The sequence below is a fragment of the Lysinibacillus canaveralius genome (assembly GCF_047301505.1).
GTDB lineage: Bacteria > Bacillota > Bacilli > Bacillales_A > Planococcaceae > Lysinibacillus_B.
In genome coordinates this window covers 57,672-115,342 of the sequence record NZ_CP154840.1, presented here as the reverse complement: position 1 = coordinate 115,342, position 57,671 = coordinate 57,672, and the positions used below count along the sequence as shown (strand labels likewise).

At 39.9% G+C, this 57,671-nt stretch carries 53 protein-coding genes and 2 pseudogenes (2 of these 55 cut by a window edge); 15 read left to right on the top strand and 40 right to left on the bottom strand.

What is annotated here, in order from left to right; all coding sequences use genetic code 11:
- Nucleotides 1-558: the start of an imidazolonepropionase gene (hutI, locus tag AA0Y26_RS00565; protein ID WP_413364382.1), read on the bottom strand. Its footprint begins 714 nt before the window's first position; only the first 558 of its 1,272 coding nucleotides appear in the window; its start codon is at nt 556-558; the stop codon falls past the left edge of the window.
- 271 nt (nt 559-829) lie between these two features.
- Between hutI and AA0Y26_RS00560 the strand changes: the two genes are divergently transcribed.
- On the top strand, nt 830-1,591 hold the full coding sequence (locus tag AA0Y26_RS00560) for a glucose 1-dehydrogenase (protein ID WP_413364381.1): 762 nt from the start codon (nt 830-832) through the stop codon (nt 1,589-1,591).
- Between the two features lie 443 nt (nt 1,592-2,034).
- Here AA0Y26_RS00560 and AA0Y26_RS00555 read toward each other — a convergent pair whose 3' ends face one another.
- Nucleotides 2,035-3,618: an amidohydrolase gene (locus tag AA0Y26_RS00555; protein WP_413364380.1), complete on the bottom strand. Its 1,584-nt coding sequence runs from the start codon at nt 3,616-3,618 to the stop codon at nt 2,035-2,037.
- 154 nt (nt 3,619-3,772) lie between these two features.
- Nucleotides 3,773-6,862 carry an efflux RND transporter permease subunit gene (locus AA0Y26_RS00550; RefSeq protein ID WP_413364379.1) on the bottom strand — a complete coding sequence of 1,030 codons (3,090 nt, stop codon included), beginning with the start codon at nt 6,860-6,862 and terminating at the stop codon, nt 3,773-3,775.
- A gap of 94 nt (nt 6,863-6,956) precedes the next feature.
- Between AA0Y26_RS00550 and AA0Y26_RS00545 the strand changes: the two genes are divergently transcribed.
- Together AA0Y26_RS00545 and AA0Y26_RS00540 are read left to right on the top strand one after the other, a co-directional pair.
- Complete coding sequence (locus AA0Y26_RS00545; protein ID WP_413364378.1) at nt 6,957-7,787, top strand: TetR/AcrR family transcriptional regulator; 831 nt, start codon at nt 6,957-6,959, stop codon at nt 7,785-7,787.
- A gap of 359 nt (nt 7,788-8,146) precedes the next feature.
- A complete protein-coding gene (locus AA0Y26_RS00540; RefSeq protein WP_413368379.1) occupies nt 8,147-8,965 on the top strand; it encodes a YitT family protein in 819 nt (272 codons plus the stop codon).
- Between the two features lie 120 nt (nt 8,966-9,085).
- Here the strand turns inward: AA0Y26_RS00540 and AA0Y26_RS00535 are convergent, their stop codons facing one another.
- Nucleotides 9,086-10,933: an SLC13 family permease gene (locus AA0Y26_RS00535; protein ID WP_413364377.1), complete on the bottom strand. Its 1,848-nt coding sequence runs from the start codon at nt 10,931-10,933 to the stop codon at nt 9,086-9,088.
- A gap of 413 nt (nt 10,934-11,346) precedes the next feature.
- Here AA0Y26_RS00535 and AA0Y26_RS00530 point away from each other — a divergent pair, with 413 nt between their 5' ends.
- On the top strand, nt 11,347-12,849 hold the full coding sequence (locus AA0Y26_RS00530) for a catalase (RefSeq protein ID WP_413364376.1): 1,503 nt from the start codon (nt 11,347-11,349) through the stop codon (nt 12,847-12,849).
- Nucleotides 12,850-13,287: 438 nt separating this feature from the next.
- Here the strand turns inward: AA0Y26_RS00530 and AA0Y26_RS00525 are convergent, their stop codons facing one another.
- From AA0Y26_RS00525 to AA0Y26_RS00480, 10 genes are all read right to left on the bottom strand, one after another.
- Entirely contained in the window at nt 13,288-14,217 is a 930-nt protein-coding gene (locus AA0Y26_RS00525) for an AEC family transporter (RefSeq protein ID WP_413364375.1), read from the bottom strand.
- A gap of 307 nt (nt 14,218-14,524) precedes the next feature.
- The gene (locus tag AA0Y26_RS00520) at nt 14,525-15,235 is read right to left on the bottom strand and encodes an ABC transporter permease subunit (RefSeq protein WP_413364374.1); all 711 of its coding nucleotides are present in this window, start codon (nt 15,233-15,235) and stop codon (nt 14,525-14,527) included.
- Complete coding sequence (locus tag AA0Y26_RS00515) at nt 15,232-16,086, bottom strand: ATP-binding cassette domain-containing protein (protein WP_413364373.1); 855 nt, start codon at nt 16,084-16,086, stop codon at nt 15,232-15,234. The genes AA0Y26_RS00520 and AA0Y26_RS00515 overlap by 4 nt, the downstream gene beginning before the upstream one ends.
- Nucleotides 16,087-16,233: 147 nt before the next feature.
- Nucleotides 16,234-17,154: a LytTR family transcriptional regulator DNA-binding domain-containing protein gene (locus tag AA0Y26_RS00510; RefSeq protein ID WP_413364371.1), complete on the bottom strand. Its 921-nt coding sequence runs from the start codon at nt 17,152-17,154 to the stop codon at nt 16,234-16,236.
- A gap of 146 nt (nt 17,155-17,300) precedes the next feature.
- Nucleotides 17,301-17,828: a chromate transporter gene (locus AA0Y26_RS00505; protein WP_413364370.1), complete on the bottom strand. Its 528-nt coding sequence runs from the start codon at nt 17,826-17,828 to the stop codon at nt 17,301-17,303.
- Nucleotides 17,828-18,376: a chromate transporter gene (locus tag AA0Y26_RS00500; protein WP_413364369.1), complete on the bottom strand. Its 549-nt coding sequence runs from the start codon at nt 18,374-18,376 to the stop codon at nt 17,828-17,830. The genes AA0Y26_RS00505 and AA0Y26_RS00500 overlap by 1 nt, the downstream gene beginning before the upstream one ends.
- Before the next feature lie 233 nt (nt 18,377-18,609).
- Nucleotides 18,610-18,735: a hypothetical protein gene (locus tag AA0Y26_RS00495; RefSeq protein ID WP_413364368.1), complete on the bottom strand. Its 126-nt coding sequence runs from the start codon at nt 18,733-18,735 to the stop codon at nt 18,610-18,612.
- 51 nt (nt 18,736-18,786) lie between these two features.
- Nucleotides 18,787-18,912 (bottom strand): hypothetical protein, encoded by a 126-nt coding sequence (locus AA0Y26_RS00490; RefSeq protein ID WP_413364367.1) that lies wholly within the window; start codon nt 18,910-18,912, stop codon nt 18,787-18,789.
- Between the two features lie 428 nt (nt 18,913-19,340).
- Nucleotides 19,341-20,594: a glutathionylspermidine synthase family protein gene (locus AA0Y26_RS00485; protein WP_413364366.1), complete on the bottom strand. Its 1,254-nt coding sequence runs from the start codon at nt 20,592-20,594 to the stop codon at nt 19,341-19,343.
- A gap of 11 nt (nt 20,595-20,605) precedes the next feature.
- Nucleotides 20,606-21,229, bottom strand: coding sequence for a hypothetical protein (locus tag AA0Y26_RS00480; RefSeq protein ID WP_413364365.1), 624 nt, complete (start codon nt 21,227-21,229; stop codon nt 20,606-20,608).
- A gap of 215 nt (nt 21,230-21,444) precedes the next feature.
- Here AA0Y26_RS00480 and AA0Y26_RS00475 point away from each other — a divergent pair, with 215 nt between their 5' ends.
- Nucleotides 21,445-21,834 carry an RDD family protein gene (locus tag AA0Y26_RS00475; RefSeq protein ID WP_413364364.1) on the top strand — a complete coding sequence of 130 codons (390 nt, stop codon included), beginning with the start codon at nt 21,445-21,447 and terminating at the stop codon, nt 21,832-21,834.
- A gap of 219 nt (nt 21,835-22,053) precedes the next feature.
- Here AA0Y26_RS00475 and AA0Y26_RS00470 read toward each other — a convergent pair whose 3' ends face one another.
- The 4 genes from AA0Y26_RS00470 to AA0Y26_RS00455 form a co-directional block, all read right to left on the bottom strand.
- The gene (locus AA0Y26_RS00470) at nt 22,054-26,316 is read right to left on the bottom strand and encodes an S-layer homology domain-containing protein (protein WP_413364363.1); all 4,263 of its coding nucleotides are present in this window, start codon (nt 26,314-26,316) and stop codon (nt 22,054-22,056) included.
- Nucleotides 26,317-26,761: 445 nt separating this feature from the next.
- The gene (gene norA / locus AA0Y26_RS00465) at nt 26,762-27,934 is read right to left on the bottom strand and encodes a multidrug efflux MFS transporter NorA (RefSeq protein ID WP_413364362.1); all 1,173 of its coding nucleotides are present in this window, start codon (nt 27,932-27,934) and stop codon (nt 26,762-26,764) included.
- 84 nt (nt 27,935-28,018) lie between these two features.
- Nucleotides 28,019-28,846 carry a MerR family transcriptional regulator gene (locus AA0Y26_RS00460; protein WP_413364361.1) on the bottom strand — a complete coding sequence of 276 codons (828 nt, stop codon included), beginning with the start codon at nt 28,844-28,846 and terminating at the stop codon, nt 28,019-28,021.
- Between the two features lie 80 nt (nt 28,847-28,926).
- Entirely contained in the window at nt 28,927-29,061 is a 135-nt protein-coding gene (locus AA0Y26_RS00455) for a hypothetical protein (RefSeq protein ID WP_413364360.1), read from the bottom strand.
- A gap of 301 nt (nt 29,062-29,362) precedes the next feature.
- Between AA0Y26_RS00455 and AA0Y26_RS00450 the strand changes: the two genes are divergently transcribed.
- Complete coding sequence (locus AA0Y26_RS00450; RefSeq protein ID WP_413364359.1) at nt 29,363-30,532, top strand: CAP domain-containing protein; 1,170 nt, start codon at nt 29,363-29,365, stop codon at nt 30,530-30,532.
- 49 nt (nt 30,533-30,581) lie between these two features.
- Here AA0Y26_RS00450 and AA0Y26_RS00445 read toward each other — a convergent pair whose 3' ends face one another.
- Both AA0Y26_RS00445 and AA0Y26_RS00440 read right to left on the bottom strand, forming a co-directional pair.
- Entirely contained in the window at nt 30,582-31,412 is an 831-nt protein-coding gene (locus AA0Y26_RS00445) for a carbonic anhydrase (RefSeq protein ID WP_413364358.1), read from the bottom strand.
- A gap of 271 nt (nt 31,413-31,683) precedes the next feature.
- Entirely contained in the window at nt 31,684-31,908 is a 225-nt protein-coding gene (locus AA0Y26_RS00440; RefSeq protein ID WP_413364357.1) for a DUF2187 family protein, read from the bottom strand.
- Between the two features lie 290 nt (nt 31,909-32,198).
- Between AA0Y26_RS00440 and AA0Y26_RS00435 the strand changes: the two genes are divergently transcribed.
- From AA0Y26_RS00435 to AA0Y26_RS00425, 3 genes are all read left to right on the top strand, one after another.
- Complete coding sequence (locus AA0Y26_RS00435) at nt 32,199-33,383, top strand: CaiB/BaiF CoA transferase family protein (RefSeq protein WP_413364356.1); 1,185 nt, start codon at nt 32,199-32,201, stop codon at nt 33,381-33,383.
- Between the two features lie 292 nt (nt 33,384-33,675).
- Nucleotides 33,676-34,251, top strand: coding sequence for a hypothetical protein (locus AA0Y26_RS00430; protein WP_413364355.1), 576 nt, complete (start codon nt 33,676-33,678; stop codon nt 34,249-34,251).
- Nucleotides 34,252-34,460: 209 nt separating this feature from the next.
- A complete protein-coding gene (locus AA0Y26_RS00425) occupies nt 34,461-36,068 on the top strand; it encodes a Na/Pi cotransporter family protein (RefSeq protein ID WP_413368378.1) in 1,608 nt (535 codons plus the stop codon).
- Between the two features lie 99 nt (nt 36,069-36,167).
- On the opposite strand, the gene AA0Y26_RS00420 is transcribed toward AA0Y26_RS00425, so the two are convergent.
- Nucleotides 36,168-37,514, bottom strand: coding sequence for an acetamidase/formamidase family protein (locus AA0Y26_RS00420; RefSeq protein WP_413364354.1), 1,347 nt, complete (start codon nt 37,512-37,514; stop codon nt 36,168-36,170).
- 780 nt (nt 37,515-38,294) lie between these two features.
- On the opposite strand from AA0Y26_RS00420, the gene AA0Y26_RS00415 reads away from it, so the two are divergent.
- Together AA0Y26_RS00415 and AA0Y26_RS00410 are read left to right on the top strand one after the other, a co-directional pair.
- Nucleotides 38,295-38,909 carry a hypothetical protein gene (locus AA0Y26_RS00415; RefSeq protein WP_413364353.1) on the top strand — a complete coding sequence of 205 codons (615 nt, stop codon included), beginning with the start codon at nt 38,295-38,297 and terminating at the stop codon, nt 38,907-38,909.
- Nucleotides 38,910-38,933: 24 nt separating this feature from the next.
- Nucleotides 38,934-40,148, top strand: coding sequence for a hypothetical protein (locus AA0Y26_RS00410; RefSeq protein WP_413364352.1), 1,215 nt, complete (start codon nt 38,934-38,936; stop codon nt 40,146-40,148).
- 116 nt (nt 40,149-40,264) lie between these two features.
- On the opposite strand, the gene AA0Y26_RS00405 is transcribed toward AA0Y26_RS00410, so the two are convergent.
- Together AA0Y26_RS00405 and AA0Y26_RS00400 are read right to left on the bottom strand one after the other, a co-directional pair.
- Nucleotides 40,265-40,606, bottom strand: a complete 342-nt coding sequence (locus AA0Y26_RS00405) for a rhodanese-like domain-containing protein (protein ID WP_413364351.1) — start codon at nt 40,604-40,606, stop codon at nt 40,265-40,267.
- 51 nt (nt 40,607-40,657) lie between these two features.
- Entirely contained in the window at nt 40,658-40,915 is a 258-nt protein-coding gene (locus tag AA0Y26_RS00400) for a metal-sensitive transcriptional regulator (protein ID WP_413368376.1), read from the bottom strand.
- A 293-nt stretch (nt 40,916-41,208) separates the two neighbouring features.
- Here AA0Y26_RS00400 and AA0Y26_RS00395 point away from each other — a divergent pair, with 293 nt between their 5' ends.
- Together AA0Y26_RS00395 and AA0Y26_RS00390 are read left to right on the top strand one after the other, a co-directional pair.
- Nucleotides 41,209-41,697, top strand: coding sequence for a sigma-70 family RNA polymerase sigma factor (locus tag AA0Y26_RS00395; RefSeq protein WP_413364350.1), 489 nt, complete (start codon nt 41,209-41,211; stop codon nt 41,695-41,697).
- On the top strand, nt 41,687-42,727 hold the full coding sequence (locus tag AA0Y26_RS00390) for a hypothetical protein (protein ID WP_413364349.1): 1,041 nt from the start codon (nt 41,687-41,689) through the stop codon (nt 42,725-42,727). The genes AA0Y26_RS00395 and AA0Y26_RS00390 overlap by 11 nt, the downstream gene beginning before the upstream one ends.
- 285 nt (nt 42,728-43,012) lie before the next feature.
- On the opposite strand, the gene AA0Y26_RS00385 is transcribed toward AA0Y26_RS00390, so the two are convergent.
- From AA0Y26_RS00385 to AA0Y26_RS00375, 3 genes are all read right to left on the bottom strand, one after another.
- On the bottom strand, nt 43,013-44,119 hold the full coding sequence (locus AA0Y26_RS00385) for an NADH-dependent flavin oxidoreductase (RefSeq protein ID WP_413364348.1): 1,107 nt from the start codon (nt 44,117-44,119) through the stop codon (nt 43,013-43,015).
- A 302-nt stretch (nt 44,120-44,421) separates the two neighbouring features.
- Nucleotides 44,422-46,116 carry an FAD-dependent oxidoreductase gene (locus tag AA0Y26_RS00380; RefSeq protein WP_413364347.1) on the bottom strand — a complete coding sequence of 565 codons (1,695 nt, stop codon included), beginning with the start codon at nt 46,114-46,116 and terminating at the stop codon, nt 44,422-44,424.
- Nucleotides 46,117-46,371: 255 nt separating this feature from the next.
- Nucleotides 46,372-46,671 (bottom strand): DUF6509 family protein, encoded by a 300-nt coding sequence (locus AA0Y26_RS00375; RefSeq protein ID WP_413364346.1) that lies wholly within the window; start codon nt 46,669-46,671, stop codon nt 46,372-46,374.
- Between the two features lie 107 nt (nt 46,672-46,778).
- On the opposite strand from AA0Y26_RS00375, the gene AA0Y26_RS00370 reads away from it, so the two are divergent.
- The gene (locus AA0Y26_RS00370) at nt 46,779-47,966 is read left to right on the top strand and encodes an alanyl-tRNA editing protein (protein WP_413364345.1); all 1,188 of its coding nucleotides are present in this window, start codon (nt 46,779-46,781) and stop codon (nt 47,964-47,966) included.
- Nucleotides 47,967-48,023: 57 nt separating this feature from the next.
- On the opposite strand, the gene AA0Y26_RS00365 is transcribed toward AA0Y26_RS00370, so the two are convergent.
- From AA0Y26_RS00365 to AA0Y26_RS00330, 8 genes and pseudogenes are all read right to left on the bottom strand, one after another.
- Nucleotides 48,024-49,628, bottom strand: a complete 1,605-nt coding sequence (locus AA0Y26_RS00365) for a DUF4179 domain-containing protein (protein WP_413364344.1) — start codon at nt 49,626-49,628, stop codon at nt 48,024-48,026.
- Nucleotides 49,606-50,169, bottom strand: a complete 564-nt coding sequence (locus tag AA0Y26_RS00360; RefSeq protein ID WP_413364343.1) for an RNA polymerase sigma factor — start codon at nt 50,167-50,169, stop codon at nt 49,606-49,608. The genes AA0Y26_RS00365 and AA0Y26_RS00360 overlap by 23 nt, the downstream gene beginning before the upstream one ends.
- A gap of 183 nt (nt 50,170-50,352) precedes the next feature.
- Nucleotides 50,353-50,901, bottom strand: coding sequence for a GNAT family N-acetyltransferase (locus AA0Y26_RS00355; protein WP_413364342.1), 549 nt, complete (start codon nt 50,899-50,901; stop codon nt 50,353-50,355).
- Between the two features lie 354 nt (nt 50,902-51,255).
- The gene (locus AA0Y26_RS00350; RefSeq protein WP_413364341.1) at nt 51,256-51,633 is read right to left on the bottom strand and encodes a hypothetical protein; all 378 of its coding nucleotides are present in this window, start codon (nt 51,631-51,633) and stop codon (nt 51,256-51,258) included.
- Nucleotides 51,630-51,833, bottom strand: a complete 204-nt coding sequence (locus tag AA0Y26_RS00345; protein WP_413364340.1) for a helix-turn-helix transcriptional regulator — start codon at nt 51,831-51,833, stop codon at nt 51,630-51,632. The genes AA0Y26_RS00350 and AA0Y26_RS00345 overlap by 4 nt, the downstream gene beginning before the upstream one ends.
- 121 nt (nt 51,834-51,954) lie before the next feature.
- Nucleotides 51,955-52,761, bottom strand: coding sequence for a hypothetical protein (locus tag AA0Y26_RS00340; protein ID WP_413364339.1), 807 nt, complete (start codon nt 52,759-52,761; stop codon nt 51,955-51,957).
- Between the two features lie 112 nt (nt 52,762-52,873).
- Nucleotides 52,874-53,269 (bottom strand): thioredoxin family protein, encoded by a 396-nt coding sequence (locus AA0Y26_RS00335; RefSeq protein ID WP_413364338.1) that lies wholly within the window; start codon nt 53,267-53,269, stop codon nt 52,874-52,876.
- A gap of 467 nt (nt 53,270-53,736) precedes the next feature.
- Nucleotides 53,737-53,951: pseudogene (locus tag AA0Y26_RS00330) on the bottom strand (transposase); the annotation flags it as partial.
- A 146-nt stretch (nt 53,952-54,097) separates the two neighbouring features.
- Between AA0Y26_RS00330 and AA0Y26_RS00325 the strand changes: the two are divergent.
- Nucleotides 54,098-54,783, top strand: a pseudogene (locus tag AA0Y26_RS00325) (helix-turn-helix domain-containing protein); the annotation flags it as partial.
- Nucleotides 54,784-54,819: 36 nt separating this feature from the next.
- On the opposite strand, the gene AA0Y26_RS00320 reads toward AA0Y26_RS00325, so the two are convergent.
- The 6 genes from AA0Y26_RS00320 to AA0Y26_RS00295 form a co-directional block, all read right to left on the bottom strand.
- Nucleotides 54,820-54,981: an IS3 family transposase gene (locus AA0Y26_RS00320; protein WP_413364337.1), complete on the bottom strand. Its 162-nt coding sequence runs from the start codon at nt 54,979-54,981 to the stop codon at nt 54,820-54,822.
- 133 nt (nt 54,982-55,114) lie between these two features.
- Nucleotides 55,115-55,531 (bottom strand): IS3 family transposase, encoded by a 417-nt coding sequence (locus AA0Y26_RS00315; RefSeq protein ID WP_413364336.1) that lies wholly within the window; start codon nt 55,529-55,531, stop codon nt 55,115-55,117.
- Nucleotides 55,532-55,590: 59 nt separating this feature from the next.
- A complete protein-coding gene (locus AA0Y26_RS00310; protein WP_413364335.1) occupies nt 55,591-55,788 on the bottom strand; it encodes a hypothetical protein in 198 nt (65 codons plus the stop codon).
- Nucleotides 55,789-55,827: 39 nt separating this feature from the next.
- A complete protein-coding gene (locus AA0Y26_RS00305) occupies nt 55,828-56,145 on the bottom strand; it encodes a transposase (RefSeq protein ID WP_413364334.1) in 318 nt (105 codons plus the stop codon).
- A gap of 106 nt (nt 56,146-56,251) precedes the next feature.
- The gene (locus AA0Y26_RS00300; RefSeq protein WP_413364333.1) at nt 56,252-57,067 is read right to left on the bottom strand and encodes a metallophosphoesterase; all 816 of its coding nucleotides are present in this window, start codon (nt 57,065-57,067) and stop codon (nt 56,252-56,254) included.
- Nucleotides 57,068-57,290: 223 nt separating this feature from the next.
- On the bottom strand, nt 57,291-57,671 hold the 3' portion of the coding sequence (locus AA0Y26_RS00295) for a Na+/H+ antiporter subunit G (protein WP_413364332.1). Its footprint extends 60 nt past the window's final position; only the last 381 of its 441 coding nucleotides appear in the window; its start codon lies beyond the right edge, outside the window — the gene reads right to left on this strand; its stop codon occupies nt 57,291-57,293.

Genomic DNA, 57,671 nt, shown 5'->3' with positions numbered 1-57,671 from the left:
CCCCATAAAGGTCGCAACAACATCAATTGGATGAGCTTCTTGCAAAGCTTTCGCTACTTCCAGCTGCTTCTTTTCAGTCTCCCAATCCATCCCGTAGCCCGACTTTGCTTCTACTGTCGTGACGCCATGCTTTAAAAAGCTGTTCAGGTGCCCATATGCTTTTTCATAGAGTTCTTCAAATGAAGCCTCCCGGGTTTTCCGCATTGTCGTATGAATACCGCCGCCCTCATTCATAATGTCCATATACGCCCTTCCTTCTAAACGCATCTGGAGCTCATCTTCTCTTGTACCTCCATGAACAAGATGAGTATGGCAGTCAACAAGACCCGGCATCACCACCTGACCGCTTGCATCAATTAATGCAGCACGATCGATAAGATGCGGGAATTCCGCATGCAGTTCTTCTAGGGGTGCCACGCCTGCAACCCGCCCCTCCACTACAAGGATGCTAACATGCTGCCGGACGTCAATTTCTTTCATTGCCTCCTTTTTGCGCGGTCCCTCTACTTTATTTGCCATCGTAATCACTTCATTTGCATTCACAATTAGCAGATTCATATACCCCATCCTTTAGCAACGGTATATACATACCTTTTTCTTTTGTGATCCCAAATCCTCTCTCTACGTGACGGCCATAATTTGCTTCTTATTTATAGAAGGAATTCTGTTCGCAGCTTGGAATTGTTATCTTAAGCAATTCCCTTTTATGTGATGTACCCTCTTTTTCTCAAAAAAATTATGATAGAGAGCAAATTTTTGAAATATAAAATAACGCGATTTATACTACAGAGTAAACTACAAAGGAAGTAACTTTAGGGAGGCAGATGACATGGGTCGTTTGACGGGGAAAGTAGCGCTCATTACAGGCGGGGCTAACGGAATTGGCAAGGCAATTGCTGCACGTTATGCAGAAGAAGGCGCAAAAATTGTAATTGCTGATTTTAATGAGGAAGCATTGGAAGGAACAGTAGAAAGCTTCAAAGACTCTGGATACGAAGCCTTCGGTGTAAGAGTAAATGTAGCAGTAGAAGAAGATGTACAGCGCATGGTAGACGATGCGGTAGGCCAATTTGGCCGTGTAGATATTTTGGTGAACTGTGCAGGCGTACTTGACTACATGCAAGCAGCCGAAAATGTAGATGATGCTGTTTGGGACCGTGTGATGGCTATTAATGTGGGTGGTGTTATGCGGAGTATGCGTAAAGTATTACCCCTATTCACAGCACAGGGCGGAGGCATTATCGTCAATCTTGCTTCGATTGCCGGGCTTACTGGGGGCCGTGGCGGCTTGACTTATACAGCCGCTAAACATGCAGTAGCAGGAATGACGAAAAATGTGGCTTCTCACTACGGCGCACAAGGCGTTCGCTGTAACGGTATTGCACCGGCGCAAGTAGAGACAGGCCTGACACAATCCATTGAGGAGTATGACATGTTCGGTCTTCAGCAGGCAACACGCGGTGTACAATTAATGAACCGTGCAGCGCAGCCAAAAGAAATCGCGAGCATTGCTCTATTCCTAGCAAGTGAGGAATCTGCCTATATCAATGGGGTCGTACTAGCAGCGGATGCTGGCTGGAGTGCTTACTAAAACATTTTCTATAGATTTCTACCTCCCCGCTTACTTGTTGCGGGGATTTTTTGTGTGAATATAAGGGCAAATTGTGCAAATTTTGGGCTGCATTGCGCGGTTTTGCAGGGTTATTACGAGAATATCTTTTCTTATTGCGCGTATCGAGGCTTTTCTCCAATTTCAGTTATCATCTATAAATTAGATTCAGAACCGGAAATAGGAATTACTTCAACATAATTCTAGAAGTAGCTTGAGCTAGATGCCGGAGAACTATAATACAGAAAAACAGACCCTGAAGCCATCTCAATCTCTTACTTGCGGCTTAATTCTTTAAAAGCATAGAAGGACAATTCCAATAGCCTTGTCCTTCCATGTTTATTAATAAATAGTTTTACCGATAAAATAATCGGCACTACTCTCCGGAGTACTCTACCCTTCTCTAGAGAGCGTAGGAGAGATACTTATTTCTCCTCATTTTGATAAACAACCTTCCCTCCAACAACCGTTTTGTCCACTTTAGCTTTCAGCATATCATTCGATGATCCTTCAAATAAATCGCGGTTAAAAATTGTGAAGTCTGCTACATATCCATCTTTAATCAGCCCACGCTCATGCTCCTTACAAATCGCTTGGGCACTGCCGTACGTATACATCTTTACTGCTTCAAACCGGGAAAGCTTTTCTGATTCACCATATCCTTTATGTGATTGGCCTGGTAATTTCCTCTCCACAGCGGCATAAATCGTCTTTAGAGGCTCTACTTCTTCAATAGGTGCATCCGTTCCCGCAGCACACATAAACCCTTCATCAAGCAGTCGCTTCCAGGCATAAGCCCATGGAAGTCTCTTTTTCCCTAATTTCTTTTCCACCCATGGAAAATCTGATGTGACAAATGCCGGCTGTAAATCGAGCACGATTGGCAGTTTTTTCATACGTGCTACCAAATGGTCTTGTAAGACACAACAGTGAATGAACCGATCCCGTTTTCCCACAGGCACAGGGTATTTCTCCACTGCATCCAGCAGTTGTTCTACCCCCGCGTCACCAATTAAATGTACAGCAATCGCCTCTCCGTATTCCCTTGCCAGCTTTACATAGCTTTCGATTTGCTCATCTGTATGAATCAGCATTCCGAAGCTTGCCGGATCATCCTCATAAGGTTCAAGTAATGCAGCAGTAGAGCCGCCTAAAGAGCCATCTGCAAAAATCTTCATTGCTCCTGGTTCTACATAGGGCTCATCAAATGTCACGCTGTCCTGCATCATTTGTTCAAACACTAAGTGGTGTCTCAATAAATTCACTCGAAAATGCTTTTTGTTCATCACATTTTTATAGGCTGTCAGCGGATTCATATAATGGCCAAAATAGCTCATTTCTTCTGTATGAGCACCAACAATCCCGCGCTTTAGCATATCATCAATTGCCAATTGCAGAGACTGTTCCAGCATTTTAATAAAAGCTTCTCCACGAGGCTGTGCTGCTTCATAAACCGGGTTTTTAGCTTGTTCATAAAGTAAACCGCTTAGCTCGCCTCTGCTATTACGGCCGACTTCTCCTCCTGGAGGATTCTCGCTTTCTATAGAGATGCCGCCTTTACGTAAAGCTTCTGTATTACAAAGATATACATGATGGCAAATACGCGATAAGATGATTGGCCCTTTATACACTGCATCCAGCTCTTCAATAGACGGAATTCTTCTATCCGGGAAGTTGTTTTCATTCCATCCCTCACCGAATAGCCATTCCCCTTCCTGAAGAGTCAATGCCCGTTTCTGCAGCAGTGCCAGCATTTCCTGCGTACTTTCCGCCTTTGACAAATCCAGCCGCTGCAGCTTCTGGCCGTACATGATGAGATGGATATGACTATCAACAAACCCTGGATACATTACAGCTCCCTGAAGATCTATCTGTTCATCCGCCAATTCCCTTAACTGTTCCATGGCGCCCGTCTGGATAATTCGATCTCCTTCAGTTAAAACAGCCTCTACTGTTTCCCCTTCTGCTTCCATTGTGTAAATCAAACCGTTATGCCATAACTTCTTCATTTCCCCTATCCCTTTCTTTCAACATATTAAGAAAAGTGCCTTTGCACCGGTTTAGCTGCTCGAATGCCTAGACATTCCTATACCTCAAAGTATCTATACTTTCTTAGCTTAAAAAAACAGCGAGAAACCAATGTTTCCCGCTGTTTAGATTGAATTAGTTTTCTTCTACTTCTTTACGATTCTTCTTCCACAATTTCGATAACACTTCGTACACGATTGGTACAATTACAAGCGTTAATAATGTAGAAGATAATAGACCACCGATTACTGTGATAGCTAAGTCTTTTGAAATCAGACCACCTCCACCACCGACGCCTAATGCCATTGGTACCATCGCACCAATTGTTGCAATCGCCGTCATGAGGATTGGACGAAGACGTGTTGCCCCGGCTTCTAATATCGCCTCACGCATTGTCAAGCCATCACGTTCCATATGGATGATCCGGTCTACTAAGACGATAGCGTTCGTAACAACGATACCGATCAACATCAATAGACCCATCATAACAGATACAGAAATTGTTTGGTTTGTTGCCCATAAGCCTACCCATGAACCAATAACCGCGAACGGTAGAGAGAACAGGATAGCAAACGGTGCTAATCCTTCACCAAATGTTACAACAAGGATGAAGTATACAATTGCAATCGCTGCAATCATCGCTAATCCAAGCTGTGTAAATGTTTCAGCCATATCTGCTGCAACACCTGCTACGCCAGTTGTAACACCTTTTGGCAAATCAAGATCATCGACTTTTTTATCAGCAGCAGAAGTTGCTTTTGAAATATCATCTTCAGTGATTGTTCCTGATACTGTAGCAAAGTATTCACCTTTTGAACGAGAAAGCGAGTTCAGGGCTTCGCCTTCTTCTACACCAACAAGATCACCGATTGTCGTTGTTGTTCCCATAGCAGTTTGTACTTCAGTAGCAAGCACATCATCAATAGATGTTGCCGCTGCTTTTGCTTGGCGCTGTACAATCACTTCTAGATCTTCGCCATCATGGCGTACTGTTGTTAATACTTCTTTCGAAGACGTTTCAGATAGTGCCATGACGATTTGGCCTGTTGTTAAGCCGTATTGCAGTACATCTTGCTGATTTACTGTCAATACATGTTCTACATAAGCATCTTCATAATCTGAAGTTACATCTTCTAAACCATCTACTTCATTTAAGGCCTCTTCCACCTGCTTAACTGCAGTACCAAGGTCCTCTAAATCTTCACTATATAATGTGTAGCTTACTTCATTCGATGATGTTGACATCGCGAAGTTTTGTGATTTCCATTCGCCCGTTTGTCCAATGTTGAATACATATTCTTCAACTTCTTCACGCGCTTTCGGGAAGTCCTCCATATCTGGGTCAAAGATCAGGTACATTAATGCACCGCCGCCTCCGCCACCCATCATCATGGCTGCCGGGTCTACATTATCCGGATCATTAATAGAAACTTGCAGAATATCGATATCTTTACGCTTTCTCAGCTCTTGTTCTACTTCTTCGATATTCTTCGTCGTATCTTCCATCAGCTCACCAGTTGCAGGTGTATACGTTAAGTACATCACTTTCTCTTCTTGAGATCCCATGAAGGAGAAACCGATTAACGGCGTCAATGCTAATGAACCTACTAATAGAACAACAGCTATAAGTGATGTAATCCATTTGTGATTCAAGCATTTTTCCAAGATGCCACGGTACCAATTAGCTAACTTGCCAACTTCTTTATGCTGACTTTCAGATTTTGTTCCATATAGTTTCTTACGGAATAAGAAGTGTGAAAGTGCCGGTACGATTGTAACTGCAACAAGCAGTGAGGCACCTAACGCAAATGTCATCGTTAATGCGAACGGCATGAACAGTTCGCCTACCATCCCGCCAACAAAAATAAGTGGAGCAAATACCGCAACCGTTACTAGTGTTGAAGATAGGATCGGCTTGAACATTTCAATTGTTGCCTCACGGATTAATGCGCGGCCCGTTAGTTTTTCTTCTTTCAAATGCATACGGCGGTAGATGTTTTCTACTACTACAATCGAGTCATCGATTACACGACCAATTGCAACTGTGATAGCACCCAGCGTCATAATATTTAATGTGATATCCATCCAGTTTAATAGCAGCAGCGCCATAAAGATGGATACCGGAATAGAAATAATAGAAATAATTGTAGATTTGAAATCACGCAGGAACAATAGAATGATCAATACAGCGATCAATCCACCAAATAACGCTTTTTCAACCATTGTAAATACAGATTCCTTAATCGGTTCACCTTGGTCAAGGGATACATCAACAATCAATCCATCGATTGCTTTTTCCTCTTCCTCGATTAAATCCTTCACTGCATCTACTACATCAACTGTATTCGCTTCCTGGCCTTTTACGATTTGAATAGCAATCGCATTTTCACCATTTGTACGTGATACAGATTGGACTTTCCCTTCTACTTCAATCGTTGCAATATCGCCTAAGCGAACGAATGGTGAAGGGTTGGCAGCTGATGGTGTTACAGGAATCAATAATTCCTGCAGCTCTTCAACTGATTTTACCTTACCGTCAACCGAAACTGCCTGTTCGCCGACAGCAAAGTCATATAATCCTAATGAAACAGCCATATCACTTGCCTGGATCATTTGTTTTACTGTGTCTTCAGTTAAGCCAAGCGCTTCCATTTTCGCATTATCATATGTGAATGAAATTTGCTCAATGTGCTGACCTGTGATTGTTGCTGAAGCAACGCCATCAATCTTTTCAATTTTCGGTAATAAAATATCTTCTACTGTGGAAGTCAGATCGACAATGTCTTCCTCTGAACTACTTACAGATAGTGCAATAACCGGCATCATATTCATACTGATTGCCATAATCGTTGGTTCTTGTGCTTCTTCAGGTAATGTTACGCCATCGAGCGCTGATTCTAGCTGACGCTTTTTTTCATCCATATCAACACCATACTCGTACTCTACCTGCACCTGCGCTACATTAGGAGAAGAGGTAGAATAAACAGCCTTGACATCCTCAAGCCCCTCAACTGCTTTTTCAAACGGAATCGAGACATCATCCATTACTTGCTCAGGAGTAGCTCCCGGGTACACTCCCATCACAATCAAGTAAGGGATTGAAATATCAGGAATAGATTCCATTTTCATTCGCGTCCCCGAATAAATACCTGACACGGTAATGATGATGGTTAACAACCAGACAGCCAGTTTATTCTTCAGGACGAAATTAACTAAACCTTTCACTATTACACCTACCTTAATTTGACTTCATTCATACATTTACCTATAATAATGACTAATCGGTCAAAAGTCAATAAATTGAGCAGGAGTGTCTTACATGGTGAAAAAACAATTAATAATGGAGAATGCCCTGCAATTGTTTGCGGAACAGGGAATTGAAGCGACTTCCATTCAGCAGATAACCGATAAATGCGGGATTTCCAAAGGAGCCTTTTACCTTTCTTTTAAGTCAAAAGATGAACTTATTTTTGCATTAATCGACTATTTCATGAGCGAAATTGTCGCAGATATTGAACAGGTGGTCAATTCTAAACGACCAGACAGCCTCCTGTTGTATGACTATTATCATCACACCTTTTCTACATTTAAAAAACATGCTCATTTTGCACGGCTTTTCATGAAGGAGTCCCAAATTACCTTCAACGAGAAAATTTTTGAGAAGATAGAATTTTACAATAAATTACTGAACCGTCTCGTACACCGTATTGTAGTGAAACAATTTGCTAATACACCTGAGCATATGGTTCCAGATGTGGTATTCATCATTCAATCCTTTGCCCGAAGCTATGGTGAGTTATTCTTTCAGGGAGGTATTGAAATCGATTTGGAGACGCTTTGCAACTCTCTGTTAGAAAAAGTCTCCATCATTGCTGAACATGCCAAGATCCCGTTCTTTGATGCTGAATGGCTGCAGGCTATTAACGCTACCTCCATCAAGATGGATAAGGCTGAACTGATTGTATTTTTGAATAAAAAGTTAGAGGAAATTGATGATGATTTGATCCATGAGTCTATTGAGCTTTTGCGTAATCATCTAATAGCTCCATCACTCTCTCCTGCAGTAGAGCAAGGGCTGTTAAAAAATCTACGCGACAACTCCCATAGCAAATGGATCGCCTCCATTTATGAGGCGTGTGATAAGTCATAATACATGTACGGTTTCCCTAAATAATTGGTTGCATATTTTTCCAATAAAAATAAGGCGAAATCGTGACAATTTAAACACACCTGGAAAACAGGTGTGTTTAAATTTTTTCAGGCACGTATAGGCTAAAGTTTCATATGAAATGAAACTTTATTACTTTATGCCCGTATAATTAATTATAGAATTCCGATTCACCTGCTACATATTAAAGGGCCTGTCTCTTTAAATTACAGTTTTTATCTACTTTTATTACGTGAAAATATGGTCTAAAGCTAAATTAATGTATAATAGCAATTGGCTAAAATAAAAAGGAGGAAACTATATTGAAAAGTAAGCTGGCTGTAAACATAAGAAAAATGATCATGATCATTATCGGCGCTGCCATTGCCGCTTATGGTCTTGAGGCAGTATTGATTCCAAACAACGTCATTGATGGCGGTGTAACCGGAGTCAGTATCATGGGAGCAGAAGTTCTAGAGTTACCACTCGGTCTGTTTCTATTCATCTTAAATATCCCCTTCGTATACCTCGGCTATAAACAAATCGGTAAAACTTTCGCGATTATGAGTATTGTCGGTATCGCTGCCTTATCTTTAGGTACTGTATTAATGCATGACATTTCTCCGATTTTATCGGAAAAGGACCATCTTTTAGTTGTGGCTTCTGGTGGTATTTTACTTGGGGTTGGTATTGGTATCGTGCTTCGTAATGGAGGCGCGCTTGACGGCTCTGAAGTTTTGGCTGTACTTATCTCACGTAAGGTACCATTCTCTGTTGGAGATATCATCCTACTTATTAATGTATTTATATTTGCCATAGCTGCATTTGTTTATAATTTAGAAAGTGCACTTTATTCTGCATTGACTTATTATATCGCTAAAACCGTTATTGATATTGTACAAGTCGGTCTTGAAAAATCGAAATCTGTCCAAATCATTAGTAAAAACTCTAGAGATATCGGAGATGCCATCCAGGCACGTCTTGGTAGAAGTCTTACATATACGACGGGACGTGGCGGTTTCTCTAATGAGGAATCTGAAATTATTACATGTGTAATCAACCGTATGGAGGAAACAAAACTGCTAGATATTATCCGGGAACATGACCCAGGTGCATTTGTAGTTGTATCCGACGTATCGGAAGTGCGCGGCGGTAACTTTAAAAAGAGAGACATCCACTAATCACAGTGAAGTTTCACGTGAAAAATAATTCATTTAACCTTTACGTTATCTACACGAAAAAGCTCTGCTGACCAATCAGCAGAGCTTTTCTTATACCTCCTATTTCAGCCGGAACTGTAGCTAAAATGGAAATAGCAGAGGTACGACTACCATCATGACGATGAACATGATGATCTGCAGCGGTGCACCTACCTTAATAAAATCCATGAATTGATAGCCGCCAGCTGTCATAACAAGTGAGTTCGTCGGAGAAGCAATCGGTGTAGCAAATGCCATGCCAGAAGCCGCCGCTACTGCAATCATGAAGGTATACGGATTTGCATCCATGGCTATAGCTGCCGTCATAGCGATAGGTGCGAAAAGAACAGCCGTTGCCGTGTTGCTTACAAACTGGCCAAATACAACTGTCAGTGCATACACACCCATCAAGACACCATATGGACCAAAACCGCCAAGGAGGTCGATAATCGCATTTGACAGTATGGTCATTCCTCCTGTCTTTTCGAGAGCTGTCGCCATCGGCAGCATGGCTGCTACCAAAACAATACTCTCAAAATTCATCTTTCCATATGCATCATCCATATTACGAAGGCAGCCTGTTATAATCATTAATACAGCCCCAATTAACACGGCAATGACAGCATCGAACACCTCAAACACCATTAGCCCTACAACCAGCAGCATAACGAGACCTGCAATCCATGCCTTTCCACTGGCTGCTGCCAACCCAGCCTGCTCTCTTGGCTGTCCAATAACAACCACATCTTGTGTTTCACGTGAAAGCATGTCAATCTCTTCCCACGCTCCCTGTACAAGAATTGCATCCCCAAAACGGAGCTTTTGCTGCGCCATATCCTGAAGCAAATATGTTCCCTTTCGATTAATACCTAGTATGTTCACATTGTACTTTTCTCGGAAACCACTTTTACTTACCGATTCACCTATCAATCGGGATGATGGGGTTAATAGTACTTCAGCTACTCCAATCTTTTTTGAAATAAGATCCTTCAAATCCTTATCTGTCATCATTTCTAATAGTAAACTATTATCCAGCACAAAATTTTCTACATCTGGCGCTAGCCCCTGTATATAAAGCACATCATTTGCATGGATGATACTTGTTGGACCGGCCATTTCCTGATAAGTCATCGCTAATAAGTTAATGCCTTCTGAAGCGCGTCGTTGAATCTTCATTACATAAATATGATACTTCGCTGGCAGCTTCAATTCCGCAAGGGCCTTATCAATTAACGGGGAGCTCTCAGGTACAACAACACGGAACATCTTGTCCTCAAGTGCATACTCTCTGGCAATTTTCTTTGGTGACAGCTTATATCCTGCGTCTGATTGCGAATTATTTTGTTCCTTTGGCAGCAGGATATTTCGGACAATCACTAAATAAAGAATGACGGTAATGGTAGCAATAATTCCGATTGGTGTGATTGTAAAGAAACCAAGCTTTTCATAGCCGTATTCCTCCAGAATTTGACTAACAATTAAATTGGGAGGCGATGCGATCAAGGTCATCAGCCCTGACATGCTCGCAATATAGGAAAGCGGCATAAGGAACTTTGACGGGCTGACCTTAATACTCATGGCAATACTTACAACAATAGGCAGCATTAATGCCACTGTGCCTGTGTTACTCATAAATGCACCTACCGCAGCAACAATTACTAACAGTAAAATAAAAAGCTTTAGTTCACTGTCACCCGACCACTTCAATAAAAGATTCCCTGCCATTCCTGCCAGGCCCGTTCGTAAAATACCGGCCCCCACGACAAATAGCCCGGCTATCATAATAACAACTGAATTAGAAAAACCAGCAAGCGCTTCAACTGGTGTTAAAATACCGGCCACAACAAAGGCTAGGAGGGCCATAAGCGCAACAAGGTCACCCCGTAATCGATTTGTCATGAACAAGGCTACCGTTACGATAAGAATGATAAACGTTAACGTAAGTTGCACTGTATATTATCCCTTCTTTCTATAGTTATTTTCCAGTGTACAGGAAAAATACAATCAGTTCTCTCACTTCTACATAATTCCCCAAATATCTTGTTTTCTACTTATAAAATTCGCTATTTCAACAAGTTCCATTTTCAATTAGGGCCCTTTATTTTCAACATAACCACAGTGAAAACTATTTGGGAAACATATTGCCTTTCTCTACATCTGCTCATATCAGCTAAACACATGGACAAAAAACAAAGCTATTATTATATTTCTAATACTTTTCATTACCCTTTGATTATTCACGTATTTTTCAATAATAAAAATTTCTTAATAAGAATCATTATAATTTAGTAGAAATTATGATTTAGTTTTGATATATTAATTGACGAAAGGTTTTTTAAATTGATTTTAGGGGGTACATTTATATGACAAATCTTAATAACCGTCCATTAACGACTGCTACTGGTACTCCAGTTGTCAGCAATGATGATGTATTGACAGCTGGTCGCCGTGGTCCAATTTTATTACAAGACGTATTCTTAATTGAAAAATTAGCGAACTTCAACCGTGAAGTAATCCCTGAGCGCCGTATGCACGCAAAAGGCTCTGGTGCTTTCGGTACTTTTACAGTGACGCACGATATTACAAAATACACAAAAGCAAAAATCTTCTCTGAAGTAGGAAAGAAAACAGAAATGTTTGCCCGCTTCTCTACAGTAGCCGGTGAACGTGGTGCTGCTGATGCAGAACGCGATATCCGCGGCTTCGCTTTAAAATTCTATACTGAAGAAGGAAACTGGGACCTAGTAGGTAACAATACGCCTGTATTCTTCTTCCGTGATCCATTGCACTTCCCAGACTTGAACCACGTTGTGAAACGTGATCCAAAAACAAACATGCACAACGCAAATTCCAACTGGGATTTCTGGACTTCTTTACCTGAAGCATTACATCAGGTAACAATCGTCATGTCTGACCGTGGTCTCCCTACTGGCTACCGCAACATGCACGGTTTTGGTTCTCACACATATTCAATGATCAATGAAGCTGGAGAGCGTGTTTACGTAAAATTCCACTTCCATACACAACAAGGCATCAAAAACTTGACTGATGCAGAAGCTGCTACAGTAATCGGTCAAGACCGTGAGTCTTCTCAACGCGACCTATTCGATTCAATTGAAAAAGGCGACTTCCCTAAATGGAAAATGTACATCCAAGTGATGACTGAAGAGCAAGCTCGCAATAGCAAAGATAATCCATTCGACTTAACAAAAGTTTGGTATAAATCTGAATACCCACTAATCCCAGTCGGTGAATTCGAATTGAACCGTAACCCAGAAAACTACTTCGCTGATGTTGAGCAAGCAGCATTCGCTCCATCTAATGTAGTACCTGGTATCGGCTTCTCTCCAGACCGTATGTTACAAGCACGTCTATTTGCTTACCAAGATGCAACTCGTTACCGTTTAGGTGTCAACCACCACCAAATTCCAGTTAACACACCACGCTGCCCATTCATGGTTTATCACCGTGATGGCCAAGGCCGTGCTGACGGAAACAACGGTGCTGCATTAAGTTACTATCCAAACAGCTATGGTGCTCTTCAAGCACAGCCGCAGTACAAAGAGCCTGCATTAGCTCTAGAAGGCGCTGCTGACATCTACGATTTCCGCGAAGATGACAACAACTACTTCGAACAGCCAGGTAAGCTGTTCAACTTAATGAGCGATGACCAAAAACAACAGCTATTCAACAATACAGCTGCAAACCTGCAAGGTGTTGAAGAATTCATCCAACGCCGCCATATCCTGCACTGCTACCTAGCTGACCCAGCTTATGGTGAAGGTGTTGCAAAAGCTTTAGGCTTAACTTTAGATGGTATGGACCTTTCGAACCCATACGTGAAAGAACCATTAGCTAACGTTTAATTTAAACAAAATGATGCCTGCGCCCTTACCGGGTGCTTGCATCGCAATTAACTGTTCTAAAATTTAAGCGCCGATCTCTATATTTTCAATATCGCTTACAAAGGCGCCTGAAAAAATTCTGTTTCAATTGATATCCTATGAAACCGTCATGCTCATGCATGGCGGTTTTTATATACCGTTTTCGCTGGTTCTATTTTGGAAGGAAATAGGCGGTTTAAAAAGAGGCAGCCAAGCGGAGAAACGAACAAGGCTGAAAAAGTGAAAGATATTTTGCGGATATAAGCAAAGGCACCTTTCGAAACAAAGAACTCCTTAATTCTCCTCTTTCTCATAGTTGTACTAGGCATTATTAGCAAAGCAACAAAAGAGCAGATAATAGCATTAAAGGTATCCCTTTAAAAATAAAAAATCCGGCTATTGTAACTAGCCGGATTGAAATTACACAAATAATAACGTAGACATATAGATAACGACCGTAACTGTCAAACAGCTAATAATCGTAGATAGTAAGACGGTTTGGGCGGCTGTAGCCGATTCAATATCATATTCCAGAGCAAGACTCGAACTATTCCGTGAAGTTGGAAATGAGCTCGCAATAAATAATGACTGCGCAATTACACCCTCAATCCCAAGCACCCAAATAACAAGTAATGCAACTGCAGGTCCTACAATAAGACGAGTAAAACAGCTGACGAAAATTGTCTTATTAAACATCGTCTTCATTTCAATTTGTGATAATTGGGCTCCGAGGGTAATGAGGGCTACCGCTACAAACCCGCCTGCTACATAATCAACGGGTATTCTAATCGTTTGCGGGATAGGCAAATTCAAATAATTCAATAATGCCCCTATCCATAACGCATGAATAATCGGCATCTTTAGAAAATCCTTCAAAATTTCTTTCCCAGATTTTGTGGCCGAAATAAGATTATAAAGCCCATATGTATATGTCGTCATATTTTGAAAGATAACAAGAATAACTTGGATTGCCACTCCAATAGGCTGGGCAGCAAAAATCATTTGTGCTACTGGAATACCATAGTTTCCAGAGTTAATCAGCACTACGCTGTTTTTAAAAACAGCAGATTCACTACGATCCAGCTTTAACAACTTGGCTAAATAGTGGCTTAATATCATTTGGCTACCGATGAAAAGAATGATGAACATCGTCAACTGCCCTACAATGGATAATTCAATTTCTGTTTCGTAAATGTTAACAAATACTGCGGCAGGCATGAAGCAATAGGTAATCAAATGTGATAACGCTTTTAAATTAAATTGAAATTTCCTTTGCAAAATGGCTCCTACGAACAACAAAATTAAGATAGGAGCTACGATTTGGAAGAAAATCATCGATAGATAGCCCATAGGAAAATCCCCTTCCTTTCATTTATCTATTTATTACTGTACACGAAATTTCTCTTTTTTGGTTGTTTTAAAAATATAAAATAATCAATTTTATTATACAGCTAATAGATATATACATATTTCTAAGTGGATAAGCAGTGAGCAACTTATTTTAAGAAGGGATGTTTTGAAGGGACAGGGGCAGTTATCCGCTCTCCTTATTTCCCTCCGGTTTTAAATTCTCTACCTTACTAAGCTTAAGAACTTTTACACAGCAAAAAAGCCTGTAACGCATGAATGTCTCCACATACGTTACAAGCTTCTATAATTAATCGTCTGTCATTCGTTTTTTATAAAGTATGCTTGCTATAGCAACTGCTGCAATTGTCCATCCAATCATGACAGCAAAGGATATAAAGACCTCTTTTGCAGGCATAGCCGTCTCTAGCCCCTCTGCCAGTAGGATAAGCTGAGCACTGGGCAGCCATTCAGCAATTCCTGCAATTGGATATTTCTCAGAAAGTCCAAGCACCATAGGGCCAAATGAGAATATCACCAGTACTGGTAATGTTGCTACCGACGCTTCCATTACCGTTTTTGTAAATAAACCACAAATTGTGCCAACTGCGATATAAAATACGATGGATACAGCCAGTGCCAATGCAAGAACTAAAACATTTGCCGGTTTATAGCCTAATAAGTATACCGTTAAGGCTAGAACGATTGCAGAGATGGAGAAAACCAATGAACTTTTACCGATTAAAATATCGGCAATACTAGCTGGGGACATCATTAAGCTGCGCAATGTATTACTCTCTTTCTCCTCAGCAATCAAGCAGCTTTGAATAAACGCTGTTACCATAGCAAGCGTCAAGTTAATTGTCATGAAATATGCATCTATCGTGTTGATTCCCATTTTATTATAAAAAAGCGCTAGAATAAATGGCATGAAGACCATGATGGAAATCGCATAATTACGAGAGAACTCTTTGTAATCTTTCATAAAAATTGCTTGGATTCGTTTCATTGAAATATTCATTGTAAATCACTCCCCGTTACTTGCATAAAAATATCGCCTAATGTCGGTTCATTCGTTTGGATGCGCAGAATAGACTTCTCACTCATCCATTCTGACAATTTCATTGCAGCAGTATGATCATCCAGCTGCAAAATATGCTCCTCACCGGTCATCAGCTCTACTGTCATAGAATGATCACTATACTGATGCTTCAATTGTGCAGGTTCCCCTATTGCTCTTACCTTTCCTTTATGCAAAAAGGCAACCCGGTTACAAAGTGTTTCAGCCTCCGTCATATCATGCGTTGTTAAAAAGATTGTCGTTCCTTTATCATTCAATTTCCGGAGCCCGTTATAAATATGTCTCGTATTGACTGGATCCAAAGCTGAAGTTGGCTCATCGAGAAATAATAAGTCCGGTTTATGCATAATAGCTCTTGCCAGGGTTACACGTTGAATCATCCCTTTAGATAGTTCGCTCACCTTTTTCTTACGTGCATCTGTTAAATTAACAAATTCAAGCGCTTCATCGATTGCAGATTTTGGAAGGTCATAGATATTATTAAAAAGTAATAAATTTTCTTCTACAGTCAGCCTTTTGTACAAACCGCTATTATCAGTAAGTATGCCAAAGCGTGCTTTATTTTCGCTTTTTTTCATATCAATAGAAGGTAAGCCTAATACACGGGCTTCTCCTGCTGTTTGCTCCAATTGTGCTGTAAGGATTTTAATCATTGTCGTTTTTCCCGACCCGCTTGGACCAAGGAATCCGAATATTTCTCCCTTATTAATGGTAAATGAAACATCTTCTAATGCTGTAAATGTGCCGAAAGCCTTTTTAACGTTTTTTACTTCGATTGCCGCTATCGTCATACAAGCAACCTCCTTCAATTCGTTTGATTACCCTAACTGTAATTGAATTGAGGAAATCACACCGCTGTTTTCTGCTGAATTGTAGCAAAAACGCAGTGAAGTGTATCTTCCTGTCGACAAACGCACCCCATTATTCCCCAGGAAATACTACGAAATTCCAATTAGTTCTTTTAATTCCGACAATTTATTTCTTGATAAAGGTACTACAGTTCCCTCTCCTACACTGAGTTTTAAACTGTAGCTATTTTTAGTCCATGTGATAATTTCCCGTACCTTTTGTAAATTTACAATATAAGAGCGATGACAACGATAAAAGCCATAGGCACGCAATCGCTTTTCGAGCTCCTGTAATGTAAGAGAGCAGGTATAGCTCACGCCTGCTACATTCACTAAAATTTCACCATCCAGACTTTCAATATAATCAATTTCAGGTGGATTAAAGAGAATCGTTTTATCGTTTTTCTTTGTTTGGATCTTTTCAATTTTAATTACCGGCTCTTCATCAATAATGGTCGGCTGTTCTTCATTAAAATCCATCTTATGACAGCCCGATGAGTCAATCCGGAAAATATCATTTGTTGAAATAAGAAGGTCTTCTAAGTTATTCGATAGTAACAGAAAGATCGTCCCTCTTTCTGCCATCAGCTGGATCAATCCGGCAGTAATAATTCGGGTATCCGCATCCATACGATGATACGGCTCTTCAATCGTTAAAAATGTCCCGCCATATAAGTAAGGCCTTAAAAAAGCAAGGCGTTGCTGCTCACTGATTGATAGGTCCATTACTTTCTTTTTTCGTGATTTTGTCAGCCCGAAAAGCCCTAACATCTCCTCCAATGGCTGTGGGCAGCCAGCCATCTTCATATAAAATCGAAATGTTTCCTCTACTTTCAACCTTTTATAATGCCCATCCATTACGTGATGAACATATCCTTTCTGTTTCAACTGCTGCATAATAAATTGCATTTTCTGTATATCTGTATAAATACCGATGATTTGCCCCTTTAATGTACAGGCAGGGAGAATTGTCTTTCCCTCATCTATTACCTCTCTTATTTCAATATCCATATAGTACCACCCCACGAAAATAATACCACTATATTATCGCATAGGCAGATGATCCGAGGGAATAGCATTTAAAAATCCACTAGCGGGAAACTAGTGGATGGAATCTTATTTGTACTATGATAAGGAATTCTTTTCATGCTCGATATTTATAAAAATAGCCCCCCGACTAAAAGTCCTGCTCCAATTACCATGGCAGGATGAACTTTGAATCTTTCCATGGCAAAATAGCTGATGACCGCTATAACAATCGTTGGAATCCAATTTATACCTGCGATAGAAGTAGCAAAAAAATCAAACGTAAGATCTGCCATTAAAACAGCGATTGCCGGCAGGACAAAGCTTGAAAGCCGCTTTACTCGCGGTGAATTGCGGTTGCGGTACAGCAGGCTAAGGAGCAGCAACATAAGGATAAGGGACGGGCCCACCGTAGCCAAAAGAGCAATAAAAGCTCCTAGAATTCCTCCTTGCTCATAGCCAATGTAACCAGCTAACTTTGTTGCAATTGGGCCTGGCAGTGCATTGGCGATAGCGAGCATATCACTGAATTCAGCGGTTGTCATCCAACTATAAGTAGATACCACTTGGTTTTCGATTAATGGAATAGAGGCAGGCCCTCCCCCATAACCTAAAATACTTGGAATAAAGAAGGCCAGAAATATTTCTACATAGATCATTATTCGTTCCCTCCTTTGACCGGTAAAAACAATGCCAGGGCAAGCAGTATGCCAATGATGATACCAGCATTAATGCCCAAGAGAATCATTGAAATGAAGGAGGCTGCCAGGATTATCAGCCCTACTTTCCACCCAAGAGCTGATTTTGATTTTTTCAAAAAATCCCACGTCAGCACAGCCATCATGACCCCAACAATAGGAACAACACCATTTGTCATCCCTGCTATAAAGTCAAAATCTTTGTATTCACGTAAAGACGTAAGGAGAATAATTAATAGTATGACAGTTGGCAGAATCGTTGCTATGAGTGCATTAATCATTCCTAGCCATCCGCCGACCCGGTACCCTATATACCCGGCCATTTTTGTAGCAATCGGCCCAGGCAATGTATTGCCTATTGATAAAACATCCGCAAACTCCTCATCCGACATCCATTGATACGTACCAACGACTTCCTTATGTACAAGCGGAATTGCAGAAGGCCCACCACCAAAGCCTAAAATCCCTGACCTGAAAAATGCGATAAAAATATCTAATTGCTTTTTCATACGGTTCACTCCTTGCTATCCAATTGTCTGCTGTATTTCTTAAACTAACGCTGTGTATAATCGTTTTTTCAACACTTTCCTTCTATTAGCCTGCTGAAAACATCCTGATACTTATTAACACTAATAATAAGGTGTTTCAATTATTATAGCTAAAAAGTGGTATGCATTAGTCGAGAAATAAAATTACACATAAAAAACCCGCAGCTCATTTGCTGCGGGTGACCTAATGCTCATTATTTTGTAAAAGAAAGAACGGCGTTTTTCTTAAAAGTTTTTAATGCTTGTGTTGCTTCATTTTTATTTGTGTATTCGAAAATACGAACATCATTTTGATGATTAAATACTGTAATTACCCACATGCTTCATTTCTCCTTTTGTTTTAAAATGTAAGCTTTATTTTATGCGTTTGCTTATTTTGTATAAGATAGGATGGCATTTTTAGCGAACTTTTTTAATGCTTGCGTTGCTTCGCCCTTGCTTGTGTATTCGAAAATACGAACGTCATTTTGATGATTGAATACTGTAATTACCCACATACTTCATTTCTCCTTTTACGTTCAAATTGTACTATAACAATTTTATTTCCCCACTGACTGATGCAACTTGTTATATAACATCTTTCACACTTCTCATTCTACCCCTTTTTTTAGAAATGAAAAGCCCTTTCTGTGCCTTTTCACAATGTTTTCATAATTCAAACGCTTACATTGAACGAATTGTGAAAGTCTTGAATTTGAGGTATATTTGCAAGTTCAGAAGCATTTTTCTTATGCGAGAAATTATTGTTATATAACAGAAAGAGAGCGTTTACATAGAAAATGATGGATAATTTTGAAGAAAGGAGCACCTATCTTTCATTTTGAATTTCCTTTTGTAATGTGGAAATGTGCGTGCAAATTTTTTATAACTACCCCGAGCCCCCTTCTAAGTAAAAAATCCCGCCCTCCCTGGACAGGATTCCTTTCTATTCTTCCTTTTCATAACCGATTGCCAGCCAGTGGGAATCCCATTCTGTAATCTCATTGCCAACCCGGCATGCTAGACCGCATGCCTTACCACCCGCAATAAATGATCCGACCAGCCATTTTTTCTTAAATAATCCTTCCTTCAGCTGAATACCAATCTCCGGCATCTGCACGAACTCCTGGTATAGATAAAGATTATCCGTATAATGCCGATTCGGTGAAGCAGCAGCAACAGAGCCGTCTGGCCGGAAAATCTCCACCGTATTGCCTTCCCTTGAAAAAACAGGCTTTTTTACAAAAGGGCGTTCTGCCTGTTTAAATGGCTGTTCCGTCAGAAAAGTTGGCAGCATATACCGTTTAATGACCGCCTGCTCGCGCTTCGTAAACAGCATGTCATCACTTCTTCTGTCCCAGATGAGCCACAGCAAAATCTTTGTCTGCAGTAAGTAGGCAGAAGGAGCATTAATAATCGCCAGCTCCCGCTCCTTTACTAAATCAAGAAGATGCAAGCCGATCCGGTCTTCATCTTCGGCCACATCATCCAAAAGAAATTCAATAGGATGTGCCGGTCGATACAAGACATCGATTTTTTCCAGCGCTGGTGTATATAGCCCACGCTTTTCTCCTTCTGTAAAAATAATAAGCTCCTTAATGGGTACATACTCCACATCAAACGGCAGCACACGTTGTATGTATTTGACCTGACAGTACTCTTCAAAATCATCTTCTGCTTCTTTTCCGGTAATGACAACCTTAGGGCTGCCGGTTTTGTTTACATAATGTACTGCGTGTAAAAGGGCCTGTGACATCGCTTTAATGAACTGCTGTGTATCATTTGGGTTTTCTACACCAAATTCCCCACATAACTTCTCATTCATTTCAAATGTCTCTTGGACAAGAAAAGGGGTATCTCCATTTAGCTCAATGCACTTAATGCGTCCATCTTCCGTACAGATGAAGTCAAACCGGGCTAGCACTGCCACTTGCTGCAAGTAATCAAGTGAAATATATGGCAGCATCTCCTCCCTAATTCCGAGCGCAAGCAGCTGTTCTCTCGGCAGGTTCGGCAGCTGCTTTGCCACCCTTTCGAAAATACCCCATAGCATCTGTGAGGCAAAACGAATCTCTTCTATCTTTTCCTTTGGTATTACCAAGGCATCATAAAGAGCATATTCGAGGTCAGGAAAATCAGCAAAAAATGTATCCTTATAGGGCACATAGAAGGTGCCGCGTTTAGTATAATTGCTCCTCATTCCCCAGCCTCCTACGATGACGATGATCCGCCGCGTGAGCTTCCGCCTGAGCTAAAGCCTGATTTCCCACTGCTGTAAGTTGACGTTCCATTTGATGGCTTGTTTGTCCCTGTCTTATTTTGATCTGTCGTAGTAGAAGTGCCTGACGAGCTAGTCTGGCCGCCTGTAGAACTGCCGCTTGTCACCCCATTTGTTTTTGGTGATGTACCAGATGACCCTCTATACCCGCCGCCTGAACCTCCTTCATCATCTTTTCGCTTTGTGCCGTTTATTTTGTTTTTCGATTGATAATAAGAGCTTGCTACCATCGCTCCGATTGTCGCATACATAAGGCCGTCAAAGAAATGCTGTCCGTGGTATTCGGAATATTCATCATCACATACATAAGAGCCATCCTCCTGCTCCTCCCAATCCGCACAAGCATCCATATATTCTGACTCTTCGATGCCCGCTGGTACTCCATCATCGTCATTTACAGGCTCTTCTATATACGTCTCAGTCTCTCCCGTACTATCACTTGTTATATAGGATTCACTTGTTTCTTCCACATATGTCTCCTCTGATCCACACGCTGCCAATTGAATTGTCATAGCTGAAGCTGTTGTAACAGCAGCTACTTTTCTCCACTTCATCATAAATATCCTCTCCGCCTTTCAATGTTACCTTATATACGGGATATTAAGGTAAAAGTTTCAGTATATGGTCTATCCGCTCTATTGCACATCATCTACTATTTAATGCAATTACAGGACCTTACAGTTGCTTAAAAAGAGGCATCCTCTTTATGATGAAAAGGAGCTTTCTATTATAAAACTCATAGAAAGTATTCATACAAAAAGGGGTGTTTTCCTTGGAATCTCTGACAAAAAAGCGTTTGGGAGCTATAATGATCGACGCGGCAATCTCGACAACGGTATCTCTTGGAGTTGAGTATCTTTTACGGAAAAAGATAAAAAACGAAGCAGTTCATAACCTCGTAACGCCAACTGCCATCATGTGGGGATTAGAATATGCTCAGTTAAGAAGAGATGGTCAAACAATTGGGTATAAGGCAATGAAACTAGCTCTAGAAAATGAGGACGGCACAAAACCGACTGATTTACAAATTGCTAAGCGCATGCTATATCGGGATACAATCAGCACCTTTGATTATTTAAAAGATCGCCATGAATTCGAAGGAGAAAATGGTTCCGCCCTTCCGCATGACCGCTTTGCTAAGACGGTTGTGAAGGAATTATAGGAGGTGAAACTTATTTTATTGTCCTAGCAGCTTGTTCTTCAACATTCATAATCATAACAAAGAAAGCTTGTTAGAGTTTTTTTCTCTAGCAGGCTTTTAATTTTTACTTTTTGTCAATAAATACATGATTATGTAGCTCAATGAGAAAAAGGTTCGTTTATGACTTATGATCATAACCGAACCTTTAACAATGTTTTCTCGTATTTTATTGTGCTCGACTTATTGATTTCCGGTTGCTGGCGGCGGGTCAATTTTCTTTTCCTGAATGGTAGAAATATTATTAAACTCGTCAATTACTACAAGGTAAAGAGTATATCCTTCAACGAAAACAGCATTCGGATTTCCTGATGTAGCTACCGCATCTAATAGCTGACGAGTACCCGGTGTTTCTACTGTAGCTGAGCCATAAGCGGAAGAATCTGCATTATTTGAATAGCTGATGATATCCTGTAACGTTTTCGGTTTCACAGCAGTGCTTGGTAATACTACGTAATAGAATTTAGCATTGCTTCCCATATTTGAAATTGTCGTGACAATATAAGCGCTTCGGCTAGTTTTTACTCCGCCTGTGCTAGTCATATGGGTCGGATCAAGTTCTGTACCATTAATCAGAGCAGAAATATTTCTATATTTATAGATAGCTTGGTTATATTTATTATCTACAGTATATACACTATTGCCCTGCTCATCTTTTACTTTCTCATTAACGGTAATTATGAGATCCTCATTTTGCACTAGACCCGTTGCCCCTTCTGCCACCTTTAAAATCAATTCATTTTTTACATCTTTTGATTTTTCATCCTTAGCATAAGCTACATTTGCCACACTGTACGTTTTTGCCCCTGTAGAGGATGTAATTACAAAACCATCCGCTGGATAATCTTTAATATTTTCACTAAATGATAACTTTATATATAAATCATCATTTGAAAGACTGACAGAATAGTCTCGTAATGCCTTAATTCCCTGGCTATTCATTTCTTTTAAAATTGGTTTAACCTTGTCTGTATATTTAAATGATACTTCATCATTTACAAATTCAAGTTTGTTAAAGTCATACACCCCGTCTACTTTTATCGTGAGGTTGTAATCATGCTTAATTAAATATTCAATGAACGCCGGGGCAACCTTAGATTGAAGCTTCAGTACCGCCGTACGGCTATCCTCTCCCATCGTAACAGAGCTCACATCTAAAAACTCTCCTGCTAAACCTTCCAATCGATAATTTTCACGTTTTGCCATCGAAGCAGGGTCCATTGGTTCAGAGAATTTAATATGGAACTCAAATGTCTGGACAGTATTCGGAACGTAATTATCTGGATAAAAGAATAAGTCGTAAGAATTGCTTTTGTCATTTGGATTGACGAAGTAGGATTTATCTTTTACAATTTGCGGTTTTTCCTCGTCACGAAGATAGTCCGCTTGTTTCATTAAAGAATAGTTACCGTTCCTGTCTTGTAAAACCATATAAATCTTGTAGCCTGTTTTATTCTTATCGAGCTCATTCTGGGGATGAAGCAATTGAAAACTGTTTGTCAGTTCATTTGCTGTGCCCTTTCCGTATAGAACTGTTTGATTATTCAATGTTATAGGCGTATTAGGTGCTTGCGTATTAACATTTACTTTGCTGCCATTTATCCCTGTCGGCAGTTGATAATCCCCCGGGAATACAACTTCAGAAATTGCCGGCTCTTTAAATGTATTAGAAGGCGGAGCACTTTCACTTGGCGCAACCGGGACAATCATATAATAGTATGTTCCTGTGAGTTTTGTAGTAAATTCCGTTTTTACTGTAGTGTTGCCGCTTGCATCCGTCCCCATTTTTATAGCTTCCAAGCTCTCAATCACAGGCTTTGTATCGCTTTGATGTCTATAAGTTGCAACAGACGTGCTTGCTCCCTTTAAAATTGTATTTCCTGCAAGGTCTGTTACATTCTGCACCGTAACAATCAAGGTATCATTATTTACGAAAGCCGCCATGGAGGGAATCGTCAATGTAACAGTCCTTCCGTTACTCTCTAACTTTGCAGTATACGGATTTCCTGTTAAATTACCTGTTCCACTCAATACATAGTTCCTTACATTCTCTACAGTTTCTTTATCCATTGGTTCACTGAATGTCAATTGGATAACAGTAGGCTCATCCTTCGTACTTCCGACAATATTAATGTCCGGACTGACGGTAGGCAGTATATCATCTAGCTCTCTCGTAGTAAAAATATCGCTTACTACATTTGTCGTTAAATTACCTGAATCATCTTCCATTACCATATAGATAACATACTCTGTTAGATGTGTTAATCCACTAATGCGTATTGAATTACTGCCGGCATTGGCCTTTCCTGTCCCCGACAAAGCACCGGACGATTCCATAACTTCCTTCACTGTAGGCGGAGTCGTGTCAGCTGCTTTTGGTACTACACGATAGTAATAGCGCCCACTTTCAGATGCATTGAAAGTTACATCGGCCCGTTTCCCCCCTGGTAGAGGAAGAACATCCAAATTCGTAATACTTGGAGGCGTTCCATCCATTGTCGTAAAGTCTTTAAAGACCTTGTCCGAATAGTTACCTGCTTCATCACTTACTACGACATACAGCGTATAGTCCGTCATTTCAACTAAACCATCAATGTCAAATGTGGCCTTCAGATCAGCCCCAATCATCCCTTGACCTGATGTTTTAAGGGTTGTTGTTTTGGCATCGTCTATTATTTCTCGAATAGTAGGGGGTTTTTCATCCTTTTTTCGAACAGTAAAATAGTATCTCCCTTTTTCCGTAGAAGTAATTTGGGCCTTTGCTTTTGTACCATCGACGTCGATTCTGACAATCTGCGCGTCTGGTTCTTCCCAGTCCGGGATGATTGTATCTTCAATTGGATCACGGTCAACATCATTGCCATTCGGGTCCTCAATATCACCGATTTTATCGTTGTCCTTAATAAAGTCATTGAAGATATCATTTGGCATTTTATTCGGCGGGATAATGACTTTATCGACATAAAAATTCTCACCCAAGTCGATTTTACCGCCTGTATTGTCCACCACCAACAGATTGGCGTGGCCCGAACTGTTCAGATAAACATTTTTATAGCCATTTTTATAGATCTTATTAATATTGCCTACACCATACATAGTTGTCGCCACGTCAGGCTCGAGGTAGAGTGTATCGATATTAGCATTGATTTCAAATTGGCGGACCCACCCTCTTACTGTAACCTGGGGAATAGTTTTTGCTGCTTCTACATGAGTCCGATTTGCTTCGATGATAAGACGGCTGATCGAGCAGTTTGTAAAATCTACAAATTTCTCGATGACCGGCATTTTCTCTACCACCTTTCCATCAGGAAGGATTGGAGGCTTGCTTTCTAAATCATGCCCGCCATCATTGTAGCTTGGATCGTCATCCTCTTCCGTCGTATCTGTCGGCTTCGTCCAATCGATAAAGCCGAAGCCAGATAGACTGGCAACACGGATGTTTGATAACGGTCCAGCCAAGTCACTTAGCGTCCTGCGTGGTGTTTCAACAATCTTTATTTCTCCTGTCAGGTTCCAGTTTTTAAAGCGAATATAATTGCCCTGGATAATCAGCTCACCTGTAAATGTAGCGTGATTGCCATCAAAAACAAGAATCCGGTCTTTATTTCCCTGAGCGTTAATTGTCAGGGAAGAAATCGATTTCAATGTTTCACCAATAATTTGTCCTTCTATATGTGCACCCTTTAAGGCAGGAGCATTCGCTTCATTGATGATATCCCGCAATGAAGCATCTATTCGGTAGGAAATACCATTAATATAAACAGAAGATCCAGAAATACTGCTAATTTCCTTTACTGGCTTTACCGCATCAGCCGATGTATTTTCGGCACGATAGATAAACGTCGCCAACTGGCCACGTGTCACTGAGCCATAAGGTGAATACGTTATCTGCGTTGTTCCTTTTGTGATTCCCAGATCATAGAGTGTTTGTATGTAGAAACGGTTCGGATTTGACTCAGCAACATCATGGAAATCATGTGTCAGTTTCGCTGCCTGCTGGAACTTATAGCCGAGTGTTAAAATCTTTGCCATCTGGTTACGTGTAATCGGCTCGTTCGGACGAAATGTCTGGTCGCTATATCCATTGATGATGCCTGCACTGGCAAGAGCTGCAATATATTTATAAAAACCATTACTTGTTGGAACATCACTGAATCTCGGATTCTTTGGGCTTGCTGTATTTAGATTGAGCGCCTGTGCCAGCATTTTAGCTGCCTGTCCACGTGTGACAGCCTGATTTGGCCGGAATGTGCCGTCTTTATAACCGCTTATATAGCCGCGGTTATACAGTTCGAGGACCGGCTTATAGTAGTCTGCATTTGCATTGAGATCTGTAAAGCCGCTCGCCTTCGTCGGAACAGCCGGAGCTGATATTGCGATACCGCTCGCAGCAAGTACAGAGGCAACAGCAGCCTTATTTATTTTTTGCAATTTCCTTTTCTCCATAGGTATAATACTCCTTTCAAGTAAGAGAAATTATCTATCCTTCATAATTCGTCAGTATTTATCGTCTATAGTACCTATATCGGTTAAAGCCTTCTAAACATTGATAAATAATTGAAATAAAAGGATGATGAGATAAAAGCATCTTTCGAAAGGTTTGGTATTCGAAAATCCGGCCTTTACTCTCCAAATACAACGCTTGAATGTGTGGATATAAATGAGGAGCACACTGCTTTTGGAAAAACTCAAGCCCGCTTACTTCTCCTGATAGAGATTTGCTTGAAAAATTGCTTATATAAAGAATCATTTTTTCTTTTTTGCCAATCTGGCAGCTCTTTTTTGAAGAGAGGACAAGTTCCCCGTATTAATTTTTTGTTAGATATATAAAAAGCTGCCCGGAAAGTCAGTATACCTCTGATTTTCCGGACAGCCGCTCTATTTTATTCCATCATTCACTTTTCACTTTTGGGTTTTTCCATAGCATTGCCACTGCTAAGCCGGCAATAATAACAACCGTACCGAAATAGAACGGATAGTTAATATCGATATCAAACATAATACCGCCAATAATCGGACCAAATACATTTGCAAGCGATGTAAAGAATGAGTTCATCCCGCCAACAAACCCTTGCTCATTCCCTGCAATGCGTGATAAATACGTCGTCACGGCCGGGCGGATTAAATCAAATCCGATAAATACGGTAAATGTTACCGCCATAATCATCCAGTAGGAATTAACAAACGTTAATGCCAGCACCAATACTGCTGAAAAGATTAAGCTAAGACGAATTAAATTAATCTCCCCTAATGCCTTCATCAACGGATCGAAGAGGGCTACTTGGAATATTGCGCCTAAAATCGCACCACCCGTAATCGCGATTGCAATATCGGTTGGTGTAAACGCAAATTTATGGTCAACGAATAGTGAGAAGAACGACTCAAAAGCCGCCAGTCCAAACGAGGCAACGAAAATGACGATAAAGGCAATTAAAAACTTCGGCATAAGAATTTTACCCAAACTGCTCTTACCTGTCGTTTCCGACTCTGTAAGCTCTTCCTCCTGACGCTCCGGCTCACTCAGCAGCACTATAGATAAAATAGCAGCTAGAACTCCCATCACACCGGCCGTATAAAACGGTACACGTATGCCGACATCGGCTAAAAAACCGCCGATTCCAGGCCCGATAATAAAACCGGTACTAATTGCAGCCGACATGTAGCCAAGCGCTTTCGGGCGTGTCTCAATCGTTGTAATATCTACAATAAACGCTGTCACGGCCGGCATGATAAACGCGGCACTGACGCCTCCTAAAATACGCGAAATAAACAATACTTCAATCGTTTCCCCTATTCCAAATAGAAATTCAGAAAAGCCGAAAACAAACAGTCCTAATACAATCATAATTTTACGACCAAAACGGTCGACCGCTTTTCCTGCAAACGGTGAAACGATTAATTGCGTTAATGCAAACGCCGCTGTTAAATAACCGACAACTTTCCCGCTAATATTGAGCTCGTTCATAAGCGTAGGCAGTACAGGGATCACCAGTCCAATTCCTAAAAACGCGATGAATAAGTTCATCAATAGCAGGCTAAGCGTTATTTTTTCCTTTTTCTCCATGTTGAAAACCTCTACTTCTCTTTCAGTCTACTCCATAGCATAAACCCTACAGTAACTGTAGGGTCAACCCACATGCTCTAATTTTTAAAAAATTTTTACTTTTAATTCAACAACATAGCTTGACTGCTCTTCCGATGAATAATTGATTGGCATAAATACCTCATAGACGGCAGATTGAGGATACTTCACATAAGCTTCCAGCTGTTTATACGCCTTGAAATAAGCCGTTTCATCAAATTCAAAAGCAATGCAGGCATATTTCCCGGCAGGCATTCTCAACACCTCAACATCTTTATTTAACAGCTCTAAATAGCGCTCCGTTAATAGGGGAGTAAAAAAGTAGTCATAGTAGATTTCTTCAACCCTTGCATAGCTTTTTAGTGGATAAATGCCACCATACCTGCTGTTCATCACGCTGCCCTCACGTTCTACGGTTTTAATGAGTGAACTAAAATATTCACCAGGCACATCTAAAATGTTAACGTCCTTGGGTTTAATGGCAAGTAAACGCTGACTTGCCACTTCCATTTCGTACACTTTGTTATAGGCCGGAATATTAATTTGCTCCTCAAGCAGCTTTTTCGTTTTCAAAAGCGTTTGCTGTACCTCAAGCATGCGCTTTACCTTTTTCTCGACAATTTGCTCCTGCTCCGCTAAAAATTCGTGAAGCTGCTCAGGTGTCAGTGCCTGTGCTATCTTAATATGTTCAAGCGGCGTACCGATGTATTTGAGCGATTTAATTAAATCAAGCTTATAAATTTGGGATTCGCTATAATAGCGGTAATTCGTTACCGAATCCACATGTAACGGCTTGAATAAATCAATTTGATCGTAATAATGCAATGTACGAATCGGTAAATTTGTAATCTTCGACATTTCACCGATTGTTAAGTAACGCACCTGTTCCTCCATAACTGCACCTCAATATTTTTTGCCTATTATAACAAAGAAGGCATCCAACATTGCTTTAGGATGCCTTCTTTGCACTAAAATTAAAAGGAAATAATAATTGTAGATAAATATTTAACAGGCAGCGCCCGCTGCGAAACTTTTGAATTTCCAGACGCCTGTTTCCCCAAAGAACCTTCTTTCACTACCTGCTGACTTCCATCAATAGGACTGCACACCTTCTACCTCGCCTCCCATCATTATTGTAAAAAGAGTATATAAAAAAGGCAAAAATTTTATATAGCTTCATCAGTCTATCTAATTTTTGCTTATTTACTTGCGTTAACAGAAGAACATCTAGCTTTTCTCAATCTGTTCTCTGCTCGATACTGCCCCCCAGGCTTACTGTGTTTTTCCCATACAAAGACAAATAATTAGCTCTAAAATGGCAAATTAAAGTCTTTTGGACTATTTAAAAAGAGTGAAAAAAGTACGAAGAATAGGATGAAAAAGAAGATAAAGGAATGAGGAATTCATGAAATGAAGAAACTTGCAGCAGTGATGACGATCATTGCTTCCCTAATGTTTATTGCTCTATCCAGTGAAGTGGCTGCTGCCAAAACGTGGCCAAGCTTTTCCAATACAGCACTTGATAAAGAATGGAAGATAACATTTAATCGTGAAATCGATCCACGCTCTATTGAAAATAATGTGTATATGTCAAAAGGTTCTACAAAAATTGCTATTGATACGTCCGTTACAGGCAGGATATTGACAGTAAAACCGGCAGGCAATTTATCCTACGCCTCCGATTACCTTTTGGTCGTCACACCAAAGGTTACAGATGTACAGGGTAAGATTATGAATAAAGCAGTAACGATTCCGTTTACAACCGTTAACGCACCTCCCCGTCCAGCCTACAAGACTTTTGAATCAGAATATGACATGACATGGAATATGATAAACAATGATTATAAAGAGTTTCATTTAATTGGACGTACAGCCGGACAGGATACTGGTGGATATGAAACACGAATCGGTCAATCGGCCTTCGGTATTACAGTCGGGGCTAACCAGACAACTGTCGAAAAAAAATACGGGAAACCTGTCCAATATATTTTAAAAGAGAGGGTAAATTACACCCAAAACTACAAAGACAGCTCTGGCAACACAACAAGCGGAACATATGACATCGACGATTATTACGTTACGTTTTTTTACGATATACATAAAAGCAACATTGTCCGCTCTATCACTTGGGTGAAAAAGTCAACTGAGGTAACGAAACCTGGCTTTTTCCGGACAACAGTTACAAATGCTTATCGTGATTCCCTAGAAGAAATGATGGTTCATTTGATTAATCAGGCACGTGTAGCAGAGGGTTTACATCCTTTAATTTATACACCGCAGTATAATGACATCGGCCGTAAGCATAGTACAGAAATGGCCATAAACAATTATTTTAGCCATACGGATCAAAATGGCGGTACCGCTCTTAAACGCATGCAGGCGGGTGGGCTAATGTTTAGCTGGTATGGGGAAAATTTAGCTTACGGACAGTACAGTGCGATTTATGCGCATGAAGCGCTGATGAATTCGAAAGGGCATCGTGACAACATATTACGAACAAATTTCACGCACGTTCTCGTAGGGGTGGCATTTAATAGTAAAGGGGCCCCCTACTTTACAATCAATTTTTATAGGCAGTAACCATTAAGCCCGGCGGAAGCAGCCTTTCTTCTGCCGGGTTTCTTGTACTTTAGTTTGTTATTATTTCTCGTTCATTTAATGGCTGAACTGGACGATGATTGTCCGGGAAAATTCCCCTGAACATGTCGACTTGCTCTTTTGACATCTCAATTGGCTGCTCTAATATAATCCATTGTACATCCTCAGTGCATGGAGGAGTTGTTAAGGAGCCTTTGTAGTAAACAAATGTCTGTACTTGAGGCAGTAAAGCTTCCAAATCGATAGACTCGCTAATTGCGACCTCTTCTTCTGTTTTTTCTTTTGGCAGCACATCCCAAACAGACTGGAGATTTTCATTATTGGCCCCTTCTTGAATCATCAAGCCAAGAACGGCTAACTCATCATTGGCATTTTGATGGACGAGGTGTAGTTCCATTGCATATTGTCTGCCATTAAACTGATGTTCGCTCGGTGTGTGGAAGTGAAACTGAAGGAGTCGATATTCTGTTCCTTCAAGTATTATTTTATTGTCACCGGATGCATCGTTGATTTGGACTGTATGTCCATTATTTATTAACGAAAGTGTTGTTGGCTTATATTGAGTAATTACATTTTCAATCTTTTCATCCATTTTTACTTGTGAAGATTCGATATTGACGGGTGATTGCTCACTTCCATTTACACAAGCAGCATACGCCTGATCTAGAGTTCCCCAGGATTTTGGTCCCTGTTCTCCCGTATAAGACCAGGAGGAAGCGTGCAAATCATGCTCTTCTTTCTTTTTTTCGATCACTGCTGCACCTTCTGCTTCCGATTCATTTACTTCTGTAGTTTGCTGTGAACAAGCCGCTAATGCTGAAGTGAAAAATAGAGTAGATAATAGATATACGAAATACTTCATATTTTAGTGTTACTCTCCCTTCTATTTAATCATTCACAGATTACTAAAAATATTATAGTTATAAAATTAAAAACTATTAAAATTTAGTGTTAGGAGGTAATTTCGTTAATATCTACTATTCAGTATCCACATAAAGAATTAGAATACCTAACCTATCTATAGTTCTTTAATCAAATACCGCTTTATGTGTGCCTGCGTTAGCTCAGACTACAGCTATTTCTGCAAAAAAAATAGGATGTGTGCATGCAAAGCAGCACCATCCCATCTATAATTAAGCAAGCTCTTTATTTTCACTTGCCTGATATATAATTTGATAGTTTCTATCATTAACTACCGTTAAATCGTTCGGTAGATCCTCTAGTACTTTGTTATATGATTCGAGAGTCAACTTGACGACAACAGAGTTTTCATAGCGTTTCATAACCGTTCCTTCCAATGTTTCATTGAAACGGGTAAACAAAATTTGATCATGTGCTCTTGCCTTTTGTAAATTCATAGTTCTTCCCCCTACTCTCTTTTTTTTTTACACTTCCCCTTCATATTATTTTATAAACAAAGTAGTAGTTTTATTCCTGTTTTTTCTTGTATTTTTATTCCATTTTACTTGCAACTCCTACAGACTTACAAAAACATATAATTCCATCATGTAATTTTCAGAAAATTTAACCTATAATATCAGTTATAGATATGATTTTGCAAAAATGTCTGTTATAATACTGTTTTAAATAAAAATATCTGTATTATTACAGTAATCATGTTATGGAACAAATTAAAGGGGATGGGAAAATGACAATTTTAAACGGGTTGAAAATTCTCGACTTTTCTTCATTGCTGCCAGGCCCGTTAGCAACGATGCTGTTTGCTGATCTCGGGGCCGATGTTATTCATATCGAGTCGGCTAGAAGGGTTGATTTAATGCGGATTATGCCTCCATATGACGAGGATCAAGAATCCTACATCCACCAGCATTTGAACCGGTCGAAAAAATCACTGACACTAAACCTGAAAACAGAGCAGGCCGTGGAAATTGTGAAAGCGCTTATTAAAGAATATGACATTATTATCGAAGGGTTCCGGCCCGGTGTGATGGATCGTCTTGGACTTGGTTATGAAGCACTAAAAGAAGTAAACCCAAGGCTGATTTATTGCTCGATTACAGGCTATGGGCAGACTGGTCCCTTCGCCAATAGACCCGGCCATGATAACAACTACCTGTCAGTAGCGGGTGTCCTCGACCACTCGCGGCTAAAAGGGAAAAAACCAGCTGCAATGGGAATCCAGATTGCAGACGTTGCCGGAGGAACTTTACACGCAGCAGTAGGGGTGCTCGCTGCGGCATTACACAGAGAAAAGACAGGGGAAGGCAAGTATATCGATGTATCGATGACAGATGCTGTTTTTACAATGAACGCTTTATATGGTTCACAGTTTTTCGGCAGCGGTAGATGCCCAAAGCCGGAAGAAGAAATTTTAAATGGCGGCACATTCTATGACTACTATCAAACAAAGGACGGCCGTTACTTCTCCGTTGGCAGCTTAGAGCCGCAGTTCCGCAAGCTTCTATGTGAGGCTTTGGATATTCCAGAACTCATCGATAGTACATTCAATGATTCTTACTATACACAGATGCGTTTTAAAGAGGCTTTGTGTGATGCATTTAAATCAAAGACATATGCACAATGGCTGGAAGTTTTTAATGAAGATTTCCATGGGTGCGTCGAGCCGGTACTGACATTTGAAGAGGCATGCGAACACCCGCAGCTTATTGCGCGGAACATGCTCGTGGAAGTACCGAAAAAAGACGGGACAACACAGCGTCAAATCGGCACAGCTATTAAATTTGAAGGCATAGAACCTGCTTATCAATTCGTCGGTGTAAAAATGGGTGAGCATACAAGTGAAATTCTGCAGGAATTTGGCTATTCAGAAGAAATGATTGCGGAGCTTAGAGAAAAAGATATCCTCACATAACGACATTCCATTCTAGACTTAATGAAACCTTATAAGATAAAGCAATATAGGCCGTCCTGTAAATAGTCACAGGGCGGCCTTTTTCACTTTTTATACTTCTCTATTCCACTAGAGCGCCCTTATTATTCCCCTATTTTCTTTCTCTAAACAACAAAATTTTGGAATGTGTACCTATTTATTGAATCTTTTTTCGTTTTGATACGTAATAAATTAAGAGTAAATTAAGAATTTCATACCTTTTTTCAAAAGATTTGATTGATAAGGTAGAAGGGATACTGTAAGAGGTGATTGTATGAGTAAAACCATTTATATCGTCCTAACGGAAACAGGGTCTGTATTATCAAGGGCCATTCAACTATATACACGAGAAAATTTCAATCATATATCCATAGCATTTGATGCAGAACTAAAAGAAATGTACAGCTTTGGACGCAGGCATGAAAATAACCCTCTCATCGGGGGGTTTGTTGAGGAAAATGTGCAGTCGAAATTATTAAGAAGATCTAACTGCGCTATTTATGAATATCAGGTCTCCGACGAACAATATCAAAAATTACGTATGGAGATTTCCCACTTTAAACAGCATCAGGATCAATATAAATACAATTTTGTCGGCCTTCTTTGTATCGCCTGCCGAATTCGACTCAAGCGTGAGTATGCGTTCTTTTGTTCGCAATTCATCGCTACATTGTTTTTACGCGCGGGGATTACCTACGATATATGTCCTTATTTTACAAAGCCGACCGACTTTAAAAATTTTAATGGCTTCCATCTGCTCTATAGAGGAAAGCTACAGAGATATACGCATATTCCCCGTACTAAGCCGATGCCCAATGTTCCTGTATCCTCCATTATTAAAATCGCTTGACCGGCCCGTTCTTCTTTATGAAAGAAGGGCCCTCCTTTCTAAAATAAAAAATCATTATATCTAGGCTTTTTTAATCGATAGGTAAAGGTATTTTGCAAAGACAATATAAATTTAAGTTTGCAATTCAATTTACTTCCTTACATAAAAAGATAATAATGGAGGGAACAAAATAAGCAGGGGTGACAGCTGTGGAGATTAACTGGCAAGAAATGATTTTTCAGTTTCTTGGGGGTCTAGGGCTTTTTCTTTTTGCTATTAAATACATGGGAGATGGGCTGCAGAAAGCTGCAGGAGATCGACTTCGAGATATTTTGGATAAATTTACAACGAATCCAGTTATGGGTGTCTTGGTCGGAATTATCGTAACTGTCCTTATCCAATCAAGCTCAGGGACAACGGTTATTACAGTAGGTCTGGTGAGTGCCGGATTTATGAAGCTTCGCCAGGCGATTGGTGTTATTATGGGAGCCAATATCGGAACGACTGTAACCGCCTTTCTCATAGGGATTGACGTTGGTGAATATGCTTATCCGATTATGGCGCTCGGTGCTATTCTGCTGTTCTTCTTTAAAAAGAGCGCTATACAGAATATTGGACAAGTCCTCTTTGGATTTGCAGGATTATTCATTGGTTTGGAACTGATGAGCAGCGGGATGAAACCATTGCGTGAATGGCAGCCGTTTTTAGATTTGACTATCAGCTTGAGTGATACACCGGCTTTAGGCGTTATCGTAGGAACGGTCTTTACGCTTATCGTTCAGTCATCTTCTGCAACGGTTGGTATTTTGCAAGGATTATATGCAGAGGGGTTAATTCCTCTTAACGGTGCGCTTCCTGTACTGTTCGGCGATAATATCGGGACAACTATCACAGCTGTTTTAGCTGCTCTAGGTGCTTCCGTTGCGGCACGCCGGGCAGCTGCAACACATGTCTTATTTAACGTAGTCGGCACAATTATTTTTATGATTTTCCTTACACCTTTTCTTGCTTATATGGAATGGATCACAGACATCCTTGGTCTGGAGGAAAAAATGCAAATTGCTTTTGCACATGGAACATTTAACGTAATTAATACATTGTTACAATTACCGTTAATCGGCGCTTGGGCTTGGCTAGTGACTCGCTTAATACCTGGCCAGGATACAGCAATCGAATACAACCCGAAATATTTAGATTACGCGTTAATCAGTCAGTCGCCTTCTATCGCTCTTGGACAAGCAAAACAGGAGGTTATCCGTATGGGTGAATATAGTATTCAAGGGCTGCAGGAAGCCATGAATTACTTGGATACAGCAGATGATAAGTATGCAGCTGCAACAGAGCAGCTAGAAGAGGCAATCAATACTTTGGACCGAAAGTCGACAGATTACCTGGTCACGCTTTCAAAACAATCATTGTCCAGCCAAGATTCGATCGTCCACCATGCTTTGCTGGAAAATATCCGCGATATAGAACGGATTGGCGACCATTTTGAGAACCTAATTGAACTTATTCAATATAAGGAAACCAATCGTGTGAAGCTGAGTGAAGAAGCAAGGCATGAATTGAACGAAATGTTTGAGCTTACTGTTGATACGGTATCATTAGCAATCCGCTCCCTCGACAAACAAGAGGTCAACTTCGCAAAGGAAGTTCTCGCAAAAGAGCATATCATTGATGAAATGGAACGCAAGCTGCGTAAGCGTCATATTAAACGCCTTAATGAAGGATTATGTTCTGGTTCCGCTGGAATCGTCTTTGCTGATATTATCAGTAATTTGGAACGAGTTGGAGATCATGCTGTTAATATTGCACAAACAGTCATAGAAACGAGTTAACAAAAAGCATGCGCCCAATATCTTGGGCGTATGCTTTTTTCCAGCCGTCAGCAGCCATCAAACAGCCGTAACCAGCAAAGTGTTTTACGGGTTTTAGAATCAATCATATTGTCTCTTTATATATTTAAAGACTCTTGCATTCTTTAAAACGCTTTTCGGAAATTGTGCTGTAACTAGTACTAGACCTGGAAAGCGGCCGATTTCCACACCACCTGTCAGGGTTACACGATTCTTCACTTCCTCCATCGAAGCTTCTACAAGATTTGCCATACGATGAAGAGCATTCTCCGTGGCAGCATTAATCGTAATGCCTGTCCCAATAACTGAAATCGGGAAAGCCTCCTCTAATTGCTTCATCCCAAACTCTTCTGCAATGTCCCTTGCCTGCTTTCTTTCTTCTTTCGTGAGCGGTTTTGCTAAATACGGGAGATCTTCTTCATTCGGCAGCAGGATCGGTCCTTCTACTTTTACTTTTTTCAATACACTTACCTTTACCTGCACAATACCGGAAACATTTGATGCATGTCCTGCCGGCTGTCCTGCTCCCTGCATAGCATGAATATCTCCCAAATAAAGTCCTGCTCCCTTTACAAGCACCGGACAAATCAGGACAGCTCCTTCCCTCACTTGTGGGAGGTGTAGATGTCCATCTGTTCGATGCATATCCAGCTCCTCCTCTGTCATTTGCAGCTCATGCTGAGCATCTACAAGCAGCAGGCCGCTATCTCCAGCATTATGAGAAGCTGGAAGGGCTTTGGAAGGTACAGTTCCGATTTCCGCAATGAAAGGACGCATGCGGGCAACCACACCGACTAAATCACTCGGTGCCATACTTACGACCGGATTTTGTTCAGCGTTTTCCGGCAGTCGTAAGTAGCCTTCTGGATCGTTCCCAATTTTACGTGCTCCTTCTTTACCGACTGTGACGCCGATTTTTCCTTTCGGGTGAAATGCCATCGTATAACCATGCGCAAATTTCATCGGTGCCGTATCAGTATCACATGTGGCACATCGGATTGCTTCCGGACCCACACCATTAACGTTCGTCTGCGGGTGAAGCTTTCCACACCCTGGGCATTTTACTTTTAAAAAAGGATCGCTGATATAGCGCTCTCCCATATATTGTTCCACTCCGGAGGCTGTAGCTGACGATGTGACCCGTATTGACTCGATTTCCACAACAATGGAATCCCCTACTTCCGCCCCTTCAATATAAACAGGCTTTGTCACCTCATGTCTTCCTTTTATTGTTGGTGTTAACATAGGGCCCCAGCATCCAGGAGCTGTATTGGCAATAATTGTTCCTCCATCTCGTAACGGACCTAAAAACTCATTTTCCGGTCCGACCACTCCATCCGTAAATTCGTTTACAAACAGCATTTCTGCTGCCTTGACTATTTGCTGCTCCTCCAATTCGGAAAGTACACTGTTTTGTTCATCATTCATGCTCGCCCACTCTTCCTTTCCTTTTTTTTCCTGACTAAAGTATAGAGAATGACAGAAGGGAGTACAAGGGTTGACTAAGAAACTCCTTACTCTTTTCAAAATTTTCTTTCTCTTTTTGCAACTTTTCTATCAGTCTTATACATTCCTGTATAAAAGGGTAAAAGTTTCAGCTTTACCTTCTTCATTCTCTTTTACCCGCCGCATCCACTTATTAGGCATTTCCGGTATGTCTCCATCATGTTACATCTGTAAAATGAATGTCATAAAATTTGTATAATAAATTCACAAATTCCGTTGATAGACTAGTTTTCAGGTTGAAAAATGCGTATTTTTATGCATTACATTTGTGTTAAAGATATGTTAAAAACCCCAAAATAGTAGTCTTTTGATGTAAGATGAAGGCAGTTCCAAAGCATTTCGCATGACGTTCACATTCCGCAAAGTAGAAAGAGTTACTTTTGAACGTGTATCCGAAATTTACTCACCCACATTTGGACATTGAAAAAACACCTCTATTTTGAACATGAAAAACCGCTCTTCCAGCTCAAGAAGCGCGGTTTTTCATGTATATTATTTTAAATTTTTACGACTCTGTCCCTGTTTCACTGCAGGAATTCTATATAGCCAGCGCCGATTCAACTCGTTCTGCTCTGCCTTCTCTATGCATTATGTTTAAGTTATCAGGAAAGGGAAAATTATTTGTAAGTATAGACATTTATTACGATAATTCTTACTAACTACAGTATGAAAGATTTCATTCTGAAGAGGGAGGCTCTCAAGGTGAAAGAACTATATGGCACATTACATATTCAGACTGACTTTATGAAAAAGGAAATGGAAGAAAAATATGATTCCTACATGCTGTATACATACTTATTAAGAAACGGCTATCAACAAAACTTTCATGCACTTTCTTTTGTTCACGATTTGTGGAATTATTTCTACTTTAAAAATGAAGAGCTTGTCCTGCACCCGGAGCATAATCTGATTTATGGTGTCCGTTCTATGGCATTAAAGCTGATCAGCGGGGATGAAACGATGGAGCGCTTAAAAGTAACTACTATAGGCCGAGGTTCAGAATCTATGCTGGCAGCTATCTATTGTACTAATTTCTTTATTGATCAACTACATAGTTATTATATACGGGTGCCCGAAGAGGTCCAGCAGAAGATCAAAACCTTTATGTCTTTCGATATCGGTAAATTATTCGGCGAACAATTCAAACAAGTGGAGCCATATCCTTCCCTTTTTGTAGAAGTACAGGCCGAAGTAATTAAGGAATTCCACCAGCTTAAAATGAAAAATGAAGAAGCCTTCTCCCAGCAAATGATGGAGATTTCTAAGGCAATCCGAGAATTCCACCTTCGCTACGAGCAGACCTTCAGTCATCTTTAATTATTACATCCGGAGGGGCTGCGTATGTTAGCACATGTGATGTCTAACGAAGATTCAATTCAACATTTAGTTTATTTAAAACAGACAGGGCAATTAGAAGAATGTCTACAACAGAGCATTCTAATTTTGCCTCAAATATATGAAGAAAACCAGCAAGCAGCTGTTCTTTGCAAATTGATAGAATCGGCTTTTGAACTGGCAGGATTCCAAGAAGCAGCTTACTACTTCCCGCTTTTTGAGAGGGTTGCCAGCAGGATCAAAAACCCGACCTTCTCCATACATCATCTATTATTTAAAGGACATTTTCATATACGGATACATGGTGATGCAGCTGCTGCGCTTACCTTTTACCAGGAGGGACTGGCCGTTGCTTTTGAGGAAAAAGAATACAGTATTCTACCTGAGTTCATCAAATATATTATCCGATATAGTTGGGATGAAGTAGAGGTTAATAAGCTGCTTCCGATGGCGGAACTTGCCTATATCCTTTCACAGCGTATGGAAACTCCACAAGAAAGTGTACGTATTTCGGCGGCAATGGCTCTATTAGAGTGTTATAGCCTGGCGGGGAATGTGGAACAGTTTGAGAAGCTGGAAAAACAGCTATCCATCCTGCCCTCCCTGCCAAACTTTCCAAACGAGTTGACTCGGCTTCAAGTGTTAAGAGCAAAAATTTTGAGAGACCAGGGATATTATGCACAGGCTCTGTGTTTAATGACGCGGTCCAGCCTGTATTACGAAAGGCAGCAGGAGCATTATCTTCTTTTACAGCTGCTTTATACCCAAAAACAACTTTCTATGGAATTTATGCCTGATCGGGTTGCTGCGCTGGATCGAAAAATAGAGAGAACACACTGGTTAACTAAGCAGGCCTCCTCCCACTTTAATCACAGCATAAAAAAGGAAGAGAGCTATCGTGAGGAAACGGCTATTTTTCCTTTCCATCAATCTATCGACGAACGATTGAGAAATGAAGAGAAATTTCTTTACTTGCTTGCTTTGGCAGAGGAGAAAACTTACTTTCAGGCGCTCGCACAATTTCCTGCTCCTTCATTGGTACTCTCAGAAAATCGGATTCTTTATGTGATGAAAGAGAATGAAGTATCAGCCGACTTTTTAACCTGTAACCTTCCCGGCATCTTTTTTGCAGCCATTCAGCCCCAAAAGGGTCAAACAGCACTGGAGCTATTTCATGAAGCGCATGCAAAAATGTATTATATGCTGCATAGTAAAAAATAAAAATCGGGCACGCCCGCCCGATTCATTCAAAAGCAAAGGTGAATTCACCTTTGCCTTTTACTTTAATTATATAAAGGCTTTGACCTAAAATTCTGCTGGCCTTTTCATAAGCTTTGCTAATAAGAGCCAATACCTCCCCGGACATTTGTTACTCTTTCATAGCCCATGTTTTTCAGCTGTTTACATGCTTGCGCAGAACGCATACCGCTTCTGCAAATGACGACAATCTCTTTATCCTTTGGTAAACCTGAAAAGTCAGACCCTAAAGGTATGTTTTGAAACTGTTTAATACTTCTCGCTTGAAATTCTGCGGGTGTTCTCACATCGATGAACACTTTGTCCGAATCACGCAGCTCCTGTTTTAACTGATGGGCTGAAATGCTGCGAATACCTTTCGACGTCCTCATGCGCCAAAGTACAAATAAAGCGACGATTGCTACAATGATGAGGGTTTCCATAGTTTCTCCTTCTCTGCCTTTTCTCTTTATCACAAAGAAAAAGCCCTTTATTTAGCGGCTTTTTACTACTAGATTAATTGCCTCTTGGATTGTATCGGTCATCTCACTCTCTGTATCTGCTTCCTTGATACATTCAAGAAGGTTATTACTGACAATAACACCGATTGTACGGTCTACGCCTGATCGGACGGCGCTTAACTGTGTAATTACTTCTTTACAATCCTTCCCTTCTTCCATCATGCGTAAAATACCGCGAAGCTGTCCTTCAATACGTTTAATACGGTTGGCCGTTTTTGCGTCGTACTTCAGTTTCATACGCCCCCTTTTTTCTATATTATATACCCCTGATGGTACCCTATCAACTAGTTTAGATTTTCTATATGTAGCTTTTCAAGTTAAAAAGACGATGTTGCTTTTATTAGGAAGGGAATTGTTAAAACTTTTGAATTTTAAAAAGTATAATAATAATTTTTAATGTATAGATGGGGTTAAGTTTTTAACTTAATCCATTACAACATAATATTTATCCAAAATATATAATATTTGAATAAAATAACATCCCACGTTCGTTATATTAGTGAGGGGAGGAGTTAGTACTGAATTTGCAACAAATAATAGATGATTATAGTGAGCAGTTATTACGTATAGCTTATTATTTCACTAAAAATCTGCATGCTGCAGAAGATATTGTACAAGACGTCTTTATAAAATTTTCACAAAGCAACTACAAAGAAATAGGTCAATTACGTGCCTATTTAACGAAATTAACCATAAACCGCAGTAAAGATTACTTAAAGAGTTGGACATACCGAAAAATTCAGTTTCAAGAACATTTACCTACCATTGTTTTTTCGCAAAAAGATAAGATGATACAAAAAGAATTAAGATCAACAATTGGAGAAGCCATTCTAGCGTTGCCAATCAAATATAGAGAAGTAATCATTCTTTATTACTATGAAGATTTACATACAGCGGATATTGCTGCATTGTTACAACAACCTGAAAGCACAATTCGCACCAGATTACGAAGAGCTCGTGAAAAGTTACGTCCTGTATTGTCAAATGAGTGGGAGGATTTATATGAAGGATGAAATCAAAAAAGGCTTACTTGATGTCACTCCTGATTTAGAAAGGAGCAAGTCTCGGGTTAGAAATGCTGTTTTACAACCACCAAAAAAACGGCAACTAATTCCACGATTTATATTAGGAAGTTTTGTTTTACTATCAATTATTTTAGTATCTATTCAATGGCAAAGAAATGATGGAATTCAAGGGTTTTCACAGGAAACATTTAATATTTATGGATTATTAGATGATGCAGACTCCAGCGAAGAATATCATAAGGATTTGATTATCGAGAAATACGGGGAAATTAAAGATGTAGAGATCACCAAACAGGAAATGAAGAATAAGATTGCCTCCTATATCTCAACTTTACCAGCCTCTTTCGATGATGTTCTCAAAAGAAATAATATACCTAAAAATGCCTATAGAGAGCAATTTCTAACATTGAAGGCAAAAACCCAAATGGTATACGAATCATTGCTGCCTCATTACGAGCAAATGTATCCCCAATTTCCCAAGGAAGTCCATTCACAACTACTTCTTTGGGATGCAGTTAAAGAGGTAGGAGCACAAGATATAACATTTGGCAGCACAATTAATATCCCTGCTCTTGTCTTGTACGAGGGAGAAAATGCACGAGTTCTTGTACTGATTGATGGAAAACGACTGGTAGAAGAACAAATTATAATTATGCCTATACGGGATGAACTAAAATTAAAAACCGGAGAAGAAGTTTTGTTAGAAAATAGTTTTATAACAAGCAGAGCATCAAACAAAGGTTTCAAGCAATTTGCAGCCAGTCAAAATATAAAGGTCATTACAAAAAATAAAGCAATGACAATTCCAGCAATGCAAAAGAACGTTAATACTTTTCTTAAAAATAGAACTTGGGAAGAAATTTCACAGACCCGAGAGCCTGATGCACACTTAAAAACAATTAGTGGATTATATTCTATTTGGTACGGTGATGATACGGTGATTGGTTCCGGTGATAAAGGCTTTATCATTACTAATGAAATGCTGCAAAACTGGGGAGAAAAGATGATTCAAGAATAGCAACCTAAATAATTATTCTTTGGGTACAGTAGAATCACCAACTATCTTAATACACCCTTCTCAAAATGATTTACTAAGAAATATAAGGGCCATTACCTAATAGACATGGATCTCGAATTGCAGAAGCATTATATTGTAACTTCCGCATTTTTAGGACTGATTGAAGAACGGCTTACTCCATCTCGCCCGCAACAAATAGCCGAACACTTTGTACGAATTATTCTACTGATTCAGAACTATTAAAGAAGGCACCTGCTAGCAGGCGCCTTCTTTCTTTCGTTTCTTCTACTCTTCCACTTTAAACCATCCAGGGACATTCATAATTAGCTCCCATAATGATTTCGGAATATCCAGCTCTTTCTCTTTGCTTAGATGCAAAGCTGTAAAGATTTCATCTTCCTTTTGGTTTGATGCTTTTTCATACCATTCCGGGTCCATGATAAGCGCATGCCCTAATGACACAAGCGGGACTACATCCAATGCTGATTCTACTTGTTCTACTGTTTGCAGACCGCCAACACCTATAACAGGGATACGTTCTCCGACCGCCTCTTGAACAACCGCTACACGTCCGCGTTTATCCTTGTCATCACGCATGGATTCCGCATCAAATTTGTTAACTGATACATGTAAATAATCTAATTCTTTATCGGCAAGAACCTTGACGAACTCGAGCGTATCATCCATTGTGATGCCCGGCTCCTCTTTTTCTTCAGGGCTGAAACGATAGCCAATTGCAAAGGGCTTTGTTGCATGTTTAGCAACCGTATCCTTTACAGCATCCACTACAGCTAAAGGAAATGCCATCCGCTCTGCTGCATTCCCACCCCACTCATCCGTACGGTGGTTGGAATGCGGCGAAAAGAACTGCTGTAGTAAGTATGTGTTGGCACCATGCAATTCAACCCCATCAAATCCCGCTTCGATAGCTCTTCTTGTTGCTTCTGCGAAATCTTGAATTGTGACTTTTACCTCTTCGGCCGTTAATGGCCTCGGGGTTTCTGCATTCGGTCTTAGTGCAGGAATATCACTGGCTGATACAGGCTGCTCCCCTAGCAGCTTGGAATTTGTCATGCGTCCGGCATGGAAAATTTGTAAAATAGCTTTTGCTCCACCAGAATGAATAGTGTCAGCAAGTTGTTTCAGGCTAGGGATGCGTTCATCTGATTCTGCACCCAATGCGTCCGGAAAACCTACTGCTAAATCATTTATATATGCACAGGCTGTAATGACTGCTCCAATACCACTTTTGGCACGGCGATGATAATATGCTAATTCCTCTTCTGTGACATCCCCATTTGGCTGAGAGGCCGAAATAGTCATAGGTGCCATAATGATCCGGTTATTTAACGTGACCCCCGATTTCAATGTAAATGGTTGTGTAAATTTCATATCAATTCTCCCCTTCCACTCATTTTATCGATCTGTGTGAAGTGCATTAAATGAATCGCAGTTCTACTTTTATTCAACAATACGCTGATTCGCAGTGTTATGCCAAAATTATACACTCCCTGGGTCCTTCACCCTTACATACAGTTACCACGATCCTTCTTGCTGAAACCTGCTGGCTAGATCCAACCCTATGCCCGATTAACAGCCATTTACTCATAGAACATATACACATTGTTACTATTTTCAACATAGGCCGTTCATTTCATTACAATGAATTCTAATAAAAGGCGGATTGTGAACGGTTATTTAAAATTATATGCTGTCATAATTGGCTCACGGCCTGTTTGCACGTCTGTAAAATATTCATATAGGCTTATGCCAAAGAAAGAGCCCGATACATTTGCTACATTATCCCATCCAGAACCCATCAATGCACGTACCGCATTGTAACTGCGCTGCGCTGAACGACAGTAGATGTAAACTGGTCTATCCTTTGGAATTTCCTCCATACGTTCGCGGAACTGGCTGAGCGGTATATTATGTGCTCCTTTCAGATGGCCATTCGCAAACTCATTTTCTTCTCGCACATCTACAAAATAAGCACCGGCTTCTACAAGCTCTCTCACCTCAGATACCTGTACTTGGCGTGAGCGGCCAGACATGATATTGTTCGCTACGAATGCGGCCATATTCACAACATCTTTTGCAGTCCCAAACATAGGTGAATAGGAAAGCTCTAGATCCTTGAGGTCATCAATTGTGCCGCCCATTGTGATCAAGGTCGCAATGACATCTACCCGTTTATCAGCATTTCCCTTACCGATTGCCTGTGCCCCTAAGATACGGCCAGTCGGTAACTCATACACAAGCTTAAAGTGAAGAGGATTACTTGTCGGCATCAGTCCAACTTTATCCGGGGAAATGACATATACACTGTCCACCTGGAATCCTGCCGCACGTGCCGCCTCTTCCGTTAACCCTGTAGCTGCAGCAGCATAGTCAAATACTTGGATGCTCGTTGATCCAATAACCCCTTTATTTTGATTAGTAATCCCGTAAATATGATCTGCTACGGCACGTGCCTGGCGCTGTGCAGGTCCTGCTAGCGCTAAGCGTACAGGACGATGAAGCAGTCGATGATAAACCTCAATTGCATCACCTACCGCATAAATATGAGGGTCATTCGTTAAATAATTTTGATTTACTTTAATTGCACCGGTCAGGCCAATTTCCAGCCCCGCTTCTTCTGCAAGCTTTGTTTCCGGACGAACTCCTACTGCAAGTACAGCAATATCTGCTCTTACCTTTTTGCCTGAGGCAAGTATTGCCTGTGTCGCTGTGATTCCTACTAGAGCGTCACCGACAATCAGCTCGACGCCCTTATCCAGCATTTCCTTTTGAAGGATTTGAGCCATGCCAAAATCAAATGCTCGGAGAATATGCGGCGCACTTTGGACAAGTGTCACATTCCGACCGGCAAGACGAAGATTTTCGGCCACCTCTACACCGATATACCCCCCGCCGATAACAGCAATATTTTGAGCATCCTTTTCTACAATAGCACGCTGCAGCTTTTCGATATCTACAACGTTACGAACAGTGAAAACATGCTTTTCATCCACTCCCTTTATTTCAGGAATAATAGGTGCAGCACCTGGAGATAACACCAATTTATCGTAGGACTCGTCATATTCTTCATTCGTTAAGACATTCCTTACTGTCACCGTTTTTTCATCTCGGTTAATACGGATTACTTCTGAGTTTGTCCGGGCATCCAGATTGTAACGTAACTTAAAAGAATCCGGGTTCATCAATAAAAGACGGCTGCTGTCCTCTACAATACCACTCAAATGAAACGGCAGTGAACAGTTCGAGAATGAAACGTGCGGTCCCTTCTCAAACATCACTACTTCAGCCTGTTCGTCCAATCGACGAATACGTGCGGCAGTGGAAGCTCCTCCTGCTACACCACCTACTACTAAGATTTTTTTCCTCATGATTTTCCTCCTTACGCTATATCCACCACTATATACCCATAGGTGTATATTGTATGTAAATAAGAATTGAAAAATTGCAGCACGCCCATTCACCAATTTCTGTTTGACTTCAATTTTTCTACACTTTTCTCTCCTCTTTATTCAAGCATCTCTATGACATCGCGGACCTATAAAATACCATACAACAAAGATTTATCTCCAAAAACCATTAATCCGTATAGATAAACTATACTTTATTTCGAAAGAAAATACTGGTTATTCACCAGCACTTTCACCTACTAGTTCTTCTTGTACAAAACGGAAAATTATTTCTTCCTCTTCTTCTTCCAATGCGAACTCCAACATCTCGTTATCACCTTTATCAATAAGGAAATAATTTAAGATACGTACTTCTTCTTCTTTCTGGCCAACAATGACCCGAGCTTCTATACCAGCTTCTGAATATAGATCATCATCTTCATCCACTTCTATATCTATTAAAAATTCAAAGCGCTTTCCCTCGATAATATTTGTTGGATCTTTTATTTCTTCAACCGAAAATGCACCAATCTCCATATTTTTCACTCCTTCTTTCCCGAATCTCTCTTCTTAATCATAAACATTTTTTGTTTGGCGTCAAATGAACGATTCGCGCTACAATAACTAATAAAGGAGTGAAGGATATGAAGGAATTATTTTATTACCAAGACGCAATGATGAAGGAATTCTCCGCAGATGTGATTCACACAGGGACAGATGATCTTGGAAACTATATTGTACTGTCCAATACAGCGTTCTATCCAACAGGCGGCGGACAGCCGCATGATACGGGGTGGATCAATGGTCTTGAAGTCATCAACGTTGAAAAAGTGGAGGAAGAAATCCGCCATTACATAAACGAAGATGTGGAAGCCATTACAGGGACCGTGACTGGAAAGCTCAATTGGATAAGACGTTTTGACCATATGCAGCAGCATACAGGCCAGCATATTCTGACAGCAGCCTTTGTGGAGCTGTTCGGCTATCAGACGGTCAGCTTCCATTTAGGTACAGAGCTTATAGCTATTGATTTAAACACAACAGAAATCACACCCGAGCAATTAGCTGAAGTAGAGAAGCGTGCAAACGATATTATTTTAGAAAACCGCTCCATTGAAACAAAGTGGGTGACAAAAGAAGAATTGGCGCAGTACAACCTGAGAAAGGATGTCACAGTCGATGACGATATCCGTCTCGTTATCATTCCAGATTATGACTACAATGGCTGCGGCGGCACCCACCCTACATCTACAGGCCAAGTCCAGATGATTAAGATTATGGAAACGGAAAAGATGAAGTCCAATATCCGTGTTCATTTCGTCTGCGGTGACCGTGTGCGTGCACAGCTAGCTATGCGTAAAAATGTACTGACAGATGTTTCACGCCAGTTGAGTGTGCCGGAAAAAGAAGCTGGGCCTGCACTCGCAAAGATAATGCAAACAGCTAAACAAACAGAAAAGGCTTTTGCTGAGGCCAAGGATGCCCTCCTTGTCTATGAAGCCAAAGATTTGGCAGGTCATGGAGAAATCATCGTTAGCGAATGTTATGAAAACCGCACAATCCAAGAGCTGCAGAAGCTTGCACGTTTTATCACTGCAGAAAATAGCGAAGCAATCACCTTTTTAGTTGCTGACAATGCGGACAAGCTACAGTTCGTGGCTGCACGCGGCGCAAACAGAGAAGTATCGATGAAGAATATTTCTGGTAGTATATTGCCTCTTATCAATGGAAAAGGCGGCGGAAATGATGCACTTGTTCAGGGTGGAGGAGAAAGAGTTATCTCCGCTAGAGACCTGTTGGAGGAAATGGAAAAAGCCTTATCGGCAAGATAATTTTGTGTAAATAATAAAAAAGTAAACCGCCTCCTTCATCAGGAGGACGGTTTACTTTTATTTAAATAACGGCACACGCCATTCTTTATCCAGCTTAATGGCTTCTGTTTCTGCTATCAAATGCAGCGTCAGCTCTTTCGGTACTTTTTGTAAATCATAGGAAATCAGCTCTATTTCACGTTTAAAACGTCCTTGATCATCTGTCTCATCTAACGTGGCACCGCTGCTAAAAGTTTGATAAATCGTTCCATTTGCATCCTCAAGCGCCCATCCTGCTAAATCAGGAGCCTTCTGTTCTGCATGACCTGACAATTTGACACGGGTCGTTACTTCCCTTCTGACCGGTTTCCACGACTTCTGCAAGGAATAATCCGTCTCACGTTCCACGGAGTCAATCGTCAGCTCATAGCCATTATATTCAAATGTATAAGGCAGCTCCTCTGTATTGAACGTGACAGAAAAATCACTCGTCTTTGTTTTATAAATGGTATCCAGCACAAAATATAAATGCTCTTCTTCCCGCTCCGGAACAAATGTATCGACCATTGATGTTTTGCCTACTTCCGCATAGTCACCTTCCCATTTGCCGTAGCCGCCAATCATATTCAAATCGACTGGATGCCCGCGTTCCTCATTGGCAAGCAGATTATAATAACCCTTTACTTGTCCTTGCTCATCTTCAATTCTGTAGCCTATACGGGGATGATAGCCAATAAAATCGGTTGCTATTTCTTTAGAGAATTGCTGCCCTTTTTCCTCTATATCTTCCAGCATCTCCTGTCTTGCACTTTCTGTATAAGCCGTACTGTAAAAGATTTCTGTTGTGGAGGTGGAATATTTCGCCTGTTCCAGCTCGATCTCCACTCCATCCACTTCATAGCTCTCATCAATTTCTACAGCGACCTGTTTTGCATAGGCAGCTGTTAAATCGACTGGAACTTCTATTCGCCAGTTACCTGTTTTTCCTGAAACCTCCGTTACATCCATACGGATAAACCCTTTCATAAACGGCTCTATATCATGCAAGGAAAATTCAACTACTCCGTGGTCATCCGCGTTACTCCAGCTCGATGGCCCTATTTCTTCCCCCTTTTCATTATGCAAGGTGATTGTATTTTTAGTATCATTGCTTTCTAAATAAGGATCCAGCATCTTCCCAGACTTATTCGTGATTTTATAGGAGAAGGCAATACGGGAGGCATCAACAATCAGTTCCTCCACCTGTAATGTAATCCCTTGATCCTCTACAGCAATATTCACTCGTTCTGCCAGTTCTGTATTGCTTGCCAGCTGAAGGCCTTCATCCACCCGGTCGCTTTTGAAAATCCCGCCAAGCAGCTCCGCAAAGCTTGGGCTGACCGAAAAAGTAATCCCTGCTGCAAGAATGAGGCCGGCTGCTGTTCCTAGTGCATATTTGGGGCGGATTCTTGTCCGCTTTTTCTCATATGGCTGAAGACCGGCAACAATTATGTCAGCAAAATCATCGTTTAATGCCGGCTCTATGAGTGTTTCCTTTAGCGCTTCTTGTTCATAATGCAGTACTTCTACCTGCTGCTGGCAATACATACAGCCGTGAAGGTGCCGTAGAATAAGCTCCTTCTCGGAATCCTCCAGCATGTCATCTACAAAAGCCAATAATTCATCCTCTTTTGGACAAGTCATCGAAATAGCCCCCTTCTTCTATCTTCATTCGCAGCTTCTTTTTTGCCCGGTGCAATTTATTTCGGACGTCTGATAGTGGAATATGTAATAGTTCACTAATCTCTATATAGCTACAGTCATTTGCATAGCGAAGGAGCAAAATCAGCCGCTCCATTTCCGGGAGGCGGGCAATTAACCTTTCGAGCTCCCTGTTCTTTTCGCGTTTTAAAAAGATGACTTCAGGGGAGGTAGCATTCACTAGCTGCTCGTCCTGTATTGCCTCCTGCTTTACTTGATAGCTCTTTTTACGCAGCGTATCCAGGCAATGGTTGATCGCCACCCGGTAAAGCCAGCTTTTAAATGATCCCTTCTGGTCGAACTTTGGCAGCTGCTCATATACCTTTATAAATGCTTCCTGCAGTAAATCCTGAGCAGTCTGAGGATTTTTCATCATCCGTAAAATGGTTGCATATAATGCATTTTTATATTTATTAATAATATGGGTATACGCCTGCTTATCACCAGCCAGCACTTGATTGATGAACGCGACATCCTCATCCATATAATCCCTCCCTTTCTCTTCACTTACTAAAACGTTTATAGCAAGAGAAAAATTTCAAGATGTGTAAAAAATTTTTCTATCAACAAAAGAAAATGTTTTATATATTATGGGCAATCCTTTCTACGGCAAGGGCCATGAAGAATAGCAAGAGGCGAAGCAAGATTTTCTTGCTTCGCCTCTTTTTTATTTTCTTGTTAACCACTCGCTCCGCAGCATGCCGTAGACGACATGATCAACATATTCATCGTATAGCCATTCTGCGCTGCGAATTTTCCCTTCTTTTTTATAACCAAGTCTTTCTGGAATGGCACGGCTTTTCTTATTTCCCACTGCTGCTCTGATTTCTATTTTATGTAAGTCATATTCGAACATCCCTAGGTCCGTCATTGCTTTTGCTGCACGTGTCATGATTCCTTTTCCTTCATAATTCTCATCTAGCATATAGCCAATCTGCGCCGACTTATTTCCTCTATTCATAGTATGAAGACCAATTTTCCCTACGATTTTCCCTTTGTAAAGAATGGCTGTATCCAGCGCCTCATCCACAACAAATTTTCTGAGATTAGCGTCAATGAACTGATAGGTCATTTCAATCTCTGTCGACACATCAAGCCATCCTAACCATTCACGCAAATGCTCCCTATTTCGTTCAATCAGATCGAAAATATCATCAGCATCCCTATGTGTTACAAGCTTTAGGGAAATTTCTTCATCTACTTTATAGGTAAACATACAATATCCCCCTTTATTTAAAAAAGCGTATCGTTTCTCTACGATACGCTTCTTTTTTCCTTATTATAATGTAAATTGGCCAATAGCAGCATGTAATTTTGCGGCTGCTTTGTATGTTCAGATCACCGTTCTTGATTTCATTCAAAGAAGCATTTGTCTATTACTGTATTTGCCTCTTACTTGGCACCCTCCTTCTCACTATTCGCTTTCGGTGCTTTATGCAATAAAAAAAGGCCATTTCAATAATGGCCCCCATACTGAACGAAGTCAAATTCAAAGAAATTTGAAATTATCTTCAGTCTCCTTTCTATTTACACTAAGTACTTCTAAAGCTCTGAACTACCGACAAGGGCTTTAAAACTTCTTGCTATAAAAAACCATACTTAAAAACACGACAGAAATATAAAAAGTTATAAATAAAAGTAACAAGTGATAAGAAGATAAATTTATTATATTTGTATATGGATTTACTAACACTAATAAAATTACACTTAATATTAAAATCCAAAAATAGCTTATATATATACTACGTTCACGAATTTTTTTTGCACGTTCATCTTTTCCAATTAAATGTTCGTTAACATATGCTAAACACAGACTCATAATAGTAATACCAAGAAAAATAATCCCCTCTGGAAATTTACCAGCTTCTATATAGGAAATATTAAATAGCACCGTATTTAAAAACATTAAAATCCCCAGTATTAAGAAAATAATTCGCTGTTTGTTCAATTTTCTTCCCCCTCATAGATAAATATATCTTCAATTTTACACTGAAAAACTTCAGACAATTTAAAGGCAAGGGTAATGGATGGATTATATTTTTCTTTCTCTAAAGAGATAACAGTTTGTCTAGATACTTTTAAAAGTCCTGCTAGCTGTTCTTGAGTAAAATTAAATTTCTCTCTTAAAATTTTTATATTATTTTTCATCAGTATCCCCCCCTCGTTAGTAAAGTTTACTTTACATTCAAGTGAATGTCAAAGGTAATTTACAAAAAAGAGTCTTCTAAACGTATCGTTTAGAAGACTCTCTAAAAAGACAATAGGATTGTTATTTATTTTCTGCTTGTGCTTTAAACACACAGTATGAGATAACACCTTCTGATAATAAAGATAAACCTAATAGACAAGGTATACAACCAGTACCAGCAGTTGCTGCACAAGCGAATCCACAGCCAATACTGATGCTACTAATAATCCAAGCTGCTACTCCTTTGTCATTCAGACATTTTTTGAAATTAGCCCACCAACCGGCTTCTACTTTATCTGGCGCTAAAAGTGAAACCAATGAGGAAGAATCTTGTTCTGCTGCCGTTACTTCAAACTCTTCTGCTTCTAAATGAAGAGTTTCTTCACCTAGCATTTCTCCATCTAAATACGAAGATACGTTAGATGTTAATTCTTCAGGATTACCGATTATTTTAATTTCTTGATAAGATGATAATTGATTATTTTCAAATACAGCCACAAAAAATGATTCATTTAACAAACCTTTTTTTAATACATTATAATCAACAGGTATATAGACTAATTTTGAATTTCCATCTTCTTTCACAACGGCGCTAGAAAAATCTAGTTTCGCACTTTTTTCGCTAAGAATAATCTTTTTATCAGCAACTAATTTATTTAATTCTTTTTTCAATGAATTTGTCGTAGTAACACTTGCATCTTTATACTGTTCTTCAAACGCCTCTAATTCATCAGACATTTCTAAAATCATTTTATCATTTTCATTTAAAGATGCATTTGTTGATACTGGTAATAAAGATTGAGATATAAAGATCATCATTACCATCATAAGTAGAACTGAAACTTTCAAAAATCCATTTTTAATACTCAAAAAACCACCCTTTTCCATTTATGTAATATTACTTATAATACTTTACACTATTTAACAATATAATCAAGTATTTTTTTACAATAATTATTTTATTATCAGCATACCTATTGAATCATCACGAAGAATAACTTTATTTTCCCTTACTATTTTTTTCAAACCACTGTCTAAAGGTTTCTTCTGGTTTCTTTGCAAAAATCCGGTCCACTTCTTTTCCATTTTCAAAATAAATAATTGTGGGAGTTCCTTTAATTTTAAATTCCTTCCAACCTGTAGTATCTTTTTGTAAGTTTATTTTTTTTAAATCGATATTCATTTTTTTAGTCATTGGAATAACTATAGGAGAAGTTTTTTTACAAGCAAGACAATCTGTTTGATAAAAGTAGACAAAATAATCTTCATTCTCTAAAAGACCATTTTGCAACTCTTCAACAGTAATTTCATTATCCAACTCCTCAGTTTTTTTTTTAGAATCAAATACTACAAGCAAAATAAACAAAGTTGTAATTATCACGCCAAGCCCAATCATTTTCCTCATATTATATCCTCGCTTTACCCCCTTTATATAATAGAAAACTATTATTAACCATTTATAGATAATATTACTAAAAAATATAATATTATTTATATCATATAAAGAAGAAGAAAAAAAGAAGATCTTTTCTACTATTTTCCCTTTACATAAATACTTTAGATCTATTTCTCTTATACTAAACATCCACACTGATGATTTGTTATACCTATTTAATTATTAATGTGAAATCATTTCAAAAAGAGACTTCACTTTTCTATAGAGAACTTGTTTCCTTTAGCTTTAATCAACTTAAATTAGATAAGAATGTATTAAAAAGAGCTATATATTACTACTCTTCTAGAGTGGCTACAAAATATTCAGGAATGCGTCTCACAGGTCACTTTGTTATTTTTAAAGAGATATTCGGATCCAACTTCTCTCTGCGCTTCAGGTGTGAATCTTCTCTACAAGACGATTTCATATTAGACAACCTGCCATGTCCAAAAAGGCAGTGCTTTCTAAATTTATTAAAAAAAGTAAGTATCGCCTGCATGGACAATTTTTTAAGACCTCGTAGGCTTGTCCAACACATACCATGCTTTTCTTTCGCATCGGCAAAGATACGCTCAATCGTTTCTTTGCGTTTTGCATAAATCTCTTTTACTTCAACATGATGACATAAATGTTCCCGCTCCTCGTGATAAAACTTAATAATTGCCAATTTCTCTTCCTTAGAGAAAAAATATGTAGACATAAAAAATCTCCCCATTAGATAAACAGATTTTATTTTTTAATCTGTCTACCCAACGGGGAGCATATCACAATTGGAGGTGTAGCTTTTTTATGGCGAAATATACACCTGAAGAAAAAATAAAAGCAGCTATACGTTACTTAAAAGGAGATGGAAATTCAGTTGAACTCGCTGAGTCCATAGGGACTGACCACACAGCGATTCTAAAATGGGCGAAACTATATGAATATCATGGTGTAGAAACATTTATTAAACGGTATACAATATATTGCACAGTTTAAACTAGACGTACTAAAATACATGATTAATCATGGTACGCCCTCATGTGAAACAGTAGCTATCTTTAACATACCTACTGCCTCCACACTCGATAGCTGGAAAAAGCAATTTGAAACAAAAGAATTTGATGGCTTCAATCAAAGAAACAGGGGCGTCCATCCATGAAAAAAGAAATGAAAAATCAAATAAAACAAGTATCAGTAGAAGGTGCAACTGAGGCACTTCAAGCACGCATCAAACAACTTGAAATGGAAAATGAGTATTTAAAAAAGTTGAACACCTTAGTTCAAGCCAAGGAAACATCACCAAAAAAGACAAAGTAAGAGTCATCTTTGAATGAAGGCATAAATACTCGGTGAAGGCGCTTGTGATATTCGCAGGAATCAAACGTAGCACATATTACGATATAGTAAAAAAGATGAACCGACCAGCTTAAGATGTGGAGTTAAAGGCTAAAATTCAAGCCATTTATAATGAACACGAAGGCCGTTATGGATACTGATGCATTAGTAGTGACCCCTTAAAGTTAGATTTTTTATTTAATTTGATCGTCGTTATAGTAATCTATATACTTTTCAATTTTCATCTTTAATGATTCGTAAGAGAGTAATTTTTCTCCGTAATACATTTCTTGTTTAAGTACGCCAGAGAAATTCTCCATAGCCGCATTGTCTGCACATGTTGCTTTGCGAGACATACTTTGGAAAATCTTGTTTTGCTTTAATGTTTTCACCCACACTTTATGTTGGCGGTGCCAACCTTGATCCTTATGGATCGTTGTTCAATATTCTGCATACTTATCAATCGCTGGTAGCGCTTGTTTCAACGAGTTAATTACAAACTCTAATGTAGGAAGGACGTTTTGACATACTAAATCCAATAATCTCCTTGTTATATAAATCCATAATCGAACTTACATACAGTTTTTCATCATTTGTACATTTGAATTTCGTTACGTCTGTCACTAATTTTTGAAGAACGTATGGTGTGTTGAAACGACGGTTTAAAATGTTTTTGGCAACTTTTCCTACTGTTCCTTTATATGATTTATAGCGAGATTTGCGCATGAATTTCTCACATTTTAAATTCAATTCCTTCATGATTCGCTGTACCTTTTTATGATTAATTTTATAGCCTTTGGCTTTCAATTCCGAATGAATACGCCAGTAACCATATCGACCTTCACGTTTCTCAAATATCTCTACTATCAAGTTTTTCCACGCTTGATTTGAATCTTCCTGGTTCATTTGCTTGTTGTGATAATGATACGTTGCTTCTGGAATATCGATTTGTTTTAAAATGTCTCTTAATCGGAACCCTTCTTCTTTGAGTTCAAAGGCGATGGCTGCTTGCGCTTTTCGAGGAAAGCATCCGGATTCGCACGAAAAGCCTTCAACTTTTTTAAATACGCAACCTCCAAACGAAGTAATTCATTTTCACATTCTAACTGCTCTTCGCGTGACACTAATTTTTCTGTTTTGGTTTTCTTCTTTTTTTTAGACATAGTTGCCCGTCCCTTCGCATGTTTCAGGCCTTCTACTCCTTATTTTACTAATTTTCTGTTCCAATTGGCGATTAAACTGGGATTATTCAGCTTAGATTGAATCGCAGTCTCTTGATAAGAAGCACCTGTTTGTTTCATAAAGTGTAATACACCTAATTTGAATTGAACAGGATATTCCTCATTAACTACTTTTCTCTGTAAACCCTTTTCTCCAAAGGCTTTATAAGCCTTTACCCAATGCTTGATGGGTGTGGAAGATGGCATACCGTATTTTTGTGCCAATCGATCAAAACTTAAAGTATTTAATAAATACTCTTGAACAATTTTCAGTTTGAATTCTTTATTATATTTGGCCATAAAAGAACACCCCAAAAGTCAGTATTTTAACTCTAACTTTTGGAGTGCAGCACCATTTCTTGAGTCTGTCTTCAGTATGAGAAGCCATTTGAACTGATGACCTCTCTTACGTTGATTTCAATTCTACTACAATAAGCTCTGGTAAATTAAAGAGTCGCTGCGGTACCAGACTATTGCCTAACCCCCTGCTGACAAGCATTTTTGTGTCAGCTTTTTCATACATACCGCTTGTATAGGCTGGCAGCCAGCCCTGCCCGGGTGCAACCAGTCCCCCAATAAAGGGAAGGCGTACCTGGCCGCCATGGGCATGACCTGTAAATACAAGATCCAGCTGATTTTCTACATAAGTTTCGAATTTTTCCGGACGATGGGATAATAAGATTTTAAAGGCACTCTCTTCGACGCCAGCCATCGCTTCAGTCAGCATTTCCTGAACTTCTTTACCCATCAGCGGGTCCTCGATACCGATAATCGACAAGCGCTCCCCGTCGCGCTCTATTCCCATCGATTGATTCGGTAATATATGTACGCCAAGGCTTTCGAGGGCCATGTAAATTTCGTCTGTCTGATTTACAGCTACCTCATGATTACCTAGTACATAATATACGTCCGCAAATGTAACAAATTGTTCAACTGCATCCAGGCTGTTCTCTAAATGATAGCGCCGGCTATCTATCAAATCACCCGTCAAGAAGATCGCATCCGGATTGGCATCTTTCACTCTCTTTACAAGCCTTTGCTGATCATCGCCAAATGTTGCATCATGCAAATCACTCACTTGTACAATTCGGAAACCATCAAAGGCTTCCGGCAGCTTATCGGACTCAACTGTATATTCTGTTGTCCCTAACAAGTTGTTATTAGCATAAAAAAATAATATAAAGGCAGCTACATAAAGGATTACCTTAGCTAATCTTTTCACGTCGACCCGCTCGATTCTCTATCAATCTAATGCAAATTCCAGCATCATGGTTTCTATCATAGGCACATCTTCCGAAACATTCAAGTGGTGAATATAGGTATTCATTCATTACCTAAAATTTCTATTACGAGTGCTTCCTCTATTTTATCCTATTAGCAATCTGCATATATAATTCCTTTTTTCCGACAGAAAAGGGGCATCCTCCCTCGAGGTACCCCTTTTTTCAAGTTTGATTATGATCTTTCTTTTCTGGAGACAAATCTTCCTCCACTTTAAACTCCACTAACTTATCCTTTGGCTCCTCTTCAGTCTCACTTCCAAAAAGCACAACTTTAAGTGCATCGTCACCAGAACCTTCAGCTAACGGCACACGTGATCGATAGGCAGCGCGGCATACGAGATGGCCTGCGACCGGAGCCGTAATAAACGTAAAGATGATACCTAGTATCAGACGTACACTGACATAGCCATCATGGCTCCAAAAGTAAATGAATGCCCCCAGCAGACAGCACAATACAGAAAGCGTTGCGCTTTTCGTCGCTGCATGTGAACGTGTATAGACATCAGGCAGCCGCAGCATTCCAAATGCGCTAATGACACTGAC

What these genes read in the sequence shown, in the direction of transcription:
- AA0Y26_RS00560 (WP_413364381.1), top strand. Translation starts at nt 830, where the DNA reads ATGGGTCGTTTGACGGGGAAAGTAGCGCTCATTACAGGCGGGGCTAAC.
- AA0Y26_RS00555 (WP_413364380.1), bottom strand. Translation starts at nt 3,618, where the DNA reads ATGAAGAAGTTATGGCATAACGGTTTGATTTACACAATGGAAGCAGAA.
- AA0Y26_RS00545 (WP_413364378.1), top strand. Translation starts at nt 6,957, where the DNA reads ATGGTGAAAAAACAATTAATAATGGAGAATGCCCTGCAATTGTTTGCG.
- AA0Y26_RS00540 (WP_413368379.1), top strand. Translation starts at nt 8,147, where the DNA reads ATGATCATTATCGGCGCTGCCATTGCCGCTTATGGTCTTGAGGCAGTA.
- AA0Y26_RS00530 (WP_413364376.1), top strand. Translation starts at nt 11,347, where the DNA reads ATGACAAATCTTAATAACCGTCCATTAACGACTGCTACTGGTACTCCA.
- AA0Y26_RS00525 (WP_413364375.1), bottom strand. Translation starts at nt 14,217, where the DNA reads ATGGGCTATCTATCGATGATTTTCTTCCAAATCGTAGCTCCTATCTTA.
- AA0Y26_RS00520 (WP_413364374.1), bottom strand. Translation starts at nt 15,235, where the DNA reads ATGAATATTTCAATGAAACGAATCCAAGCAATTTTTATGAAAGATTAC.
- AA0Y26_RS00515 (WP_413364373.1), bottom strand. Translation starts at nt 16,086, where the DNA reads ATGACGATAGCGGCAATCGAAGTAAAAAACGTTAAAAAGGCTTTCGGC.
- AA0Y26_RS00510 (WP_413364371.1), bottom strand. Translation starts at nt 17,154, where the DNA reads ATGGATATTGAAATAAGAGAGGTAATAGATGAGGGAAAGACAATTCTC.
- AA0Y26_RS00505 (WP_413364370.1), bottom strand. Translation starts at nt 17,828, where the DNA reads ATGATCTATGTAGAAATATTTCTGGCCTTCTTTATTCCAAGTATTTTA.
- AA0Y26_RS00500 (WP_413364369.1), bottom strand. Translation starts at nt 18,376, where the DNA reads ATGAAAAAGCAATTAGATATTTTTATCGCATTTTTCAGGTCAGGGATT.
- AA0Y26_RS00495 (WP_413364368.1), bottom strand. Translation starts at nt 18,735, where the DNA reads ATGTGGGTAATTACAGTATTTAATCATCAAAATGATGTTCGTATTTTC.
- AA0Y26_RS00490 (WP_413364367.1), bottom strand. Translation starts at nt 18,912, where the DNA reads ATGTGGGTAATTACAGTATTCAATCATCAAAATGACGTTCGTATTTTC.
- AA0Y26_RS00485 (WP_413364366.1), bottom strand. Translation starts at nt 20,594, where the DNA reads ATGAGGAGCAATTATACTAAACGCGGCACCTTCTATGTGCCCTATAAG.
- AA0Y26_RS00480 (WP_413364365.1), bottom strand. Translation starts at nt 21,229, where the DNA reads ATGATGAAGTGGAGAAAAGTAGCTGCTGTTACAACAGCTTCAGCTATG.
- AA0Y26_RS00470 (WP_413364363.1), bottom strand. Translation starts at nt 26,316, where the DNA reads ATGGAGAAAAGGAAATTGCAAAAAATAAATAAGGCTGCTGTTGCCTCT.
- norA (WP_413364362.1), bottom strand. Translation starts at nt 27,934, where the DNA reads ATGGAGAAAAAGGAAAAAATAACGCTTAGCCTGCTATTGATGAACTTA.
- AA0Y26_RS00460 (WP_413364361.1), bottom strand. Translation starts at nt 28,846, where the DNA reads ATGGAGGAACAGGTGCGTTACTTAACAATCGGTGAAATGTCGAAGATT.
- AA0Y26_RS00450 (WP_413364359.1), top strand. Translation starts at nt 29,363, where the DNA reads ATGAAGAAACTTGCAGCAGTGATGACGATCATTGCTTCCCTAATGTTT.
- AA0Y26_RS00445 (WP_413364358.1), bottom strand. Translation starts at nt 31,412, where the DNA reads ATGAAGTATTTCGTATATCTATTATCTACTCTATTTTTCACTTCAGCA.
- AA0Y26_RS00440 (WP_413364357.1), bottom strand. Translation starts at nt 31,908, where the DNA reads ATGAATTTACAAAAGGCAAGAGCACATGATCAAATTTTGTTTACCCGT.
- AA0Y26_RS00435 (WP_413364356.1), top strand. Translation starts at nt 32,199, where the DNA reads ATGACAATTTTAAACGGGTTGAAAATTCTCGACTTTTCTTCATTGCTG.
- AA0Y26_RS00430 (WP_413364355.1), top strand. Translation starts at nt 33,676, where the DNA reads ATGAGTAAAACCATTTATATCGTCCTAACGGAAACAGGGTCTGTATTA.
- AA0Y26_RS00425 (WP_413368378.1), top strand. Translation starts at nt 34,461, where the DNA reads ATGATTTTTCAGTTTCTTGGGGGTCTAGGGCTTTTTCTTTTTGCTATT.
- AA0Y26_RS00420 (WP_413364354.1), bottom strand. Translation starts at nt 37,514, where the DNA reads ATGAATGATGAACAAAACAGTGTACTTTCCGAATTGGAGGAGCAGCAA.
- AA0Y26_RS00410 (WP_413364352.1), top strand. Translation starts at nt 38,934, where the DNA reads ATGTTAGCACATGTGATGTCTAACGAAGATTCAATTCAACATTTAGTT.
- AA0Y26_RS00405 (WP_413364351.1), bottom strand. Translation starts at nt 40,606, where the DNA reads ATGGAAACCCTCATCATTGTAGCAATCGTCGCTTTATTTGTACTTTGG.
- AA0Y26_RS00390 (WP_413364349.1), top strand. Translation starts at nt 41,687, where the DNA reads ATGAAGGATGAAATCAAAAAAGGCTTACTTGATGTCACTCCTGATTTA.
- AA0Y26_RS00385 (WP_413364348.1), bottom strand. Translation starts at nt 44,119, where the DNA reads ATGAAATTTACACAACCATTTACATTGAAATCGGGGGTCACGTTAAAT.
- AA0Y26_RS00380 (WP_413364347.1), bottom strand. Translation starts at nt 46,116, where the DNA reads ATGAGGAAAAAAATCTTAGTAGTAGGTGGTGTAGCAGGAGGAGCTTCC.
- AA0Y26_RS00375 (WP_413364346.1), bottom strand. Translation starts at nt 46,671, where the DNA reads ATGGAGATTGGTGCATTTTCGGTTGAAGAAATAAAAGATCCAACAAAT.
- AA0Y26_RS00370 (WP_413364345.1), top strand. Translation starts at nt 46,779, where the DNA reads ATGAAGGAATTATTTTATTACCAAGACGCAATGATGAAGGAATTCTCC.
- AA0Y26_RS00365 (WP_413364344.1), bottom strand. Translation starts at nt 49,628, where the DNA reads ATGACTTGTCCAAAAGAGGATGAATTATTGGCTTTTGTAGATGACATG.
- AA0Y26_RS00360 (WP_413364343.1), bottom strand. Translation starts at nt 50,169, where the DNA reads ATGGATGAGGATGTCGCGTTCATCAATCAAGTGCTGGCTGGTGATAAG.
- AA0Y26_RS00355 (WP_413364342.1), bottom strand. Translation starts at nt 50,901, where the DNA reads ATGTTTACCTATAAAGTAGATGAAGAAATTTCCCTAAAGCTTGTAACA.
- AA0Y26_RS00345 (WP_413364340.1), bottom strand. Translation starts at nt 51,833, where the DNA reads ATGAAAAATAATATAAAAATTTTAAGAGAGAAATTTAATTTTACTCAA.
- AA0Y26_RS00340 (WP_413364339.1), bottom strand. Translation starts at nt 52,761, where the DNA reads ATGGAAAAGGGTGGTTTTTTGAGTATTAAAAATGGATTTTTGAAAGTT.
- AA0Y26_RS00335 (WP_413364338.1), bottom strand. Translation starts at nt 53,269, where the DNA reads ATGATTGGGCTTGGCGTGATAATTACAACTTTGTTTATTTTGCTTGTA.
- AA0Y26_RS00320 (WP_413364337.1), bottom strand. Translation starts at nt 54,981, where the DNA reads ATGTCTCGCAAAGCAACATGTGCAGACAATGCGGCTATGGAGAATTTC.
- AA0Y26_RS00315 (WP_413364336.1), bottom strand. Translation starts at nt 55,531, where the DNA reads ATGAACCAGGAAGATTCAAATCAAGCGTGGAAAAACTTGATAGTAGAG.
- AA0Y26_RS00310 (WP_413364335.1), bottom strand. Translation starts at nt 55,788, where the DNA reads ATGTCTAAAAAAAAGAAGAAAACCAAAACAGAAAAATTAGTGTCACGC.
- AA0Y26_RS00305 (WP_413364334.1), bottom strand. Translation starts at nt 56,145, where the DNA reads ATGGCCAAATATAATAAAGAATTCAAACTGAAAATTGTTCAAGAGTAT.